Source organism: Francisella sp. SYW-9 (assembly GCF_008711465.1).
Taxonomy (GTDB): domain Bacteria; phylum Pseudomonadota; class Gammaproteobacteria; order Francisellales; family Francisellaceae; genus Francisella.
Map to the genome: position 1 here is coordinate 1 of NZ_VXKQ01000017.1, position 57,671 is coordinate 57,671.

Here is a 57,671-nt window from a genome sequence, read left to right on the forward strand (position 1 = left end):
GCTCCTCTTCCGTCTACTTCTTTAGTCAAAGATAATATACCTGGAGCAAGCAACATTCCTACTAGTAATGATCAAGCTACTTCTTTAGTCAAAGATAATATACCTGGAGCAAACAGCATACCTACTAGCAATGATCAAAGAATGTCCATAGTATCAGATAAATTTTCAAGCCCTCAAGAACTGATGGCAAAGATACCCTCTTTACAGTCAATTCCTGGAGCAGGTGATATTAATGATTTTACCAACTTTATAAATCTACCTGGGGTCAGCAATATAATAGATGCGCACATGAATCTACATGGAGAAGCAGCTAATTCTGCAAAACAGCAAATAAAAGATATTGCTCCTTCTAACAGTGAAAATAATAAAGATCAATCTATTGAAGCTAATGAAAAAACAAAGCAAGAAAATGTAAGTAATGAGCAACCAGCCTCTTCTGGAGTTGAAGATCAAAATAACCAAGAAGAAAGCAATAATAATTTTGAAATAACATCTGAATTAATGACTCTAGATGCTAATAAAAAAGTCGTATTAACACTAAATCAGAAAGAAGAGTCAGCAAAACTAACAACTAAGGAAGCCACTATAGAATGTAAAGATAAAATAACTTTGAAATGCGGAAGTAATAGCATAGAAATTAACTCAAACTCAATATCAATAAAATGTGGTGCTAGTTCAGTTGAGCTATCGTCTAGTGGTGTAACTATTAAAGGTTCATCTATAAATCTAGGTTAACCTATTATTGTAAATATCGTACAAAATACTTATATAATAACTAACCCATTACAAATCACTTTGAACCTTTATTTGAAAAGGTTTTTCAATAAATATAGTTAAATAATATCGACATAAACCAAATATACTGCGTATAAAATACCTATATACTACAAAATTTTATTATATATAATAATTTCAGCAACTATATATTTTAACTTAAAAAGATGGAAAATATCTCTTTTTTATACCAAAACTTATTAAATAATTTAACTAGATTTATAAGAGGAGTCTAAGATGAATGAGCTACCCTTTTATTATAAGAACGTATTTAGTCAATTACATGGTTTAATAATTACTAAAAACTTAAACTCCGTTATAACAAATGTCAATCAAGGTGTTTTAGAAATCCTTAAAATACAGCAAAATGAAATCTTAAATAAAAATTATGATAATATGCCTTTTTTATCTGAAGGTTTTGCTGAAGAGCTTAAAAAACAAGATGAGTTTGTTATTAATAGTAAAAATAGTATTGAATATTTGAGTATTGGTATGTTTAAATCATTAAAACCTTATATACTCAAATCAAGTAAGTTTCCTTTATTTGATAGTAAAAATAATGTTATAGGATTAGCTGTCCATTCTTTAGTCGTTAAGAAACAATCTATGATAAAAAATATAGCTTCACTAAAAAGTGATGATTTAATAAAATATAAAGATATTGGTAGCTATTATCATTCTCATAATTATGACCAAATTTTAAATATCCTTACTGAAAAAGAAAAAGAGGTTATATTCTATTTAATAAGGGGGAAAACAGCAAAAGATATTGCAGGTATTTTATCTAGATCACTTAGAACTATAGAAGCTCATATTAATAATATAAAATATAAATTAAGCATCAATTCAAAGTCACAACTAATAGAGTCTATGGTTGAAAATGATTTTCTTAATTATATTCCTGAAAAGTTATTAAAAAATGATTTTTTGTTAATAATATAGCCAAAATATAAATGCTTTCTTTTCTTAGCTTTGTAGCTTTGTAGCTTTGTAGCTTTAACTAGTACACTTATTTAAACTTTATTTATCAACCTAAACCAATTTAAAATTAAAAATAATTAGCTAGTTATATACGTATCGTACAAATTACTTTGAACCTTTATTTGAAAAGGTTTTTCAATAAATATAGTTAAATAATATCGACATAAACCAAATATACTGCGTATAAAATACCTATATACTACAAAATTTTATTATATATAATAATTTCAGCAACTATATATTTTAACTTAAAAAAATGGAAAATATCTCTTTTTTATACCAAAACCTATTAAATAACTTACCTAGATTTATAAGAGGAGTCTAAGATGAATGAGCTACCCTTTTATTATAAAAACTTATTTAGTAAATTACATGGTTCAATAATTACTAAAAACTTAAATTCCACTGTAACAAGTGTCAATAAGGATGTTTTAGATATCCTTAAAATAAAGCAAAATGAAATCTTAAATAAAAGTTATGATGATATGCCATTTTTATCCGAAGGTTTTGCTGAAGAGCTTAAAAAACAAGATGAGTTTGTTATTAATAGTAAAAATAATATTGAATATTTTAGTATTGGGATGCTTAAATCATTAAAATCTTCTATATTCAGATCAAGTAAATTTCCTTTATTTGATAGTGAAAATAATGTTATAGGATTAGCTGTTCATTCCATAGTAGTTAAGGAACAATCTATAATAGAAAAGATAACTTCACTAAAAAGTTATGATTTAAAAAGATATAAAAATATTCATGGTCATTATTATAGTTGTGAGCAAGTTTTAGATGTTCTTACAGAGAAAGAAAAACAAGTTATATTCTATTTAATAAGGGGGAAAACAGCAAGTGATATTGCAGGTATTTTATCTAGATCAATCAGAACTATAGAAGCTCATATTAATAATATAAAATATAAATTAAGTGTCAATTCAAAGTCACAATTAATAGAGTTTATAATTGAGAATGGCTTTCTTAATTATATTCCTGAAAAGTTATTAAAAAATGATTTTTTGTTAATAATATAGCCAAAATATAAATGCTTTCTTTTCTTAGCTTTGTAGCTTTAACTAGTACACTTATTTAAACTTTATTTATCAACCTAAACCAATTTAAAATTAAAAATAATTAGCTAGTTATATACGTATCGTACAAATTACTTTGAACCTTTATTTGAAAAGGTTTTTCAATAAATATAGTTAAATAATATCGACATAAACCAAATATACTGCGTATAAAATACCTATATACTACAAAATTTTATTATATATAATAATTTTAGCAACTATATATTTTAACTTAAAAAGATGGGAAATATATATTTTTTATACCAAAACCTATTAAATAACTTACCTAGATTTATAAGAGGAGTCTAAGATGAATGAGCTACCCTTTTATTATAAAAACTTATTTAGTAAATTACATGGTTTAATAATTACTAAAAACTTAGATTCCACTGTAACAAGTGTCAATAAGAATGTTTTAGATATCCTTAAAATAAAGCAAAATGAAATCTTAAATAAAAGTTATGATGATATGCCCTTTTTATCCGAAGGTTTTGCTGAAAAGCTTAAAAAACAAGATGAGTTTGTTATTAATAGTAAAAATAATATTGAATATTTTAGTATTGGGATGCTTAAATCATTAAAATCTTCTATATTCAGATCAAGTAAATTTCCTTTATTTGATAGTGAAAATAATGTTATAGGATTAGCTGTTCATTCCATAGTAGTTAAGGAACAATCTATAATAGAAAAGATAGCTTCACTAAAGAATTATGATTTAAAAAGATATAAAAATATTTATGGCCATTATTATAGTTGTGAGCAAGTTTTAGATGTTCTTACAGAGAAAGAAAAAGAAGTTATATTCTATTTAATAAGGGGGAAAACCGCAAGTGATATCGCAGGTATTTTATCTAGATCAATTAGAACTATAGAAGCTCATATTAATAATATAAAATATAAATTAAGTGTCAGTTCAAAGTCACAATTAATAGAGTTTATAATTGAGAATGGCTTTCTTGATTATATTCCTGAAAATTTATTAAAAAATAACTTTTTATTAACATAGCCCAATAAATAATCAAAATTCTGTGCACAGAACCTAATTATTATAAATAATTTTGTCTTATATCTGCTAAATAAAAACATTGATAAGCTCTTAACATTAATAAATAATGATTTTATATTTAGTTAAAATAAGAGTGTAAGGTAAATGTCTAATAATAGTAAATATCTTGAATATACCAAAGCTGCAAATATTAGTATGCCAAAAATATTAGCCCAATATCTAGTTAATGATCTAACTCAAACAATAAGTACTCTAGACTTAAGTAGCCAACTACAAACTGATTATAAGGCAACTTCTCCAGCGTGTTTAATTAACTTTATAAATATTAAAAAGGATCAATTTATAAAAACTTCTGCTAACGCTGGATCTCATGTATTTGTTGTTATGGAAGGAACAGGGTATAGCAAACAAGGAGATACTAAGTTTGAATGGTCAAAAGGTGATGTATTTAGTTTTGCAACAGATATAGATATTGAACATAAATGTCATCAACAAGCTATTTTATATTATGTAAATGATGAACCTTTATTTAACTACTTAGGAGCTAAGCCTACAAAAGCTACTTTTGAAGCTACTCATTATCCTTTTGATACTATAATTAAACATGTCGAAGCCTTTAATAATGAAACTGGAGCAACTAAACGTAATCGTAATGGTGTATTATTAGCAAACGATGCTTGTCCTTTGACTAAAACAATTACCCCAACATTGTGGTCACTGTATAATGTTTTACCTAAAAATAGTATTCAACTACCGCATAGACATAACTCTGTAGCACTAGATCTATGCTTATTTGCTCCTAAATCAGGATGCTATACTCTAATGAGTGAAAAGGTTGACTCAGAAGGTAAACTTATAAATCCTATACGTATGGACTGGTCTACAAATGGAGCATTTGTAACTCCTCCAGGTTGGTGGCATTCTCATCATAATGAAACCAATGAAGATGCGGTAGTCTTTCCAATACAAGATGCTGGCTTACAAACTTATCTAAGAACTTTATTTATAAGTTTTATTGGTAAAAAAGATTAACTTTAAAATAATAATACTTCTATCGAAAAATCACATTAAATATTTTTGCAATAAAAAGAACTTGTACAAAATAAATATACAAATAAAATTAAGCCTCCTATATCAATCGATAAAAATCTTACAAATTAATTAAGGAATAATAAAATTGAGCTTACTTTTATTTATCATACTTATATTTTTAATAACGATATTCTCAGGCTTTATATCTGGGGTTTTTGGTGGTGGTTCAGGACTGATTAATGTACCGGGGTTTTATCTACTTTTGGATTACTACTATCCAGCATATGATCATTTAATGCAGGTAGCTATTGCTTGTGCTGTTAGCTCTGGTGTTTTAGTTGGTTTACTTGCAACTATTAAACAACATAAATATAAACAGATTTGTTATAACACTTTACGCTGGGCACTTATTAGCATACTTCTGGGAGGAGTTTTTGGCGTATTTTTAGTAACTCTAATAAAAAGTAGTAATCTAAAAACTATATTTTCTATCTTGCTTATAGTCATGGCTATATGGATGTGGCGTAAAACAAAAACTTCACTAAAAATCTGGCAAGCACCATTAGTATTAAAAATAGCTAGCGCATTTATAGCTGGAATGTGTACGATGCTCTCAGGTATATCAGTATTTTTTGTTCCTTTACTGACAAAATGTGGTCTTGATATTCGTAAAGCTATTGGTACATCTACGATAATTACTTTCTTTATAAGTTTAGTAATGACTATTTTCTTTATAGCTTTTGGCTTACACGCATCTAATTTACCGCCATATTGTATTGGTTATTTAAATTTAATGATTGTTCTTACAGGAATTATACCAAGCCTAATTGGTGTAAATATTGGTGTTAAAATAACAGCTTCATTCTCTCACAAACATTTACAAATGATATATATTTTAATGATGTTTGTTATAGCTATAATTATGATTATTTAGATAATAATTCACTAAAACATAATAAACTCTTATATTCTCTTCCATTTTTTATAAATTTAACCTTAGTTTTCTTTATTGATTGTTTTGTTATAAGATTGATTGTGAGGTCATAAAAACTAATAGAAAATGACAAATAATATTATGAAAACATTTATAGAAAAATTAATTCTCCCTATTATAGTTAGTAGCATAGTTGCATATTTTACCGCATGTTATACTTCTAATTTATCTATTAAAAACCACATTAAAGATATAAAAACTAAATATTATTTAAATGAATTTAAAAATCTAACAAAATATAGTTCTATAAACTTACCTGCAACTTTTTTTAAAAATACAAAAAAAGATATCATATCTAAAAATAAACAAAATATAAAAGAAAGATTTTTAATTAATGAATTTTCATTTCCAGATATTTTGTTATCATATAATAAAGCTATGCTAGCTGGAATAATATTACCTAGAAAACAATTTGAATTTCTATATAAATGTCAATTTCAAATTAACTCACTATCAATAAAATATTTAGATTTAGGAATTATATTATTAAATAATAATATCCATATTTCAAAAAAAATATCAGAGTTATCTCAATTTGAAAAAAATTATAATACAAATCTCAATAAATATGAGCAATGCTATTTAAAACTAGCTAATTTATCTAGATCATTTAGAAATAAAGTCTTTGAAGAAAGATATAATCAATAATCATTGATTAAGTATCCAAAAGTATACTTTATTGTAACCATTAATTGACATTCTCCAAAATATACTCCATAAATTACTTACAATAAAATCTTAAATATTTTGGATATTCTTAAAAATAGAAAAGATTAAAGAAAGGATATTTATGAGTAGTAACTCTAATAGATATACAAACAACTACAAATCTAAACTTTTACTAACAATCTCAAAGACATTTTTACTTGGATTTGATGCTTTGATTCTTTCAAGTTCTTTTTTCATCAAAGCTTGTCTAGGACTATCATAACGCTTCCAGCTCATTAAATTACGAGCCATTCTTGCTGCAACTTGATGGTTGATTTTATCAAGCTCTAATACTATATCAGCCATAAAAGCATATCCTAAACCATCTTTACGATGATATTGCGAGAAATTAGCACCAAAACCACCAATAAGTGAGTAAACTTTATTAGGATTTTTAGAGTTGTATGCAGGATGATTAACTAAACCTTTAACTATATCTAAAGCTGACTCATGAGAGATTTGAGCTTGAGATACTAGCCATTTGTTTACAACTAGATCCTCATGCTTCCAACGGTTATAAAACTCACTGATAGCATTATCTCGAACTTGTTGATCGTTAGATTTCAACAATGCTGAAAATGCTGATTGTTGATCGGTCATATTATTAGCATTATCAAATAGTTGTTGCGCTAGCTCAGTACCTTGACTTTGGTCACTAGCATTCATTAGATAACTTAAACATACACCTTTTAGCTTTCTTTTTGCTATTTGCTCAGCTGATAGGCTATATAGTTTATTATCATTACATTCTTGATATATAGCTAACCAGTCACCTTTTAGTTTATCTGCTAGCTGATTCATTACTTTTTTGCGTGATAAGACAATATCATCAACCTCAATCACAGGCATTGCCTGAGCAATTGTAGACTCATTTGGTATTAGTAGAGCATCACTGATTAATGCTTTATCTAATTCTTTATCATTTAGAATTGATTTAAAAGCATTCAAGAACTCGTCGCTTACATCAGAATTAGCTAAAATCATATTTGTAGCTAACTGCTGTAAAGAGTCCCAACGATTAAAGGCATTATTATCATATTTGACAATATGCAATAGTTCGCTTTCAGTACACTTATGCTCAACCTTCACAGGTGCCGAAAAATCTCTAAACAATGAAACTACTGGTTTTGCTGAAATATTATCAAAAGTGTAAGTCTGTTTTTGTTCTTTAAGCTCAATAACCTGCTCCGCGATATTTTCACCATTTGGAGTGATAAGTCCCATTTTAACAGGTATATGAAGAGCTTGTTTTTCTTTTTGATCAGCAGTTGGTTGAGTAGTTTGCTCTAGTGTTAAGCTATAAGTTTGACTTTGAGCGTCATAATTCTCACTAACTTTAATATTTGGAGTACCTGATTGAGCATACCACCTCTTAAACAAGCTAAAATCACGATTGTTAGCATCTGCCATAGCATTTACAAAATCATCACATGTTACAGCTTGTCCATCATGTCTTTCAAAATATAGTTTCATACCTTTTTGGAAACCTTCTTCACCTAATAAGGTATGAATCATTCTAATAATCTCAGCACCTTTATGATAAACCGTTACCGTATAAAAATTATTCATCTCAATATACGACTCAGGACGGATAGGATGAGACATAGGACTAGCATCTTCAGCAAATTGAGCACTTCTAATAATACGTACATCATCTATACGTTTAACATCTCTAGAGTTTAAATCAGAAGTAAATTCTTGATCTCTAAATACAGTTAAACCCTCTTTTAAGCTTAACTGAAACCAATCACGACATGTAACCCTATCACCCGTCCAGTTATGGAAATACTCATGCCCTACAACACTTTGAACTAACTCAAAATCCTTATCTGTAGCTGTTTTATCACTAGCCATAATATATTTGGTATTAAATATATTTAAGCCTTTATTTTCCATTGCGCCAGCATTAAAATCAGGTACAGCTACAATCATAAATGTATCAAGATCATACTCTAGGTTAAATCTTTCTTCATCCCACTTCATTGAATCTTTTACAGCTTGCATAGCATAATGACATTTATCAATATCTTGTTTAAATGCATATATTTCAAGATTAACCTTACGATTTGATTTAGTAGTAAAAGTATCTTTAATACTAGCTAAATCACCTGCAACAAGTGCAAATAGATAACAAGGTTTTTTAAAAGGATCTTTCCATGTAGCAAAATGTAAGGTATCTGAAATATCTCCAGAGTCAATCTTATCTCCATTAGATAAAATAACAGGATATTTTTGTTTATTAGCAATGATTTTGACGGTATAAGAAGACATTACATCAGGTCTATCTAAATAATATGTAACTTTTCTAAAACCAGTGGCTTCACATTGTGTACAGAACACTTCACCAGACTTATACAACCCTTCTAGAGAAGTATTCGCAGAAGGGTTAATCTCAACTATAGTATTTAATATAAAACTTTCAGGAGCTTTATAAATAGTTAATTGATTATTATTTATATCAAAATCAGATTTAGATAAATTTTTATTATCTATTTTAATTGATAGTAATTTTAAATCTTCACCATCTAAAATTAACGAGTTACTGTCATTATTAGCAGGATTTTTAGTAATATGTAACTCTGCTGTTACAATTGTTTTTGACTCATCTAAATTAAATGTTAGATGCGTCTCGTTTATAAGATAATTACTTGGTTTATAGTCTTTTAAATACTTAATTTCAGGCTGAGACATAGTAAAGTTTAAGTCAGTTTTATTTGCTTCTAGAATAGCAGTCACTAGGATTTGTTGCAATTATTATTCAACAAGTAAAAAGAGCTTGATTTAATTTAAAAATTTTTCTTGAAATTCTACAATCTGATCATATATAAAAAATTGAAAGGCGCGAAAACAATGTTTATAAGGAGAATAACTATGAGTAAGGAAATCAGATATAACCCATTTGAATTAAAACATTCAATAAATGATCTTTTTGATAATTTTTTTAGTTTCCCTAAAGGCTATCAAGAAGAGAAGTATTTACAAAATATCCATTTAGATATAACTGAAGATGACTCTGCCTATCATATTCATGCAGATCTTGCAGGTATTGAAGAAAAGGATATAGATATTGAGCTAGATAAAAGCAAATTATCTATAAAAGCTAAACGTGAACACTCTCATAAAGATAAGAAATATCATATACAGGAGCGCTACTATGGAGAATATCAACGCACAATAAACTTACCTGAAAATATAGATAGTGAGAATATAGAGGCTAAGTATAAAAATGGTGTACTAAACTTAACTATTCCTAAGAAAGAAAAAGATAATACTTCTAAGAAAATAACTATAAAGTCTTAATAATTTCTGATAACTTCAAAAACTTCATTTAATTTCTTTTGATCTTTTTGACCTGGTTGCGATTCAACGCCAGAGTTAATATCATAAGCTGAGCATTTTAACTCAATAGCTTTTGCTATATTTTTAGAGTTTAAACCTCCTGCTAATATTATATTATTTTTATTATCTATAAGATCCCAATCAAATATTTTTCCTGTACCACCAGACTGTCCATCTACTTGAGCATCTAATAAATGGTAATCAACATTTTCTAAAAACTTAGGTATAGACTTATCTACGCCATAAGCTTTCCATATCTGGCAGTTTCTATGTAATCTAGCCTTTAAAGTATCTACATATACTTGATCTTCATTTCCATGAAGCTGAACAGCACTTAATTTTAAATCATAAGAAGCATTTACAACTTCATCAATACTAGCATTAACAAAAACACCTACATAATTTAACTTAACTTTTTTTGTTATAGATTTTGCCATGTCAAAATCTATGTAACGAGGTGATTTTTTGACAAATATAAAGCCTCCGTAAACAGCTCCTGCATCGTAAGCTTTTTGAGCATTTTCTACTGAAGTAAGACCACATACTTTATTAAAGCCATATATTATTTTTCTAACAGCAAGCTCTAAGTTACGCTCTCCCATAATAGAACTACCAATTAGAAAACCATTTGCAAACTTTCTAAGCTCTCTTACTTCTTGGTTTTTGTAAATTCCAGATTCAGATATAACAATAGTTCCTTTTGGTACTTTAGGGGCTAATACACGAGTAGTATTTAAATCTATAGATAAATCTCTAAGATTACGGTTATTTATACCTATTACTTTTGCTTTTAGGTTTATAGCTCTTTGAAGCTCTTCTTCATTACTAGCTTCTGTAAGTATTCCCATACCAAGACGATTAGCAACTTTAGCAAGTTTTCTATATTCAGAATCATCTAAAACTGAAAGCATCAACAATATAGCGTCAGCTTTATAATGTCTTGCTAAATATATTTGATACTCATCTATAATAAAGTCTTTACAAAGTACAGGTTGTGTTACTTGATTTCTTATAATTTCAAGGTTTGCAAAACTACCCATAAAAAATTCTTCATCAGTTAATACTGATATAGCATTTGCATAATTTTTATATACTGAAGCTATTTCATTTAGATCAAATTTTTTACGAATAAGACCTTTAGAAGGAGAGCCTTTTTTACACTCTAATATAAATACTGCTCTTTCTGAAGTTAAAGCTTTATAAAAACTTCTATCTGTTTTAGAAACCTCATCTTTAAAAACATCTAATGGGAATAGTCTTTTCTTAGCAAAAAGCCATTTTCTTTTTGCTTCAACAATTTTTGCTAATATAGTTTCCATATTTATTAAGATTTTTTTTAATTTTAAGTGATATTTTAAACGAAAAATATTTAAAAGTTTAATTTTTATACTTCTAAATATATTCTACATTTATTTCAATAAAATCTTCGATAGGATTATATCTATCAAAGTCCGCTTTATAAGCTCTTTTCTTAGAATTATCAGTCCATATTTCTTGCCATTTATCTATAGCAGCATCAGGAAGATCTCCTTCTACTCTAAAAACTTCATGATTTAACTCAATATTAGCTGAATTTAAGCCTGTTGGCACATCAAAATTATCATCTACCTCATAACCTATTAACAAAGCATATGGCGCTGTGTGATCACCTTCATATTCATAATAAACAGATATTATATCTTGTGATAGATTTTGGCCATTAAGATATTCTAAAACCTCACTATTAAAAAACAATTCCCATGCCTGCTCAAGCAAGTCATCTCTATCATTTGAAACCTTTGTCGATACGCCTACTATTTTCATATTTTCCTACAATTTTCTATATATTTTTTTTAAACCAACCAACCTTTAGACTCTGCTATATTGATTTGTTGCTCTACATAATCCCAAAGCTTAGGAGCTATTGTTTTTAATTCTTTATTTATATTTAACACTTTCTCTTTATATGTTAGACCATTTACAACCCATCCACCGCCATTACTAGCCATATTTCTATATACAGGGATAGATTTATCAATAGCTTTAGCATACTTAGCATCTGCTGATGAGCTTTTTTCAAATTCTAGCCAAAGCTTTTTTAATTCTTTGGCATCATATTCTGGCATTAATGAGAATATTTTATCTAATGCTAATAACTCTTTCTTATGCTGCAATTCCAATATCGCTTCATCATCAAACGCATAAGTATCTCCTGCATATATTTCAACTATATCATGTATCAACAACATAGTTAAAACTCGTTCCATATTAATACTTTCTTTAGCAAAATCTTTAAAAGTTATAGCCATTAGTGCAGCATGCCAGCTATGCTCTGCTGTATTTTCTCTACGATTATTATCTGAATAAACTAAACATCTACGGTATATACTTTTTAATTTATCAACTTCTACTATAAACTTTACTCTCTGCTCTAAATCAGTCATATTTTAATTTATCTAGTCAAACATTTAGCATAGCTAGATGGTATATCAAAAGGTACTACATTACTATATTTCCATCCTATGTTTTTCCATACCTTATTTACTGTCTGATCTCTTCCACAGCCCGTACGATAATAACAATATCTTTTAGGATTTTTATCATGATAATCTTGATGATATTTTTCAGCTTCGTAAAATTTTGTCGATGGCAAAATTTGCGTATATACATTTTTATTATTCTTATTAAATATTTGTTTTAACTCATTTGTAATAGCTTTTGCAGTATGTTTTTGGCTATCATTCATATAGTAAATTGCAGACTGATACTGTTTACCTTTATCACAAAACTGACCTTTTGAATCAGTAGGATCTATACGACGATAAAAATACTCAACAAGATCTTTATAGCTAATCTTTTTAGGATCATATATAACTTCTACAGATTCTTTATAGCTTGTAGTTCCCGAAGATACTTTTCTATATGTTGGATCTTTTTGATAACCCCCATCATACCCTGAAACCACTTTTATAATACCATTATGACTTAAGTTTTCATGCTTTTGCATATATTCAAAATCTGACTCCAAACACCAGAAACAACCACCTGCAAAAACAGCCTTATCGTACGAAACATCACTATGAGCTGCAAAACCTAAACTACAAGACAGTATTGATAAACTATAAATTATTTTTTTCATAATATATTTCCAAAATTTATAACATCTTCTAATGTTTTAAAACATTTACCAGATTTAATCAACTCTAAAACATATTGAGTATTTTGTTTAATATCATCTTTATCATAAAGCTTCATTAACATAGCTACATTTATTGCAACTGCAGCATTATGAGCATCTTTACCTTTACCTAAAAGTATTTGTTTTATTATATTTTTATTGTATTCAGGTAGACCACCTTCTATATCTTTAATGCTAAAATTATCTATACCAAAGTCTTGTGTTGAAATTATATATTCTTTTATTTGATTATCTTTAACTTCTGCAACACTAGTATCTCCATGTATTGCGACCTCGTCTAAACCACTACCATGTACAATTAGAGCTCTTTGTATCCCTAAATTCATTAAAGTTTTTGCCATTGGCAAAATTAAATCTTTAGCATATACACCTATGACTATTTTATTTGGTCTTGCAGGGTTTATTAAAGGCCCAAGAATATTAAAAATAGTTCTAGTTTTTAAAACTTCTCTAGCTTGTTTAACATATTTAAACCCCGGGTTGTAAAATGGTGCAAATAAAAAACCTAAATTATTTATTTGAATAGATTCTTTTGTTTTTTCTGGAGATAACTCTATATTTACACCAAAAGATTCTAAAAGATCAAAAGATCCTGACCTGCTTGATATACTTCTACTACCATGCTTAGCAACTTTATAACCTGCTGTAGCTGCTACTATAGCTGATGTAGTAGATATATTGATGGTATTATAACCATCACCACCTGTACCTACTATGTCTACTAAATCTTCTTTAATTTTTGGAAAACCTCTAGTGTTATCAACTAACGCTTCAGCTGCTGCTGCTATTTCTAATGGAGTTTCTTTTTTTAATTTAAGAGCAGTTAATATACTAGTCTGTAAAGGTAATTCAATTTCACCTTTAATAAAAAAATCAAACAATTGATAACTATCTTGATAACTTAAATCTTCTAAATTATATAATTTATCAACTATTTTTCTTAACTCACTCATTGTTGCACCCATTTAATGACATTATCTAAAAGCTTAGAACCATGTATTGTCATTATAGATTCAGGATGAAATTGTAAACCACAAACTTTATTCTTATCATCTACTACAGCCATAACTAAATCATTAACTTCTGCTATAGTTTCTAATCCTGTAGGTATTTTTACCCCTACTAATGAATGATACCTTGCAACAGTTAGTGGAGATTCTAGATCATTAAATATAGTATGATTATTATGTTTTACTCTAGCTATCTTGCCATGTACTATTTCATTAGCATGCGATACTATACCGCCATAAGCTTCAATTATAGCTTGATGCCCCAAACAAATACCTATAACAGGAACTCTACCTTTTATCAAAGAAATTAGATTAACTATACATCCTGCATCAGCTGGGCTGCCTGGACCTGGAGATACAACAACTATTGGATTTTCTACTGAATTAATCTTATCAAGCAATACATCTATATATATATTATTTCTATATACATCAACATTATTACCCAAAATTTTAAACTCATCTACTAAGTTATAAGAAAAAGAATCAAAATTATCTATAAATATAATATTTGCCATTATTTACACTCCATGTATATTTTTTATAGCTGATATAACAGCTTGTGCTTTTGTTCTATTCTCATCAGCTTCTGCTATAGGTACAGAATCTAGAACTACTCCACCTCCTGCTTGAATTTCTGCAACCTGATCTTCAACATAAGCAGAACGAATAACTATACAACTATCTAAATCACCATAACCATTCAAATATCCTACAGCCCCACCATAACTACCTCTAGTTTGTTTTTCTACTTCAGATATTAATTGCATAGCTCTTATTTTTGGGGCACCTGTAAGTGTACCCATGTTCATACAAGATTGATAAGCATGAAGAGCATCTAAATCGTCTGCAAGTTGCCCAACTACTCTAGATACTAAATGCATAACATGACTATATCTATCAACTTTTAAAAGATCTGCTAAATATCTAGTCCCTGTTTTAGATATTCTGGCAACATCATTTCTAGCTAAATCTACTAACATCATATGTTCAGCATTTTCTTTTATATCTAATCTAAGTTCTAACTCTATTCTGCTATCTAGATCTGGATTTATACTTCCATCAGAATTTTTACCACGTCTACGTGTACCTGCTATAGGGTATATTTCTACTTGATTAGTTGATTTTTGATATTTCAAAGCACTTTCAGGTGATGCTCCAAAAAGTATAAAATCCTCATCTTGCATATAAAACATATATGGACTTGGATTTGTACGTTTAAGTTCTTTATAAACTTCCAAAGAATTTTGACATGGCAAAAAGAAGCTTCTAGATGGCACAACTTGAAATATATCTCCATCAATAATATGCGATTTTAACTGATCAACAATATTACAAAAATCTTTATCACTTACTGATTCTTTTACTTCTAGATTACTAAATTTCTCAGTTTTTACATCAATATCATTATTTATATTATCATTAATAAATTTAATATTAGTATCTAGTTCATTAGTATTATTAGAGTTAAAATTATTAGTTTGAATATAAGTTTCTTTTTGCTGATGATCACTTATCATAATAGTATCAGCTAAATAAAAAACATAGTCAGGACACTTATTTTTACGTTTTACATCGCCTATATTTTCAAAATTACCTACTACGTCATAGGCAAAGAGTCCTGCTAAAAATATACTAAACTCATTAGATATTTTAAAACTTTCTTTTATTAATCTTAAACCATCAAAAACAGATTCATTTTTAAGATTTTCATGTTCATTAAGATTTGTATCTTTTTTGGTATCAAAAGTTAAAACTAACTCATCATTATTATAGTTAACTTGTATAGTCTTTTTTATTCTAGATCTTATAGTATCTAAAGCCATCTCACCATTTTTAGTTAAAGCTTTTATAAAAACTTTATTGCCTATACATGAAACTCTCAAAGCGCTATTTAATACTAAAATACTTTTTAATTTATCTTTTGTATCTATTTCTGCTGACTCTAATAAAATAGTATTTTTTTTATCTGTACATAGATTAGCAAAACATCTATTTAGATCTTCTTGATAATCTATTTTATGGATATTTGAGACTAAAAAGCCCTTTTGATCTTCTTGTTTTGATATTTCTGTATCTGACATTGTTTATCCTATTAGTTTTTTTAAATTTTATTTTCCAAATATCTCTTTTATTTTTATAGAACATTCTTTCAAAGCATTAGAGCATCTTGTCACAGTACAAATACTTATTTTTAAATTTTTAGATATTTCTCTTTGAGATTTATCTTTTTTTATAAGTTCTTTTGTTAATAATACCCTTTTATTTAATTGCTCTTTTTCTTCTTTAGTTAATAAAAAATCACATATAGTTTCTATATCTTGAAGTTTTTCATTTTGAGCAAGAATTTCCATTAATTGCTTCCAGCCACTATCTGACGATGTCATAAAAATGTTAATATAATATTTTGTAATTATGTAATGGTACATAGATACATATAAAATATCAAGAAAACTTTGTATTTAAAGTTAATCCTAAATAACATTATCCTTATTTAAGCCTTACTATAAGTAATTTAAGTAAATATATATACCTAATCATAAAACACTTCAAAAACCCCCATATAAAGCTCTTATGGCTTAATAACTAACTATCAAATAAAGAATATTTATCACATGAAATTTTAAAGGGAATAAAAAAAATAAATTAAGGCCTAAATCGAATCAGAAGTAAAAAGGGGAAAACTGAGTTTTAAGAAATAGACCTTAATGAGAATATGGCGGAATGGACGGGACTCGAACCCGCGACCCCCTGCGTGACAGGCAGGTATTCTAACCAAACTGAACTACCACTCCGTATTTATGGTGCCGACTGCCGGAATCGAACTGGCGACCTACTGATTACAAGTCAGTTGCTCTACCTATTGAGCTAAGTCGGCGACTATGAGTTAGTATTATATATCCTTTTCTTATACTGTCAATAACATTTTTGCATTTTTTCCTAATTTAATGGAATTATGTCATATTGGTTGTATATATGATTGTTTTCGGCCTTTAGATGGATATTTTTTTGTATATCTAATTCTAATTCTGCAAGCCATATAGACTCTTCTCTTTCAATATAATCAATTATTTTTTTCGAAGAAATTAATAGAAAATTATTGTAGTTAGGATAGTTTCTAGCCTCTGATTTTATTTCTCTAAAAATATCATAACACAGAGTTTGAAGCGTTTTGACACTTCCTTTACCGTTACAATGTTCACAAGGTTCACATAAAGTCCTTGCCAAACTCTCATGGACCCTTTTACGTGTCATTTCAACCAATCCTAGCTCAGATATATCGCTTACACTAGTCTTAGCCTTATCAAGTTCTAATTCTTTCTTTAGAGCCTCTAAAACTTGATTTTTATTTGATTGATCCATCATATCGATAAAATCTACTATTATTATTCCACCTAAATTTCTCAATCTAAGTTGTCTTGCTAACTCTTTTGTAGCTTCTAAATTAGTTTTAAATATAGTTTCTTCTAGATTTTTAGTACCTATAAAACCACCTGTATTTACATCGATAGTTATCATTGCTTCTGTTTGTTCTATGATTAAATAACCACCAGATTTTAAAGAAACTTTTCTATCTAAAGCTTTATTTATTTCATTATCTATATCAAATTCTTCAAAAATATTATGTTTTTGATAAAGTTCTATTTTATCTCTTAAACCTGGAACATATTTATCTGCAAATTGGCAAATTTCTTTATATGAATCAATATTATCTACAAGAATTTTATTAGGATTATCATTAGCAAAAATATTAATTGTTTTAATTATCAAACTAAAGTCTTCATAAACAACACCTGGTTTTATGATGGTACTAGAAATATCTAAGATATCTTGCCACAAAGTATTTAAAAATTTTATATCACTTTCTAGCTCTTCAAAGCTTGCTCCTTCAGCTGCCGTACGTAAAATATAACCGCGAGGATTTTCACTATGCGTTATTTTTTGAATAGAATCTAATAATCTTTGCTTTTCTTCTTCTTTATTTATTTTTAATGATATTCCTATATGATCTAGATCTGGTAGAAAAACTAAAAATCTTGAAGATACTGATAAGTGAGAAGTTAATTTAACTCCTTTATTACCAATACTTTCTTTAACTACTTGAACTAAAACTTCTTGTCCTTCTCGTAACCATTTATTTATATCTTCAGTATTTAATTTTTTTAATTTAAAGCTTTCATCTGTTTCACTATAGTCTCTTTCTAAAGGAATAACTTCTGATAAATGTAAAAAACCTGCTTTTTCTAAACCTATATCTACAAAAGCTGCTTGCATTCCTGGTAAGACTCTTATTATTTTACCTTTATAAATATTTCCTACAATTCTCTTTTGATTATCTCTTTCTATTAATATTTCTTTTAAAATATTATTTTCTTTAACTGCTATTCTTTGTTCATATTTATTTATATTTAGAAATATTTCTGTATTTAAAGACATTTAGAAAAGATTTTTTATTTTTATTAACATTTATTATAAACAAAAATATTTTTTTTTTTATTTTTCATAGTTTTTTCTATCCTATATTTATATAAAGTATATTTTTCTTTTTTTATATTATTATTTATTATGCACACAAAAACTTGTTGATAACTTTCTAAAAAGTAAGTAATTAAAGGATTTTAAAGAGATGATAGAAAATGTATAAGGATGTAAATTAAGCATAAAAATAATATGGATAAAAATGTGGATAAAATATAATCAGAATTATCAACAAAAATATCAACATATTTGTGAATAAGTTAATAAACAAGAGATTAAACAAAAAATAAACAAATTAATTAACAGAATTATCCACAGGTTGCTTTTTTTATGATTGCTTATTCAGCTTTCTTACAATACAATCTTACTCATTCAATTACTATTTGCTTTAAAAACCATATATCCCTTTATTTATAAAGGTTTTGGGTATATTTTTATTATGACTACATGGAATAAATGCTTAAAAAAAATAAAAAAGAGTCTATCTACGTTTGAATATAAAACGTGGATTAAGCCTATCTATGTAGACCAAAATAGTAACTTATTCACAATTTATTGTAATAATGAATATTTTAAAAAACATATAAAATCTAAATATGGCAGTCTTATTTTATCAACAATACAAGAGTTCCATGGTAATGATTTAATAATTGAATATTCAAATAAAAAATTTTCTGGAGAAAAAAAATTAGAATCTGTTTCAGCAGGACCTCAAACTAATTTTTTTAATAAAACTAATATTGAAGTTAAGGATGATGATCTAGAAGATCAAGTAGAGATCAAAGAACCTAAAAAAGTTCAAAAAAAGAATTCTAAATCCTCATCACAAGAATTATTTGGCTTTGATGAAGCTATGCTTATTACAGCAAAAGATGATGAACAATATTCTTTTGGTTTACCTTTAAAAGAGAAATATGTTTTTGATAGCTTTGTTGTAGGTGATGCCAATAAAATAGCTAGAGCAGCGGCTATGCAAGTCTCAATTAACCCTGGGAAATTACATAATCCTTTGTTTATCTATGGAGGTAGTGGTTTAGGTAAAACTCACTTAATGCAAGCGATTGGTAATCATGCAAGAGAAGTTAATCCAAATGCTAGGATTATTTATACAAATTCAGAACAATTTATTAAAGATTATGTAAATTCTATTCGTCTACAAGATCAAGATGAGTTTCAAAGGGTATATAGATCAGCAGATATTCTTTTGATAGATGATATCCAATTTATAGCAGGTAAAGAAGGTACAGCTCAAGAGTTTTTCCATACTTTTAATGCATTATATGAAAATGGTAAACAGATAATCTTAACTAGTGATAAATATCCTAATGAAATAGAGGGACTAGAAGAAAGACTAGTATCACGTTTTGGTTATGGTTTGACAGTTTCGGTAGATATGCCAGATTTAGAAACTAGAATAGCTATTTTGCTTAAAAAAGCTCATGACTTAGGGCAAAAATTACCTAATGAAACAGCTGCATTTATAGCAGAAAATGTCAGAACAAATGTTAGAGAGCTTGAAGGAGCTTTAAATAGAGTTTTAACAACCTCTAAATTTAATCATAAGGATCCAACTATAGAAGTTGCCCAATCTTGTTTAAGAGATGTTATCAAAATCCAAGAAAAAAAGGTAAAAATTGATAATATCCAGAAGGTGGTTGCTGACTTCTATAGGATAAGAGTTAAAGATTTAACTTCTAATCAAAGAAGTAGAAATATAGCTAGACCAAGACAAATAGCGATGAGTCTAGCAAGAGAGCTTACATCACATAGTTTGCCTGAAATTGGTAATGCTTTTGGTGGTAGAGATCATACTACTGTGATGCATGCTGTTAAAGCTATAACTAAATTAAGACAAAGCAATACATCTATATCGGATGATTATGAGTTGCTTTTAGATAAAATTTCTCGTTAAATATATATATGATTCATAGGGGTTTTTAAAAAATGAATTTTGTACTAAATAGAGATGACTTACTAAAGCCTTTGCAGTCTATGCTATCTGTGGCTAATAGCAAAAGTACAATGCCTTTATTATCTTGTATCTTATTTGATATAAGTAATAATAATTTGAAAATTACAGCTTCAGACTTAGATACAGAAATATCTTGTAATATAACAGTTAGCTGTAATGAAACCGTTAAATTAGCATTAAATGCTGACAAAATTTACAATATAGTTAGAAGTCTTAATGATAATTCTATGATTGATTTTAAAATCATAGACAATAAAGTAACGATTATTTCTAATAATAGTACTTTTAATCTTATTTCACTAAATGCTGATAACTATCCACTTATTGATAATAATATAAGTGAACAGGCAAGTTTTGATATATCTCAACAAGACTTTCATCATATTATTTCAAAAGTAGACTTTTCTATGGCAAATGATGATACTAGATATTTCCTTAATGGTATGTTTTGGGAGATAAATTCAAATCTTCTAAGGGCAGTATCTACAGATGGTCATAGAATGTCTATTACAGAGGCTATAATAGATAGTAAAGTTCTTGATAGTGCTAGTCAGTCAATAATTCCAAGAAAGGCTATATTAGAGCTTAAAAAGATTGTTGGTAAGTCTGAAGAAACTATTAAAATTTATTTAGGTAAAAACTATTTAAAAGCAGAGTTTGGTAGCTATGCATTTATATCTAAACTTATAGATGGTCGTTATCCTGATTATCAAAAAGTTATACCTAAAAATAACACTAAACTTTTAGCTGTTGATAAACAAGTTTTGAAAAATTCATTATTAAGGACATCAATTCTTGCAAATGATAAATATAAAGGTGTCCGTCTTAATGTATCTCAAGGTCAGGTACTTTTATCAGCAAATAATCCTGATAATGAAAAAGCTGAAGATAAAGTAGAAGTTCAATATAGTGATAATGCAATGGAAATTTGTTTTAACTATAAATATTTACTAGATATAATCAATGTAATTAGTGAAGAAACAATGACTATTTATCTTGATAATCCTAATATGAGTGCTTTGATTAAGGATGAAAAAGATAATAGTTTATTTATCATCATGCCAATGAAAATTTAGATAGTATTCATCTAAATAACTTATAAAAAATCAAAAAATAATATCTATATTATTATCTTTTCTAATATAAATTTCGTTGAAATAAATCTTTAGGAATAAAGAGAACTGCAATAAAGAAAGGTATACATAAGAACATTATATAAAATGCTGGAATCAAATGATTACCAGTAGCTGTAATTAATAATGTTATAATAAGCGCCGCGGTTCCGCCAAATATAGAAACACTTATATTAAAACTTAGACCAAAACCAGTATTTCTATTTCTAACAGGGAATAATCCTGCTGTATTTGCAAATATAGGCCCTATTATAGCACCACTTATTATAGCTAAAGTAAATATAGCAATAGCTACAAAATGATGACTTTCAATAATAGTTTGATATATTGGTAAAGCAGCAATAAATAAAATTATTGAGGCACAAATCAAAACTTTTTTGCCGCTAATTTTATCAGCAATATATCCAAATAAAATAGTTGAGATCATTAGTATAATTATATTTAATGTACATATTAATAAAATATGTTTGAAATCATAGCCTAGATAATGACTTGCGTATGTTGGCATATATGAGATACCCATGAAAACTAAGACTGCTACTAAAGAAGAAATAAAGAAAGTAATAATCATATTATGCCATTCATATTTGATAGCATCGCTTATAGGATTTTTAACAGTAGCATTTTTTGTTTTAAGTTCGATAAAATCTTGAGTTTCTGATGATTTATACCTTATATATAGACCCGTAAGTATAATGATAAAACCAAAAATAAAAGGTATTCTCCAACCCCATTCTAGTATCTGAGTATTACTTAGTAATTTCAGTAAACAATAACTAATACTACTTGCTAATAAAAGAGCAAAAAATGAAGAACTTATAAGTAAAGCTCCAGATAAGTTTTGCTTGTTTTTATCAGAACTCTCTAGTATAAATGCAGCTGCTCCACCTATTTCACCACCAACAGCAAATCCTTGTAATATTCTAATAATCATCAAAAAAATAGGTGCATATATGCCTATAGAAGCATAAGTAGGAAGTATAGTCATAAGTATAGTTGGTATACCCATAAGCAATAGAGAGTAAAAAAGTATTTTTTTTCTGCCATATTTATCACTAAAATATCCAAAAAGTAATGCTCCTAAAGGTCTAATAAAAAACCCTAAAGCAAATGCTAAATATGTATATAGTAGAGCTATAAAGTATTCTTGTTGCGGTAAAAATAGTTTAGCTATAATTGGAGCGGCGAATATTCCATATATATAAAACTCATACCAATCAGCAATATTTCCAGCTAATGCAGGTAATATATTCTTATTAAAATTATTCTTATTCATAGGAAAACCCCTATAATATTTCATTTTAATTATTTAATTTACAGCATTTTTAAATAAAATCTCAAAAGTTTTAAGCATATATTTTTCATATTAAGAATATAAAAATACATTTTTATACTCTTGAATTTGCTTAGGTATATAATTTTTTTTACAGTTAATTTTTATAATAAATATAATTTCGTTAGGATAAAAATATTGATTATTTATTCGTAGTTAAGAATAATATACCTACTTTAAAAAGCTAATATTTTATAAAAAATATGAAAAACACGAAAAAACCTAGCTTATTTACAGCTATAGCATTAAGCGTAGGGACTATGGTAGGAAGTGGTTGGCTATATGCATCATACTATGCATCTCAAGCTGCCGGAGCTGCATCAATATTCTCATGGATTATAGGTGCATTTATAATTCTTATAATGGCTTTCTTACTTGCAGAGCTTGCTGTTAAATATCAAACAAATGGACTATTTACTCAATTAATAACTTTATCGCATAACCAACATTTTGGATTTGTAACAGGGTTATCAAACTGGATGTTAGGACTTATTGTTGTGCCATCTGAAGCTATGGCAACTACGCAGTATATCTCTTCGATATATAAACCGATTACCCCTTATATCTTTAGTGCTGGACAACTTACATTTCTAGGAGTTGTTGTCGTTGTTTTATTTATGTTGCTATATACATTAATAAATTATTGGGGAATAAAGTCATTATCAAAAATTAATAACTCTTTAACTTCACTAAAAATTATTATTCCAATAGTTACGTCTTTGATAATAATGTTTGCAGCATTTCACACTAGTAACTTTGGTGGTAGTAATGTTAGCTTTATGCCTAAAGGGGTAAGTGGGGTATTCAATGCGATAGTTTCTTGTGGTATTTTTTATTCTTTCTTTGGCTTTCAAATGGCAGCTAGCTTTTCAGCAGAATTAGAAAATCCAAAAAGAAATATACCAATAGCTTTGGTTAGTAGCGTACTAATCGTTTTATTTATATACCTTTTACTGCAAATCTCTTTTATAGGCGGTGTACCTGAGAAAATGTTAGCAAATGGTTGGGGAGGATTAAATTTTGAATCTCCATTGGCTCAATTAGCAGGTATTTTAGGGATAAATGCTTTAGCTGTAGTTCTGTATGCAGATGCTTTGGCTAGTCCATCAGGAACTGGTATTGTATACTTAGGTGGTAGTGCACGTATGCTTAATGAAATGTCAAAAGCAAAACAAATGCCAGCATACTTTGCTAGTGTTACTAAAGGAGTTAATATTTCACGTAGTTCACTTATTTTTACATTTATTTGTTCTATAGTCTTGATATTTTTCTTTAGAAACTGGCAAATGATAGCTTCGTTAACAACTACATTTATTTTGGTTTCTTGTATTGCTTTACCTATTGCTTATACAAAAATTAAAAGTAATAAAAATGATCCGTTACCAATAAACTATATACCTTTTCCTAGAACTGTAGCTTTTCTTGTATATATGGTTTTGACATATTTATTGATGATAGCAGGGGTATTGAATTTAGTTGTAGCATTAGTACTTCATATAGTATTTTTCCTAATATATGCATATATGGATAGCAAAGGAAATATAGCTAAAATTATAAAAGCTTTTGCGTCATCATGGGTCATATTTGCATATTTAATCATAGAGTTAATATTTGGATTTATCTATGAAAATATTACTACTTGTAGTTTATTCTTCTTAGTATTTGTAGTAGTTTCAGCAGGCTTATATCTATTATTAGTAAACCAAAGAGACTATTATACTAAATAAAAAATTTATCAGACTATTAAAAATAATTTATCCTGTTAAAATCTATTAGTATGTAGAATAATAGTTTTTACATATGAATCATATTTTATTTTCTTATTGTTTAGATGGTAAAGGTAGTGCAACACTATTAGATACTCAAAATAAAATCAACCAATTAGCTAATACTAATAAAGAAATCATTTGGACACATTTGGATGCTAAAAATCCTCAAACTAAAGAATGGTTAAATCAAGAATTAGGCTCTTTAGATCCTTTTATTGCAGATGCTTTGATTGCTGAAGAAACAAGACCTAGGTTTATACAAATAAACGATGGTATGTTAATAATTTTGAGAGGTATGAACCCTAATAAAGAGGATAACCCTGAAGATATGATATCAATAAGATTATGGATAGATAAAACTCGTATAATTAGTACACGTTTTAGATCTTTAAATTTATTTAATGATATTGAGAAAAGTTTTAAGGATAATATAGGACCTAGAGACGCGGCTGATTTTATAATAACTGTAATATCAAAGCTTTCTAATCGTATGGAGCCTGTTTTATCAGATCTTGATGATAAGCTCATAGATATAGAAGAGCAAACTATAGAACTAACGGATAATGATTTGAGGGAATCAATAGTTACTTTGCGTAAACAAACAATAGTTTTTAGAAGATATCTAGTCCCTCAAAGAGATGTAATAGAGCAGTTACGCTTAAGTAGCTTAAGTTGGTTAACAAATTCGCATAAGCGTTATTTGGTAGAAATATATAACTATGTTGTACGTTATATCGAAGATCTTGAAGAAGCTCGTGATCGTTTACAAGTTGTAAAGGATGAAATAGGCAATGTTCTAAGTGATAAGCTCAATAAAAAAATGTATTTTTTAGCAATTATTGCGGCTATATTTTTACCATTAAGCTTTCTTACAGGGCTGTTAGGAATAAATGTTGCAGGAATACCAGGATCGCAAAATGCTAATGCTTTTTGGATATTTTTGGTTATTTTATTAGTTATTGTAGTATTTCAAATATATCTATTTAGAAAATTGAAGTGGCTTTGAGTATTATGAAATTATAGGCTTTGTTATTCTTGGCAGCTATAATTCCCAAAGTCATCCTTAATACAATGACGGCCACAGATTATTTTATTATAGTTATCAACGTGGCAAGCATCTTTTTTATAAGAAGCACATTTAACTTCAAAACCGTTAGATACACAGCCATAGCCACATGTAGCACCAACACCAAATTTTGCTATACATTGCATATTTCTTTTAGGCGCGCACGCACCTGTTAAAGCACCATCTGAGGCACAGTGGTAACCACATTTTTTCTCAGTTCCAACATTAATACATTCCCATTTTCCTCTATGTCTATGATGGTGATGATGATGGTAATGGTAGTAGTCATCACCATCACTATCATCAATATAAGTTGTATTTGAGTAACCTTCTGATGCTGATACTTGATATCCAGCCATTGAATCACAGGCATACAGCATCGTTGCCATAGTAATAATAAGTATCTTTTGGAGTAAACTTTTCATGATAAATATTTGATATACTAAATCATTCAATTTTTGTATCATAACACAAAAAGTTTAATTAATTGAATCTCTCTACCAAATTAACACTAGAGTGTTATTCTCTATAAGTTTCTGCTGATTTATAAAAAAAGTAAATCTAAGGTTTTATAACTTTTATATTAAACTCTTTTCTTATATCTTTAAGAGGGATATCCAAATAGCTATCATAGTTATACCAATCCCATTTTTTAGACATTCTATAGGATTTAAATACTGCTAATAAGCAAATAGGGATATATCCTAGCATTACTAAATAGACTATAAACTTATATTTATATTTTTTGAGATAACTATTTATGACAGTTTTATAATCTACAAATTTAAAAAACTCTTTATAACCTTTTAATGTAACATTAGAACCAATTAAAGTCCAAGTATCATTTATAGCTTCTCCTCTAATTTCAAAAGGAACAGTTCCAAATAAAACATGGGTAATATCATGATTTCTAAACCATTTGCTAGCCTCATTATGACCATCATTAGAATTTAGGAAAGGATAGTTTTGATTATACTCTTTTAAACCTTGTTCTAGAGTAAGTTTACAGTTTTGTTCTAGATATTTCATTAGTTATAAATTTCAAAAAATGATTTATATTTAAGGGATATTATAGATGAAAATTATGATAAAGAACTAAGAAAACTAGTTTTGAGAATCATCTTTAGATTCTTCATTTTTATTGCAACATTTTTTATCAGACTCTTCTTTATCACAAGATTTATTACACATAGAATCACAACAATGACTATTTTTATGATACTTAGCAGCAAATAAAACTAAGACTATAGAAATAACAACGAGCCAAGTATTCTCATGTATAGATCCAGGAAATATGCAAAGAATTAAAGTAATGATTTTTAGTGCTATAGCAACACCAAGTATAGTTAAAAATATTGCTAAGGCACATAATCCAAACTTTTACCACAAGTTTCACTTTCTTTAAATGGACACTTCATTAGCCTCTCCTTTTGTTTAAATTGCAATTATATTTTATCAATAAAAACAAACTAAGCATAGAGAATAAAAATTTTTATTTAGTGTCTAGTTATATAGTTTAAGCTAACAGCGAAAAGGATAATTACCAGAGATATCCAAACAGTTATATTTGATGGATCATGATTTATTAGAATTCCAAAAACAACACCAAATAAAGGTACAAGATAGTTAGTAAAAGATGTAAATATAGGACCGGCAAGATTTATAAGAGAGGAGTATAAAAAATAAACAATACCAGCACAAAAAATTCCTAAGTATACTAATGACGATAATGATAATGCTGAGCAGTGAACACTACTATAGTTAGGTCTAAATATAATTACTAAGATAACTATTTGTATAGTTGAGGAAATAAGAAGGTTTCTTGAGACTATAACAGGGTGATCATCAAAGCAAAATTTACTTAAGAAAAGTAATGATAAAGCAAAGGATGTTGTTGCTATTAATATAGCAAGTATTCCTAATATATTGAATGAATGATTTTGAGATATCAAATCTGGATAAAAAAGTACTAAAAGACCAATAAACCCAACAGAAATACTTAATATATTTGATACAGTAATTTTTGATTTCACTATAAAAGGACCTAATAAAACGACAAAGAAGGGCACAGTTCCTGTTAAAATAGCAGTAATCGAAGGACTAGCAAATTTTTGTCCCCATGGTATTAGCATAAAAGGCATAGTAGCTTCTAAGAAAGCTATCAATGAATAAATAGCAAACCCTTTTTTAAAAGGATTTGATCTTAGACCTAATAAATAGCAAACACAGCAAAGTACAATACAGCCAATAGAAGATCTCGCTAAAGCAATAAGTATAGGAGGAAAATTTTCAATAGCTTCTTTTTGAACTATAAATTGGGATCCCCAAATAAGACCTATGGCAAGAAGAAGAGAATATTTTTTTAACATTTTTATTTAATATTATATTAACAAGTTGCTAATTTTATATAAATTTTTTTAATAATGCTAGAGATAGAAAAAATAGAATATTAATTATTACCAGAAAAAATCATGATTATTATTTGTTTTATTGGTGAGTAATTTGCCGTAGTTATTTTTTGCTAAAGGTGTTGTAGAAAAATGATCTGGCCTATGCTGGAGTCCACAGCCACTTAAAAATATTATTAAAAAAATAAATAGAAAGATTTTTTTCATTTTATAATATTTATAATTGTTATCTACTATTTAAATAATATCTTTTTGTAAATTAATTTAATAGTGCTAGATTAAAAAATAGTATCTTTGGTATGTCATTGCTTTATTTATTTTTTAAAATAAATAGTATGGTATAAAAAATATAATAAATTTAGAGAAGCTATCGCCATGATGAATGAAGAATATTTATTAGATAATTATGAAAGACCTAAATTACAAACTCCTGATGGAAGCAAAAAAATATTACTACATTCATGTTGTGCACCATGTGCTGGAGAAGTAATGGATGCACTAGCGGCATCAGATATAGATGTTACTATATATTTTTATAATCCAAATATTCATCCAACTGAAGAGTACATAATTAGGAAAGAAGAAAATAAAAGATATGCTGATAAGTTAGGTATGGCATTTGTAGATGCTGATTATGATAAAGATAATTGGTTTAGTTTAGCTAAAGGGATGGAAGATGAGCCAGAAAGAGGCATTAGATGTACAATGTGTTTTGATATGAGATTTGTCAAAACAGCTGAATATGCGAGTAAAAATGGATTTACTTTAATATCTAGTACGCTAGGAATTTCTAAGTGGAAAAATATGGAGCAAATAAATACCTCAGGTAAAAAGGCAGCTTCTTTATTTGAAAATATACAATACTGGGATTTTAATTGGCGTAAAAAAGGTGGCTCTTATAGGATGTTAGAAATATCTAAAAAAGAGAAATTTTATCAGCAAGAATATTGTGGCTGTGCATATAGCCTTAGAGATACTAATAAATGGCGAGTTGAAAATGGTAAAGAGAAGATTAAAAGAGGCGTTAAGTATTACTCAAATTAGATTTTAAACTCTTTAATTATCACATCAATATTAGATGTTTTCTTTATTGATTTATGAATCTCATCAGATGTATGATCTGGTTTTGTTTTAACAACAAAGCTTAAAGAACTAGACTTTTTATATAGTCTATTAATAATACTTTTCTTAGAGTTATCTTCTAGTAAAGTAACTTCATATCCTACTTTTTTTTCAAGGTTGTACCAGCAATCCATTACGTAGTTTCTTATTGTCTCATCACTAATTCTATTAGCTACATGAGTCATATTTACTTCTTGTATTCTATTATGATTATCTGAGATATAGTGAGATTTTATAACTGATAATAAAAGTCTCATCTGTCGGTTTTCAACTAAGATACTCTTGTACATGATTAGTCTCCTTATAGTTGCTAAATAAAGTAGATTTATTAGTAAATAATAATTTTTCTTTTTTATTATTTTCTTGCATCTTTAAACCTACTTTTGTTATTTACCTTTTGTATAAAAAACTTCATTTATAAAAAGTACTATAAGGAGTACGGAAATTAATCTTAGCACTTTTTTTGCTCTAAAATAGGCTTGAATTTTTTTCAAAATTGCTCTCCTTATTGATATTTCTAGATAAATGAATATATAAAAAATTCTTATATATTTTTTGCTTGACTTAATGACTAATTTTTAGGTTTGATATTATATTAGAGTTGAAAAGTAGAGCTAGTAATAGTTACAGCATATTATAAAAATATCTGAGAGTCAGCGTGCTATATAAACTGTAAAATTTTGCTATATTAAATTATGAGATCTAAGGAGATAGAGTTGTAATTTTCTTTTTTGACAAAAAGATAAATGAAAAAACACAGAAGATAAAAGGTAGTATCATAATAAAATAGGTTATGATAAGGCCATCATATCCATAATGAGTCAAGTGAGCACCTATACCACTAAAAATAAAAGCCATTAAATTTTGTATTAATCCAATAGCAGACGCTGCTGTACCTCTTCTAAGAGGGTGTCTATGAATAGCCTCACTAACTAAGTTGGCTAAACCAAAGCCCGAGCCAATTGTCATAATAAAAAATGGTGTCATTAATAGCCATCCAGATAGATGAATTCCTGCTATTTTTGAGACTATTACAATAATAAGAGTTAATATAAATATGCTACTTGCCATAATAAATAGCTTAATAACAGACACATCTAATTTTAGGAGTAGCTTTGATATGTATCCTCCTATGATAAAAGCAACGGATATAGGAATGAAAAATAGACTAAAGTCTTGTGTAGAATAGTGTAACTTAGCTAGTAAAAAAGGTACTTCAGATAAGTAAGTTGGGGCCGACATATATATAAACGAGCTAGCGAAAGCTAATAATAAAAATCTAATATCACTAAATATATGTCTGTATTGTTCCAATATAGATATAATAATATGACGTTCATGGTGCTGCTTGTTTTTTAAAAGAACACTTGGTGGAAGTTTTAACTGTATAGCTAAAACAAGCATTACTAAAGCTAGGATTGCTAGAAATATAAAAATACCATGCCAAGATGTATAAGACATTAACACTCCACCAACAAGAGGTGCTAATGCTGGCATTGAGCCAATTATTATAAAACCTGTATTTATTAGATGCTTTGCTTTTTTCTCAAAAAAAATAAATGTAAGTAATTGCCATAATGAAAGAGCGCATGCGGCACTTAAACCTTGTAGTAGTCGAGCTACTACAAATATATGAATATTAGTTGAGAAAGTTGCTATGATGCTTGCTAAGATATAGATAATAATTCCTAAGCTTAGTATTTTTTTTGGATTAATATGATCTGATAGTGCACCATATATTGGAATACCAATAGCAAGTCCTAACATATATAAGCTGATAGTCATACCCATATAAGCTTTTGTTGTTATAAAGCTTGCTTGTAATGAGGGTATTGCAGGCAAGTATATATTAACAGTTAGCATAGACAACAATGCTAACAAATAGATTAATATTTTAGTTTTTTTCATCACAAGGATTTTCCTAAACCATTATGCGATATAGTGTATTGAAATACTATTTATAAATAATGGTTAAAGCAAGAACTTTATGGCATATGTATTACCCATTTTGAATATATATGCTAATCTTAAATAATAATATATTGAGGTAATAATTTGTTTGAAAATAATAATTGGTGGAGGCGGCGGGATTTGAACCCGCGTCCACAAACTCTCCGTCCTTGGATCTACATGCTTAGGCTAATCTATTTAAGTTTAGCTTAGCTATTCCCCAATTAGCCAGGGTAATAGTTAGCGAGTCTGTTAAATACAGCCTGAACTTCCAGACAAAAAGCAAAGACCGTCTTATGCGGAATATGAACGGATGTAAAGATAGTGTCATAAGAAAGACTATCATATCCGTGCGCATCTAGGTTCTTAAGCTAGACTAGGCAGCTTTAGCAACAGCAGCAAAGTTGCTGTCGTTAGCCGCTACGCGGTTTGCTTTTTTATTGCCAGTTATTATCGGCATTTGTACTGTTATTAACGAGGTTACGGTACTTCCTCGGCATGCACCTTAGATTTTGACATTCATGTCGAAACCATATTCGCCCCCATTAGGGTGGATACAATTTATCTCTTATTTGGCTAAATGTCAAATTTATATGATTAATTAGAATAAAACGTAGATAGCTGACGAAAGAGCGATAACTCCCACAGCTAGGATAAATATATCAGCAATTAGATTTTTGTATGTTTTTAGGTATTTGATTTGATAGATACTATATATAGGCATAATAAATAATATAACAGCTAGCACAAGACCGCCGATACTAGAGATCATATCTAAGATATTAGGGTTTAAATACGCCACAAGCCAACATAGTAAAAATACAACCGTAAGAGTTATAGGTTTTATATTTTCTTCTTTTATTCTATTTTTTGTTATTTTGCAAACTATACCATCTATACCTTCTTTTGAGCCTAAGTAGTGACCAAAGAATGATTTACTCATAGCAATTAGAGCTATTAAAGGAGCTATGTATTTTAATAAAGGATTATTAAAATGGTCTGCTAAAAATGAAAGGATAGAAATATTTTGTTGTTTTGCTAATTCTAGGTCATCAGGTCTTAGTGTTAGCATTGAACTAAAGACAAATATCACTACTGTAACAATCATTAAAACATTACTGTAAGCAATAATCTTTGAAGCTTTACCATCAGCATTTTGCTTATATTTTTTCTTTGTATAGACAGCTAATGAAGAAATAATTGGTGAATGATTAAAAGAAAAAATAAGCACGGGCATAATTATCCAAATAGCTAATATAACTCCTGAAAAAGAGTGATTATGCTCAAAGCTAGTATAGATTATAGAAAAATTCCAATAAGGTATCATCCATAGAGATAGAGCTATTAAGGCAAAAATAAATGGAAAAACCAAAAAGCTCATAACTCTAATAATAAGCTTTTGACCAAAATTAATAATAAATACAAGAACTATGATAGTTAAAAAGCTTAAGAGAAGTCGGTTAGGAACTTCACAGTGTATTTGGTGTGAGTAAAAGTTTGCAAGTGTGTTTGTAATACCAACACTATAAACAAGTAATATAGGTAGTATTGCGAAAAGGTATAAAATATTGAAAAATATTCCTCCAATCTTACCAAAATAATCATCAGCGACTACAGTTATATCCGAGCTTGTATTTGGGTTTGATATTACAAATCTACATAGAGCTCTATGAGATAAAAAAACCATAGGAAATATAAAGAGTAAAACAATACAAACCGGAACTATTCCTGAGATACCTGTTTGGATAGGTAAAAATAATACACCTGCGCCAATAGCTGTACCAAATAAGCTAAGTGACCACATTAAGTCTTCATTTCTTTTCATACTAAGCTTAATAAAAGTTATAGAAACTTATACTAATAATTAAAAAAATAGTTAATAGACTTTAATGTAAAGTCAGATTTTTGTCAAAATATAGATGAAAAAATGAAGAATTATTTTTGAGATTTTAACAATGAATAAAGTAAAGACATTCTAATAGGTATACTATATCTAACCTGTTCAAAGTACTTTGAACAACTAAGCTCATCTATAGATCTGTCCATTTCATCAACTCTTGGTAGGGGATGAAGGATTATAAAATTACTTTCTGTTGATATATGTTTTCTATCAAGATAGCAAAGATCTTTATTTTTTAGGTAGCTTTCTTCATTAGGAAATCTTTCTCTCTGTACTCTTGTTACATAAAGCACATCTAAATCTTTTAGCGCTTCAGCGCTTACCTCTTCTAGTTCAGTAAAAGAGTTACCATTCTCTTTTATAAAATCTCTAAGTTTTTCAGGTATTTGTAATTCTTTTGAGGATATGAACTTAAACGAAGCATTATACTTAGCAAGGATATTTGTCAAAGAATGAACAGTACGACCATATTTTAGATCACCAATAAAACCTATCTTTAGATTATCGAGAGAGCCTTTCTCAGAATAAATAGTATATAAATCAACTAGAGATTGAGTAGGGTGCTCATTATCGCCATCACCAGCATTTATAACAGGAGACTCTACATATTTAGAAAATTCTTCGACACTATGAGGTTTAGGGTGACGCATAACTATAATATCTGCGTATTGATCCATCATTCTACCTGTATCATCAAGAGTTTCACCTTTTTGAGTAGAACTTGAAGAGCCATTTTCTAGAGAGATAACTTTTCCTCCAAGTCTGTTCATAGCTGATTCAAATGAGAATCTAGTCCTAGTACTTGGCTCAAAGAATAAAGAAGCTAAAACCTTGTTCTCTAGATCTTTTATAGGCTCTGATTTAGCTAATTTATCTTTATAGATATCAGCTTGGTGAAAAAGGTTTGATAGATCATTTTTATCTATTTGATCGCCGCGTAGAAGTTTTTTAAATGATAGCATTTGTAATCTCCATTGAAGCTTGTCATTCCCTCGAAGGAGGGAATCTCAGAAATATTAGACAGATACCTGCCTGCGCAGGTATGACAATTATACTATGTGTATAATTAGCTATTAATCCACTCTTTTACAGTTTTAACACTAAAGGAGTTATCAATAGCTTTCATATCTTTTGCTGCAGCTGCAAAAGCTTCAAAAGCACCAGCTGTTGTTACATAAGGAACTCTACTCATAATAGCCGATCTTCTTAGAGCTAAACTGATATTTAATTCTTGTCTAACAGAAGTGTTAACAAGTAGATCAACCTCACCATCTTCGATAGCATTGACAGTACTATGTACTTGATCATTACCAATATTATCAGAAGCCTTATCAAAGAATTTACACTCAATACCATTTTCTCTTAAGAAGCGTTCTGTACCTTTTGTAGCAAAGATATTAAAGCCTAGTTCAATAAGATCCTTAACAGGTTGAACTATCTTAGGCTTATCTGCGTCACTTACAGATATTAGGATATTTCCTTTTAGAGGAAGCTTATTAAAAGCCATTTCTTGGGCTTTGTAGAATGCTACACCAAAAGTTCTATCCATTCCCATTGCTTCACCTGTAGATTTCATCTCAGGACCTAAGTAGCAATCTACATCTTCAAACCTACCAAATGGAAATACAGCTTCTTTTACAGAGAAGTGTCTTGGTATTGGGTTATTTAATATAAAGTCAGAAAGCTTTTTACCAATCATAAGTTTAGTAGCAATATTTGCAATACTATTACCTGTAGCTTTTGCAACAAATGGTACTGTTCTTGAAGCTCTAGGGTTTACCTCGATCACAAAAAGTTCATCATTTTGATAAGCAAACTGAACATTCATTAAACCTATTACATCTAATTCTCTAGCTAGTTTGATAGTTGCTTGTTTGACTTCTTCAATTTGCTCATCTCTAAGTGATCTAGTTGGTATGGAGCAAGCAGAATCTCCTGAGTGAATACCTGCCTCTTCAATATGCTCCATAATCCCTGCCACAAATACACGATCGCCACCATCAGCAAGAGCATCAACATCTAGTTCAATGGCATTTTCTAGGAATTTATCAATCAAGATAGGCCCTTCAAGAATACATTTAGCATTTTTATTAATATAAGAGTTTAGCTCTTCTTGAGAGTGGACAATTTCCATAGCTCTACCACCGAGTACATTAGATGGTCTGACAACTACAGGATAGCCAACTTTGCTAATATTTTTCTTTAGCTCATTAATAGTATATGCAATAGTGTTTAGAGGTTGTTTTAGGCCAACGTTATCTAGTAGTTCTTTAAATCTTTCTCTATCCTCTGCTAGGTCGATTTTATCAGGGTCTGTACCTAGTATTGGGATATTATTTTCATGAAGAGCAGATACTAGTTTTAGTGGGGTTTGGCCACCGAACTGTACGATTACACCAAGTACTTCACCTTTACGCATCTCATTTTTGATAATGTTTAAAACATTCTCAGCACATAGAGGTTCAAAGTATAATTTATCAGAAGTATCATAATCTGTAGAAACTGTCTCTGGGTTACAGTTGATCATGATTGTCTCGATACCTTCTTCTTTAAGCGATTTTGCTGCATGAACACAAGCATAATCAAACTCGATACCTTGACCAATACGGTTTGGACCACCACCTAAAATTATAACTTTTTTGTTATCTGATATATCAGACTCGCAATCACGTACAATCTCTTCGTAGCAGTAGTGTTCATAAGTTGAGTATAAATAAGAAGATTTTGACTCAAATTCAGCCGCACAAGTATCTACACGTTTAAAAGTAGGGTAGATTTCTTTACCAAATCTAAAGTTTCTAATATATCTCTCGGTTCTGCCGACAATCTCAGCAATTTTAGCATCTGAGAAACCAATATTTTTGTAGTATGAAAATTCTTCTTTACTATTTGGTAAGCCAGATTTTTTAAGAGTCTCTTCTGCAGCAACAATATTTGCAATTTGCTCGATAAACCAAGGGTCTATCTTACAAGCATCATGAATATCTTTTTCACTGATTCCATATCTAAGAGCTTGAGCAACTCTTAAGATACGCATAGGAGATAGCTCTTTTAGTGACTCTAGAATCACAGCTTTATTTTGATAGAAAGATTTCTCTTCATCATAGCCTGGGATTTCAACTTGATCTAAACCTGTTAGGCCAGTCTCAAGAGATACTAGAGCTTTTTGTAAGCTCTCAGAGAATGATCTACCGATTGCCATAGCTTCACCAACAGATTTCATTTGTGAAGATAGGTTAGCTTTAGTTGTTGGGAATTTTTCGAATGTAAAGCGAGGGATCTTTGTAACTATATAGTCAATAGTTGGCTCAAATGAAGCAGGTGTAACCTTTGTAATATCATTATCAATTTCATCAAGAGTATAGCCAACTGCTAATCTAGCAGCTACTTTTGCAATAGGGTAACCAGTAGCTTTTGATGCTAATGCTGATGATCTAGATACTCTAGGATTCATCTCAATAACTACTAACTTACCATCTTTAGGGTTTACGGCAAACTGTACATTTGAACCACCAGTTTCTACTCCGATCTCTCTAAGTACAGAAATCGAAGCATCACGCATTATTTGGTATTCTTTATCTGTCAAAGTTAAAGCTGGTGCTACTGTGATACTATCACCAGTATGGATTCCCATAGGGTCAATATTTTCTATTGAACATACGATGATTGAGTTATCAGCTTTATCGCGGATTACTTCCATTTCGTACTCTTTCCAACCAAGGATAGACTCATCAATTAGTACTTCATTAGTTGGAGATAGGCTTAGACCATTTTTCACAATTGCTTCAAACTCTTGTCTAGTATTAGCGATACCACCACCACTACCACCAAGAGTAAATGATGGTCTAATAATTGCAGGTAAACCAATATCCTCTAGAGCTTTATACGCTTGCTCCATAGATTGTACAACGACATTTTTTGGTACTTCTAAGCCAATCTTTGCCATTGCTTTGTTAAATCTTTCTCTATTTTCTGCTTTATCAATAGAGTCAGCTTTTGCCCCAAGCATTTCAACATTATACTTTTCTAGAATACCAGCTTTATCTAATTCCAAAGCGCAGTTAAGAGCTGTTTGCCCACCAACTGTAGGTAATATAGCATCAGGCTTCTCTCTAGCTATAATTTTACCAACACTTTCAACTGAGATTGGTTCAATAAAAATCTTATCGGCTGTTGTAGGGTCGGTCATGATTGTTGCAGGGTTTGAGTTGACTAGAAATACTGTATAGCCATCTTCTTTTAGCACTTTACATGCTTGAGTTCCTGAGTAATCAAATTCACAAGCTTGACCAATAACAATCGGTCCAGCACCTAAAACCAAAATACTTTTTATATCTGTTCTCTTTGGCATCTTACTAATTCCCTTTTTTACTTTCTGCTATCATTTCAGCAAATTCATTGAATAAATACTTACAGTCGTGAGGTCCAGGAGAGCTCTCTGGGTGATATTGCACTGCAAAAGCAGGTCTATCTGTAAATCTCAGACCCTCAACAGTACCATCAAATAATGAGCTCATATGAATTTGGATATTGTCTGGAACTACATCATCACATACTACGAAACCATGGTTTTGGCTTGTGATAAGTACTTTTTTAGTATTTGCATCAAGTACAGGTTGGTTTACGCCGCGATGACCTTTATGCATTTTTTTAGTCTTTAGACCCGCCGCTAGAGCTAGTAGCTGGTTGCCTAGACAGATACCAAATATTGGCATTTTATCTTCTAGGAGTTTTTTGATAACAGGCATAGTATAGTCAGAAGTCGCAAATGGATCTCCAGGACCATTTGATAAAAATACACCATCAGGATTATGCTTCATAATATCTTCATAAGTACTATCAGCTGGCACTACAGTTACTTTAAATCCAGCATCTACAAGGTTCCTTAGAATGTTGTACTTAACACCATAGTCTATAACTACAACGCTGTATTTATAGCTTTCTTGATGTTTATAAACTCTTTGTCCTAGTGAGAAAGTATGCTCATTCCAATCGTACTCTCTATTTGTTGTAACACTTATCGCTAAGTCTCTACCACTAAGGTTTGATTTGTTTTTGATTCTTGATCTGACATAGTTTGCATCAAGAAACTCACCAGGTTTTACAGATAGTATAGCAACCCTTACAGCACCTTCTTTACGTACTTTACGTACGATTGCACGAGTATCAACACCACATATACCAACGATGTTTCTGTTTTTAAGCCATGTATCAATATGCTTTTTTGATCTAAAGTTTGATGGGCTAGTTAGGTTTTCTCTAACAATTAGGCCCTTGGCAAATACGCCTAGTGACTCGTTATCTTCATTATTTATCCCAACATTACCTATATGAGGGAAGGTAAATGTGATAATTTGTCCCGCGTATGATGGATCTGTTAGAGTCTCTTGGTAGCCTGTCATTGACGTGTTAAAACAAATTTCGCCGTCAGTCCAACCACGAACACCTATTGATCTTCCTAGGTAATAAGTACCATCTGGGAAAACCAATATCGCATTAGTCATATCATTAGCTAATATCATAAAACAACCTTACTGTGATGAGTGAGAATTAAAGAAAAAAAGTGTCTGAAAAATTTTTTTATCATTTACTTCTTATAAAGTTAATAGACAAATTGAAAGTATTCTAGGCATTCGATTACTAGATGTAAAGAGTGTTTTTTTAACTTTTGCATAAATTAGTTTTTAGGGTAGTTTTAAAGCCGTTTTTATATTAGAATTAATTTTTATCCCTTAAGATTTATGCTGCTAAAACCCTGTACAAAGAACAGTAAATTATCTAGCAGAATCCTTTATTTTCAATGTTTTTAGAGAACTGTATAAGTTGATTCTGACTTTATGTTTCAAAAATGCTAATATTATGCAAATTAAATATGATAGGTAATAAAACAAATGAAAAGAATTGTCACAGCAATTACATTATTCGTGCTATTAATCCCTGTAGCATACTCTCAAGGTAAACTAGTTTTTGTATCGTTGGTGACTCGTCATGGTGATAGAGCTCCTTTTGCGAATATCAAAAACGCTAACTATGATTGGGGTACTTCTTTATCAGAGCTTACACCAATAGGCATGAATCAAGAATATAATTTAGGTAAACAGTTAAGAAAGAGATATGTTGAGCAATTTAAACTTTTGCCCAAAAACTACCAAAACCAAAGTATCTCGGTATTATCAAGTCATACAAATAGAACGGTTGAAAGTGCACAAAGCTTACTAATGGGTCTTTATCCTCCTGGGACTGGTCCAGTTTTAGGTAATGGTAAGGCAGCTATCAAAGATAGAGTTCAACTAGTACCTATAATGACTCTAACAGCAGACTCAAAGCTTCTTCAATTTCCTTATCCAAAATACTTAGCGGTATTAAAAAAGTATGTTTATAACTCACCAGCTTGGCAGAACAAGACTAAAGAAGTTGCACCTGATTTTGCAAAATGGCAAAAAATATTAGGTAATAAAATATCAGGCTTAGATGATATCTTAGTAATAGGAGATGTTCTGATTGTTGCTAAGGCTCATGATAAACCTCTACCAAAAGGTCTATCTCAAAAAGATGCTAATAAGATAATTGCTTTAACAAGTTGGGGCTTAGCGCAACAGTTTAAGTCACAAAAAGTTTCTTATATTATGGGTGGTAAGATTACTAATAGAATAATTAGTGATCTAGATAAAGCTGCTGTAGGTAAATCAAAATATAAGATGACTTATTATTCAGGTCATGATTTAACGTTACTTGAGATTATGGGAACTTTAGGAGTACCTTTAGAAAAAGCTCCAGGCTATGCAAGTAATTTACAGTTTGAACTATACAAAGACGCTAAGAACTATACAGTTAAGCTTAGATATGATGGCAAATATGTTAAATTACCAATTATGAATAAAGATGACAGCTGTACTTTAGTAGCATTAGAAGAATATATGCAGAATATCAATAAGAAGTTTCAAAAGTAGAAATTCAAATTAAAAGCTAATTATCTATAGTTTATTGTAGTGATAGCACAGTGTGCTATTTTTTATAGCTATACTAAACAGCTGACAGATCTGTCACTACATGAAATAGCTAAATTTTTATTCTCTTATATAAGTTTTATAATATTGAAAAGTCATTCCCTCGGCTTTTCTATAGTCTGGAATAGTATCTCTTGACTGACTATCAATTAACCCAAAGTTTATATTTGGGGAGAAGTTTTTACCTAGCTCATCTTGAGAGACACTAAATGGCGGTGTTTGAGCCTCTTTATCATGCTCCATCACTAGAAGTAATATTTGTGTTTTATCTGAGCATGTCTCTTGCATCATCTTTGCATATCTTTCTCTTAACTCAGGAGGTAAGGCAATATATGCACCTCTATCATACCAAATATCAAAACTAGGTAAGTTTTTAAGTATTTCAGGTAAATTAAAAATATCAGACACATATATTACAACATCTTCACCTTTATAATATTTATAGTCTTTTTCTTCGATAACTTCATATTTGATGCGATTTTCTGTAAAAAATGAGATAACCGCTTTTTCTGATAACTCAACACCTACCACTTTAACTCCTTTTGAGAGGAAAAATAATATATCTATACTTTTGCCACACATTGGCATAAAACAAGTTGATGAACTAGTTATTTGAAGCTTAGAAAAATGCTTAACTAAAAACTCATTTGGAGATTCTTGACAGAAGTTTTCGACATCATTATTTTGCCATCTATCTAGCCAGTACTGGTTGTTATTAGTATCTATTTTATCCATTTGCTTATGATTTGAAGTTATTGGCTAACTAGACATGTTAACATGGATATAGAGCAAATATTAGTTTTAAACCTGGTGATTTTAAATATGGTTTATTATAATTTTCGTAGATTGTAAAGGAGGAAAAAATGCAAAATCAAAGCTTACTTATCAAAAATGCTACAGTTATAAATGAGGGGAAAACGTTTAAGTCAGATGTCTTAGTAGAGAATGGCAAGATAGCTCAAGTTGCTGCAAATATAGATAAAGCAGCAGATAAAATTATTGATGCGATAGGCCTTCATCTACTGCCAGGGATGATAGATGATCAGGTGCATTTTAGAGAGCCTGGACTTATGCATAAGGGAGATATCGAGTCAGAATCTCGTGCTGCGGTGATGGGCGGTATCACATCATATATGGAGATGCCAAATGTAAATCCAGCTACTACAGTAGTTGAGCGTTTAGATGAAAAAAAAGAGCGTGCTGCGGCTAGATCGCATGCAAACTATGCTTTTTATCTAGGTGCAACAAATGATAATGTTGAAGAGTTAAAACGCCTAAAACCAAATGATGCTTGTGCTATCAAAATCTTTATGGGCGCTTCAACTGGTAATATGCTAGTGAACAATCCTGAAACTTTAGAAGGTTTCTTCAAAGATAGTCCATTACTTATTGTAACGCATTGTGAAAATACGCCAATGATTACAGAAAATGAAAACAAAGCACGTGAAAAATATGGTGAAGATGTACCAATGGATTTACATCCAGAGATTCGTTCACGTGAGGCTTGTTTTAAATCATCTGAGCTTGCAGTAGGTTTAGCAAAGAAATATAACTCAAGATTACATGTATTACATCTAACTACAGCTGAAGAGATGGTACATTTTGATAATACTATTCCTCTTGAAGAAAAGCGTATCACAGCAGAGGTTTGTGCTCATCATTTATTCTTCTCACGTAAAGATTATGCTGATAAAGGCTCGCGTATTAAATGTAATCCAGCGGTTAAAGAAGAAAGTGACCGTTTGAAACTACTAGAGTGTGTAGCAAATAATACTATTGATGTAATTGCTACAGATCATGCGCCACATACTTGGGAAGAAAAACAAGGTACTTACTTTAAAGCTCCAGCCGGTATGCCACTTGTTGAGCAGGCTCTTATCTTAGTTCTAGAGCACTATCACAAAGGTTTCTTAACTTTAGAGCAAGTTGTGCAAAAGACAGCTCATGCTCCTGCTATAGTTTATAAAGTAAAAGATCGTGGCTTTATCCGTGAAGGATATCACGCTGATTTAGTATTAGTAGATCTTAATGATCCGCATACTGTGACAGATGAATGTTGTCATTATAAGTGTGGTTGGACTCCGTTTAACAATGTTACTTTCCAATCAAAGGTTCAGACTACAATTGTAAATGGTGTAGTGAAATATCATAAAGGCAAAGTTGTTAGCGATCAAAGAGGACAGTGTTTAGAGTTTAATCATGAGTTTTAATTTTAGCCAGAGGAATTTCTAAACTTTCACTATTTGCTAGTAAGTTTTAGTGATATGTTTTTATTAAGCACTTTGTTCAAACAGCCTTTTTATCATTAGATTTTATTTGAATTTTATTGCTATAAAATTACTAAAATTTATTAGGATATCTATATAAGCTATTATGTAATAGCATTATATAAACTAGATAATATGATAAAAGCAATTAAAAAATATTTTTATTCATTAGTCTTAGTAGGATTTCTATCGCATTCTGCTTATGCTTGTACAGCAATTGCAGCTTCAGGAAAAATGGTTGAAGGTGGAGGGACTTTATTAGCAAAGAATAGAGATGCTAGTCCTTTTGAGTATGAGCAACTTAAAGTTGTTAAGCCAAAGCAAGGATATAGTTATATTGCTTTAGTTTATGGAAAGACTAAAAATAATATGCCTTATATCTCAAGCGGTATAAATCAGTATGGTTTGGCTATCACAATGAATGACGAATCGAGTCGTCCAAATAAAGATAAAAATATAGATAATGATGTTGCTAATACAATAAAAACAATTTTAATGAAGTATAAAACGATTAAAGATGTTCAAGAACATGCTCAATCTCTTTTTGGTAATAGTGAACTAGCAAATTATACGCTTAGTGATTCGACACAGGTTGCGAGTTTTCAAGTAGGTGCACATGACATGTATGCAGAGAAAGTTATTAGTAACGGAGTTGTTTGGAATACGAATTATTACAACTTAAAGCTTCTTAAAAAGCAAAATATAAAAATTCCATTTACAACAGCTGGTCGTAACAAAACATTACAGTTATGGTTAAAAAAAACACATACTCCTTACAAGATGGGAGATTTATATCAGCTTTTAGGAAGTTATTATAATGGTCCTTACAGCAGTATTAGTAGGGATGTTACTATTGCTAAATTTATGGTTATCAATCATAAAGGTATTATTAATGTATATGTAAACTTTACAAACTCTACTCAACGCTATATTGCTTACCGGTTTGATATTACACCTAAATTTTTTGAGTCTCAGAAAGAAGGAGAGATTAACAAAAAATATAGTATATTTGAGCAAATGAAAATATACATAGAGCAACAAAAAAAGAACTAACGTTATAAGCAAAGAGAGCTTAAATTATGAAAATAAAATAAGTAAAGATTGTGAATATATCAATATGTACTTTTGATAAGTTTAATGAAATTGATTCTTTTATCTCTTTTCATATCTTATCAAGGTTAAAGAGGTACTATCCATTTGTTAATGTCTCTATAGTGAGTGATTCTAATGACATTACATCAATGAATGGACTAAAAATAACAACTGATAAAAATATTTCTGAAATTATTAATGATGATGTCGTTATATTTGGAAGTTCTAGTAATACTAATAAATTAGTAGAGAATGAACAAATAATTTCTAAACTAAAGAAAAATATATCTTTTAAGAATCAACTAATCTGCTCTCAATGTTCAGGAGCATTGTTTTTGGAGAAGTTAGGTCTTTTAAAAGGTTTAGCTGTTTCTACAGATATTAAAACTGCAGAAAAATTAAGAAGCAAAGGTTATGAGATTGTAAATAAGCCTATATCTATAAATAACAATATAGTTTCATGCGGAGGGTGTTTATCCGCAATATATTTATCTGCATATATTATTAAAAAATATTTTGGGATTGATACTTTAAGTAAAGTTTTGCAAGAAGTTATTAGTAGTGGAGAATTTAATCTAACTTTAGATAATATTTTGGATGTTATTGATTAGATTTTATTCAAATCTATATGCTTTCATGACAGCACTTCGAATTTAATTGCTAATGAGTACAAATTAATAAATTTATTGTAGTGAACACAGCACAGTGTGCTTGTCTTATTTCAATCTAAACGACCGATAGATCAATGACCTGTGACTACAGAATCATTAGATTATAATTATTTAAACTGCTAGCTCTCAAATCTATTGGCGTTTTTATAAAATATGTTACCCTACTATAAATGATCTTTTTATCTCTGAAATGGGTACTCAATGCAAGGTGGTAATTTTAAGAAATTCATTATAGTGCTTTTTGCATTTTTATGTTTTTCTACGCCATTAGAAGCGATCACAAAACAAGAGGCTATGCAGAAATATTTAGAGTATAAAAAGCTCGCTGAAAAATATAAAAAGTTAGCAGAGCAACCAGATGATACTGCTAAAAAAGAGCAAGATAAAACTACTCCTGCAACAAAAGATAATGTAGAAGAAAAAGTAGAGCCTAAAAAAGCCACTCAAACTAATCTAAAAGATAACGCTGAAAAGAAAGAAGAAGTACCTTCTAAATCTAAGCAAGAAATTTTAAAAGATACTAAAAAAGAGGATAAGAAAGATACTAGCCCTTGGAAAGGTACATCTATAGGTTTTGGTGGAAGTATTGTTACAGGTAATAGTGCTACTACAAACCTAAATGTTGGAATAAATATTAACTATAATCCATCAGAGCAGTGGCAAAATAATTTACTCTTTAATTACTTATATAGTCATGATGATACTGTTTCTGATAAATCAGGAATTCGAGTAAATAGGGCACAGCTAAGTGCAAAAAGTTCATGGGATTATGATAAGAGAAATGGGGTATATGGTAACTTAAATGTACTACGTGATGAGTTAGACGTATTTAATTATGTCTTTATGGAATCTGCAGGTTATAAGAGAATTTTGTATAAAAATGATAATATGTCATTAAATGTAACAGCAGGACCCAGCTTAACACAAAGCCAACTTAACAGCACTGGTCAATTTACTAATGGTTTTGGTGCGCAATCAGGGGTGCAATATGTATGGAACTTTACAAAAGATTCAAACTTTAAAGAAGATTTTATAGTTAACTATGCTTATCAAAATAATAATACTGTCAATCCTAATGTATTTATCTATCAGAGTAATACTATATTATCCGCTAAATTATATAAAAATTTGAGTCTCCAGCTTCAGTTTCAACTAAATGGTACTAATGTAAGCTTACCAGGTAAGCTACCGATAACAACAATTACAACAACTGCATTAGCATACGAAATATAGCTATAAATGTAAGTATATTAAATGTTACGTAACTCTTTGCTTTGATTATTAGAAACTATTGGGTTAAATACATAAAACAAACATATCTTTACGACTACTAGACTAAAATATAAAAAACTAGCAATATAAAATGCTGTTTGTAGATTAGATAACTGAAATATTATTCCCCCAGCAAAAATCCCTGTAAGGCTACCAAACTTAGAAAGAGAGTTACAATATCCTATAATATAGCCAAAACTATTATCCTTAACTCTACAAGCGAGGCTAAACAAGCAAGGTAAGGTACCGGCGAATGCTACGCCTAGTATAAGTCTGGCTATTATTATCTCATAGATGTTATGGGTTGTAGTATGTACGAAGATAGCTATTACAGCGAGAGTAAATATAACTATAAAATAACCACTAGCAAAATAGTATTTTTGATTATTTTTCTTTAGTAATTTATCAAAAAAATGCCCTAATGGTGCAGAGATAAATAGTAAGCTAAAAGCAGGTGCTGAATATATTGCTCCTATAATCATAGGATTTCCACTAAAGTAGTCTTTAGCATAGGTAGCAAAGAAAGATAGCGGTAGAAACTTTGCAGTTTGGAATAAAAAAATACTCAGAAATATTACACTAAAGTAAAGGTATCCTAGCTTATTATTTTGCTTTTGAAGCTGTGTATCTTCTTTATGCTTAGCTTTAGGGAAGTAAGTAGGAGTAATTTTTTTGAGCTTAAATAAGAGTAATAAAAATGTAAAACTAGTCATTAAAGAGCTAATCAAAAAAACATTATTATAATTAAAAATGCTTGCTAAAAAGCCTCCTAATAATGGTCCTAGGGCGATACCTACAGCTGTTGAGGATTGCAACCAAGCTAGCACTCTACTACGATACTCTTTTGATACGATAATTACAGCATAGCTTTGTGAGGCTAGTAAATACCCTGCAATAGCCCCTTGAATAAATCTAAGAGTTGTAAATACGAGTATATTATCAGTAGCATATATCAATATTTGAATAACTGCTAAAGCCGCTGCAGCTCTGAGGATCATAGTCTTATAGCCAAACTTATCGGCATATTTACCCCAAATTGGAGAGAATATTATTGCTGAAACCAAAGGTAGGGTATATGCAAGAATACTCCATGTACCAGCATGTAATAATCCGTAGTTGCTAAGAGAACGCAAATAAATAGGTAGAAATGGGTTACACATTTCCATTGCTACAATAACTATAAGTTGGCAGCAGTATAGTAGGACTATTTGAGACTTTATTGTACGGTCCATATCAGCTATAAATTAAAAGATTCTAAGTTTTATAATATTCATCGATATTATAGTAAAAGCTTAGCTGTAAAACTTGTAAATATTTTTTTCTAAGTAGAGTTTTTACAAAAGAGATATGTCACTCGACAAATTGATCATAGTGTTTAAGTTAAGGTTAATAATCGCCAATGCTATAGAGTGTGATAAGAGGTTTTTAAAATATATCTTAGTTATACGCACCAGCAGAGTAGTGTAATTCATAACTATGGCTATAGATTTCTAAGATATTTCCAAATGGGTCTTCCATATAGATCATTCTATATGGTTTTTCACCAGGATAATAAAATCTAGGTTTAGCCATTCTACGTTTACCACCAGCATCAACTATTTTTTGAGCTAATCCTTCAACATCAGGATCTTGGACACAGAAGTGGAAAATACCTGTTTTCCAGTATTCAAAGTTATTTTCTGGATTTTCTTGATTTTTGAACTCAAATAACTCAACTCCAATACGATCACCAGTAGATAAATGAGCTATTCTAAATGATCCCCAGCCTGCGCCAAAAACATCAGTACACATTTCTCCAATAGCACTATCATCTTCAACGATTTCAGTTGGTTTCATAATCGTATACCAGCCTAAAACTTCAGTATAAAATTTAACAGCTGCTTCAAGATCTGGTACAGATATTCCAATGTGTGAGAAATTTCTTGGGTATGTGTTTTGCATTGTTTCTTCCTTTTTATTAGATTCTTTAATTTATGTGATGATTATATTTCTTATATGTTATAATGTAAAATTATTAAAAATGATTGTTTTAATTACAAAAAATGATTAATGGTAAGTTTCTCAATACTTTCTTAAATTTAGTTGAGGTTGGTCACTATACAAAAACTGCGAAACTTCTAAATATGACTCAATCAGGAGTTAGCCAACATATAAACAAACTCGAGCAAAGTATCGGCAAAACAATCATAAATAATACTGGTAAAAAATTTGAGTTAACTCAAGCAGGGCATCTACTTTATAAATATGCTGTAGATATAAGAGATAGAGAACAAGAGTTAGTATTAGAAATAGGCCATGACTACCCTTATGAAGGAGAGTGTAAATTTGGCTGCTCAGGAAGTATTTTAATACAGATATATAAGCCTTTTCTTGAGTATCAATCTAAACATCAAGATCTTAGAATATCTTTGGAGTCAGCCCCTAATAAAAAGATATTTGAGATGCTCAATTCTAATGAAATTGATATTGGTATAGTGACAAATAAACAAGACTCAGAACAGTTTACAGAATTAAAGGTGGGTGCCCAAGAACTTGTAGTAGTGATCTCAAAAAGACAACAACAGAAATCTTTAGAAGACATTATAAATACAGGATTTATTAATCATCCAGATGGGCTATATTACCTTAAGAAAATATTTAAAAATAACAACAGATCTCATAGCAGTTTAAAAGGTGTTAGAGAAACTGGTTATGTTAATCAGCTCAGTCAAATTTTATTACCGGTGTCTCTAGGTCTAGGCTTTACGATATTGCCTAGATTTACAGTAGAGAACTTAGAATATTCTGATAAGTTGAAAATTCTAGATTTAGAAGTTCCGACATATGAGAGCATATATGTTTTATATAAAAAATATAAAGATCTACCTATTAGATACACTTGGTTTTTAGATCATTTGAAGAGTTTTTTGAAAGAATAATGAGTTATTCTAAACTTACTTTAGAATTTCAATAAAAACTAAGAAAACAGAAATTATTTAATATACTTATCAAACCAAGCTGTTTGTTTAGTAAGTATTTGCTGTAATGGTTCGCCTTCATAGCATTCATAGTGGCTAACACCTTCTAGAACCATAAGCTCTTTAGGATCATTAGCTTTTTCATATAGGATATGAGACTCTTCTACAGGGTTTACAGAATCTGTATCTGAAGCAACTATTAATACAGGTATCTTTAAGTCACCTATATAGTTTTCAGGCTTGTGTGAGATAGTTTCATTAACTGTAAGGAATGGAATCTTAATATCAAAAGCATCATACTCTTTACTATATCTTTCATAAAATCCGATTGACTGCTCATCGGTTAGAACTTTGTGTAAAGGAACCATCATCTCTTTACCTGTTTTTTCCTTCTTAGCTAACATTTTATCGATCATACCAAAGAACTTTTCTTTCTCTTCAGCAGACATCTCTCCTGTGATTACTCTTTCACCATTAGCAAAAGTTAGTTGCACAGATAGACATTTAACTAGATCATTTTGAGCTGCTGCAGTGATAGCATTTGCGCCACCATATGAAGTTCCCCATAGTCCGATCTTACTAGAGTCAACGAAGTCTAAGCTAGTAACATAGTCTATCGCTGAGTTTATATCTTCTATTTGTAATTTTGGTACCAATCTACCTCTTTCACCTTCACTTTCACCAAACCCTCTATAGTCAAAGTTAAGAACTACATATCCTGCTTTAGCAAAAGCTTCAGCATATGCCGGAAGTAGCACTTCTTTAAAACCAGCAAAACCATGGCAAAGAACTATTGCTGGGTATTTGCTATTTCCGCTAAAGTTTTCAGGCTTGTATAGTAAAGCCGCAATATTTGAATCGTGAGATTTAAAACTTACTTTTTCCATATTCTTATCTATAAATTTGAGTTTTTGTATTTGATTTATTCTATCAGAAATTAAAAAGATGTATTTAGATTAGTAAATATTATTTTAATTTATTTTGAAAAATTTAGATGTTTTAAGTATATCTATAGGGGTTTTGCTAATAGCTGGATGTTCCTCGTAGAGGATAGTTATTTTTAGGGTCTCTAATCCACTCTAACCCAGAAACTAATGCCTCCAGCTCAGGACGAACAAAGGGGTTGTTTGAAATATCAACAACATGTAAAAGATTTTTCTCATTAACAACAAATAATCCTGGCTCTGCAAAGTTATGATCTGTTTCTTGGGCTGATCTTGGTTCAGAAATATATAATCCTAAGCTTTCCATTTGCACTTGTGTTAATCCATAATAAATAGGAAAACCAATATCTAGATTTTTTAGATGATCTTCTAACTGCTCTCTACTATCAGCAGATACAGCAACTAGATCAACTTTATTCTCTAACAGTCTTTTTCTATAGGTCTCTATTTGATTGAGATATTTTGTACAAAGAGGACAGTGATGACCACGGTAAACAATGATAACTTGCCATTCTGTATTAACTGCCGGCTTACCTAGTATTACTCTACTATTGTTTAGATTTTTTACTATTATATTAGGAAATTTCGTCCCAGCATGTAGCTTTGTCGTATACATCTTGAGCTCTCAAAAGATATAGTTGTTATAATTACGAGTATAAAAAAAATCGAATAAAAAAGGTAGAATAAATATTTTTAAAAAGTTGAAACTTTATGACTATTTACTTTATTAGTTGTTTAGTTATATACTTTAGTAAAATAGGATATATAGCTCGAATGCCTTTTTCACAGCCCTCGAGTAATAGTAGTATAAATAATGCTACAAATATTCCTAAAGCTCTTTCTGTTCCATCAAAGAAATTAAAAGCCTCAAAACTTGTTGGAAAGCAAACCATCATAAAAGCCCTATTTGCCTGCTCATAGCCATAACCATAGGATGGATGCTGAAGTGTAAAGTACAAAAAGATGGTTGAAAAAACAACAAATAGAGGAAATATCAAAATAGCAAAAAAGCTAGATATTACAATGCATGATATACCACATACAACACCCAATAAACATCCCCAAAACCTTCTATGAAATGTTGCTACAGTTTTATTTATCTCAACTCCTGAGATAGCTATGATTGTTATGATCATGTTTATTGAACCACCAGGGATATTTATAGACATCCAAAATATTACAGATAGGTTCATGGCAAAAAACATTCTCACAGCACTTAATAGTGCGTGTTTGTTTGATAGTGGCACAGCTGGCGTAAAATCCTTTCCTTTATTTATTGGTAATAAAGCGATAAAGGCTAAAGCACAGAAGATACCAACAACATTGCTTAGAGTTCTGTATTCAGCTAAGTGAAAAGCCATTGTCGGATCAGCTATACAAGATGCTCCTATAAAAGAAATGTGAAGACCTATAAAAAGTAGAAAATATGTTTCTTGAGTATATATCCTTGATAAGTATAAGAAGAAAGACCCAACTATAAAAATAATAGCTATACCAACAAAAGATAAATTTATAAGAGCTACACTTAAACATAACCCTATAGTAGATCCTATAATTGTTGCAAATAACCTTCTCCATGCCTTATAAATGGTAATAGTTGTCCCATTCGACCATATTACAATAGCTGCTGTAGCTGCCCAAAAAGGGTAATCGAAATCTAGAGCGTCATTAACGATAACAGCAATAGCACCACAAATAGATACAACAGTAGCGATAAATAAAACCTCTTGAGAATCTTTTTTTTGAATATTGAAAACTTTAGAACCATACATGAGCATCTGCTCCTAATCTGAAAGGTTTTGTATCTCTAGATAAAACCTCAATAAGAACAGGGAATCTGTAATCTAGTCTGACCCATTCAATATTTCTTTTTATATTATAAAGAGCTGAGAAGTTGTTATATTGAGGCTTGTTGATTCCCTTTTCAATGCTAACTATTTTTCCTTTATATTTTTTAAATCCTGTTAGACTAGTTGTAATATCGACTATTTTACCAGTAGATAAGTATTTAAGGTTACTTTCTTTAACATTTGCGATTATAAACCATTTATCTGTATTTATTATAGAGAAGAGAGTTTTACCTTGAGTAATAAAATCTCCCTTTTGTAGAATAAAGTTAGACACATATCCATTTGTTTCTGCTTTGATCGAGCATCTACTTAGTAAATATTTTTTCTGATCTATTTTTGCATTAAGTATTTTTCTATTAGATTTTAGATCATTTTTTTCTACTTTAAGATTGTTAACTGATTGATCTGCTTTAACATAAAGAGACTCACTAAGAATTAGGTTTTTTGCTGCTAAATCTTCTCGTATTTTAGATACTGCACGCTTTTCGATTAAAAACTTATAGCGTTCAAAGTCCTTTTTTTGGACGGCTAAATTCTCTAAAGCTAAGTCTCTTTGTTTCTTTGCTAACGTTATTTTAGTAACAATATCTTTAAGCTGTACTGATATCTTTTCTTTTTGAGAATTTAATATTTTTAACTTTTTATCTATGTATCTACAGTCAAGCTTAAATAAAGTTTGTCCTTTTTTTACATAAGATCCCTTTTTTACATATATTTTTCTTATTTGTCCACTCTCAACACTACTTACTCTTGTGAAATTTGCATATAAGTATGCATCTCTTTCAAATTTTGCGTCCAAAAATAGAAAGGCACAGATAAGAAAAATAATTATAAATATCATTATTATGGTAACCATTACTTTAGATATTTTCATAACTTACTCACCTTTTATAATCTGACAAAATGCTTGATATATATTTTTACACTAAAATTATCTCTTAAAAAGATATAAAATAATGATTATGAATTTCCAAAATGGAAATAATATGGATAAGCTTGAATGTATGAGAAGTTTTATACTAGTTGCTAAAAATCGTAGTTTTACAGCTGCAGCTAGGAAACAAGGGATAGGGCTTGCAAAGGTTAGTAAACAAATTAATTTTCTTGAAGGATGGCTTTCATCTTCGTTATTTTTACGCACAACTAGAAAAGTTGAACTTACATCTAAGGGTGAAGTTTTCTTAGATTATGCACAAAAGACTATAAACCTAATAGAAGATGCTCAGAATGATATAGAAAGTCAAGGAGGACAACCAAAGGGAGAAATAACAGTTTCAATAACCGCAGGTCTTAATATTGCATTCTTTACCAAACATTTTGCTAACTTTTTATCTAAATATAGCCAGATAAAATTAAATATACAGAGCATTCTTTCGCCAATTAATGTTTTGGAAGGAACATCTGATATTTCGGTAAGTACTATAAATATTTCTGACTCAAGATTAGTTCAATATGTTTTTGGTTCATTTAAACGGAAACTATATGCATCTCCTAAGTATTTAGAAAAGCATGGTATTCCCTCAACATTATCACAGTTATCTAATCATAATGCTTTAGTGAATATCGTAACTCACCCTAAAGGAGTTTGGCAATTTAGTAAGTCAAACATAAATTTAAACTATAACTATTTCTCAAGCTCGATGGATGAACTAAAAAATGCTGCTATTCATGATCTTGGTATTATATGGACAATGGATACTTTAGTTAAAAAAGAGGTTGAAAATGGTCAGCTTATTGAGATTCAGATAGATGGTACTCAGGCAACTGCTAAACTATATTGTTATTTTCTTCAAACGTCAAAAGAGGATAAGAAACGCATGCTTGCTGAGTACTTATTAGAAAATGTTACAATATCTTAAAGGAGCTTTTTAGAAACTAGTTTACTTATCACAACTATTTTTCATTTTTATTCTCCATAGGTATCATAACCTCATTAGTACGCAAGAATGGTATTGTCCAAGGTGGATTATAGCCGGCAGCTTCTGGTTGCCCTATAGCTTGATAATTATTAGATTTTATCCATGTTCTAAGTTTATCAGTATTAGAATCTATCGAATCTTTATCTAGGAACCCACTAAATGTAACGACAGCCATTTTTGTTTCAGGTTTTTCAACAAGTTTCACTCTGTTATTAGTTGGTTTTGGTGCGTTTTCTAGAGTATATTTAGCAGGTAATACAAAAGCTATAGTCCATATCTTATCATCGCCTTTTATTATAACAGGTGCAGTCATTTCTATATTTTGTGATGTTTGTTCTATTTTAACAGGTGCAGTCATTTGAATATCTTTTTTAGATATATTTGCACCAGTTATATACTTAAATAGATAACCAAAACCTCTATTTACAGCTGACTTATAATCTGGGTCTTCCACTGTTACTTGAGCCTCTGTAAGAGGGGCATAAACTCTAATTGAGAAGTTATCATCTTTTTTAATACTTGTGTATTTGGCTTGAGGAGTATCATTTATACCTAAAACACTACAAGAAGATAAGGCTAGAGCTGAGATTACCGAAAGAAATTTTTTTAACATATCCAGTACTCCTAGTTTTGTTGTAAAAGATATTTATACTATTAATTATAAATCACAATATAATATAACACTGTTAAAATTTTGTAAGGTTTGTTTTTTAGTAATTATAAATACCACTCAAAATATAAATAAGGGATCAAAAATGGAAAAAATAATTAAAGCACTGATATTATTTTCTATGCTATTAGGAGTTTGTTATGCTGGAGTTAATAAGCCACTTAATCTTTTGGTACAAAGAGCAGAACTAATGAAAGGTGTTGGGATATGTAAATCAAAGATTAAAGGTTCTATTTATGATGCTAACCAAGAGATACGCGTGCTACAAAATGCTGCAAAATTAGCAAAGCAAAATAAGCTAGAAAAGAATTCATTCTTAATCTTTATTCAGTTACAGATGGATTTATCTAAACAAATAGAAGATTACTATTTGAATAATGCTACACAGCAGCAACTTGAGCAACAAGTCTCAGATTGTTTGACTAACTATCGCGATAAGATTAAGAAAGTTGATGCACAGCTATATCCAGCGATAAGCAAAAACATCAAGTCAATCCATAATGATAAGAAACTAGCATCACAGCTGAGAAAACTTGTTAGGAAGCAAAATATTAAAGGAATTCCTCAAGATCCTGACTATTTAGATTTAATAGCTAACAGTTTACAAACTATCAAAAAAACTAAGTAATTCTTGTACTATCTTTAATATTTCAATAACTACAAAATACTAACTTTAAAATATAGTTTACTATCGGCAAAAATTGAACTAATATATAGTTTCAACATCGATTAATCTTTTGAGAAACTCAATGAAAATAATGTTCTCAGCAGATGGTATCTCTAAATCAGACTTAGAGAAGACAGCATCTGTTTCAAAGCATGTTGACTGTGTCAAAATAGGTCATATTTTATGTTCGACACTATCATTTAAAGAAATTCATGAGCTAGTAGGAGATAAAGACATCTTCTTAGATTTTAAATTTCATGATATTCCAAATACAGTTAAGACTTCAATAGAAAATTATTCAAAAGCTATTCCAAACTTTAAGTACTTTACTTTTCACGGTACTGCAAGTGATGAAATGGTCAAAGCAGCTCTTAATGCTGATACACAGGCTATTCCATTAGCAGTAATTACACTAAGTAGTGATGCTAACTTTGATAAAGCAGATAGCCTAGCCAAATTTGAAAGATGTGTGAGTTTAGGTGTGGAAAACTTTATATGTCATCCACATTTAGTTGCTGATGTTAGAGCTAAGTTTGGGGGTGAAATCAAGTTATATGTGCCAGGTGTAAGGCTTGAGAGTGATTTAAGTGATGATCATTTTAATGCTTTGACACCTAAAAAAGCTAAAGAGCTTGGAGTTGATTATATTATAGTTGGTAGACCTCTTCTACGTGCTGAAAGTATAGTTGAGAAGCTAAAGGAGTTTAGTTTATAAAACTTTTAATCTACTATCTTTTTAACATGTTCAACAGAGTCTATTTTTGCTAAGGATAAACGGATAATACTATTTTCTATAGCTTCTAAGCTATGCATAGTGTTTGGCTCTAGATAGACTAAATCACCAATTTTTAGATTATGTTTTTTCTCACTTATATAAAAGTTAAGATCCCCTTTTACTAACATAATAGTTATTGGATGTGGCGCAGCATGTTCTTTCATTGTTATATCTTTTGGTATGCTTACTTGCATCTCCTTAGTTAGAGGCGTTTCTATTAGTTTTTTGATAATAACTTTGTCTTGGCTAAAGTCAGCACCTTCAACAAAATTTACAAATTCGGCCATATATATCTCCTTGGTAAATTTTATTATGTATTTTAAATGCATAATACAAATGTATTAGAAATTATACTCTAAGTCAAGGTAGTTATTTTATAGATACTATGCAAAAAGCTTAGAAGATGTTAGAATTTCCAAAATGTTTTTGAGCTTTATTCTATGCAAAATCATAATCTAAAAAAAATCATAATATCGCCGCCTTTTGGCAAATATCTTAAGTTTAAAGAAACTTCTAATGTCTATGGATCTTTTACAGTAAGTAGACGTTGGGGACTTATTAAACAAGCAATTAAAACTATTCGCAGGGTAGAGAAAAATGCTTGGCGTAATAAGATTGGTTTACGTAATCCAGGATTAGCAAATGCAAATCCACCGAAGAGAGCTCAGGATATAATATCATTAGCAGCACTAGAGATAGCAGATTGGCATAGTTTTGCAGAAACTTTAAAGTTACCAAAATTTGCCAATCATAAAAATATTGAGATAAATATAGGTTGTCCAAATGCTAGTATTGTTGATTTTCCAGCTGAGTTAGCATCTCTATTTGAAGATAGAAATATCAGTATCAAAATGCCACCAACTGTAGATCATAATGCTAAGATTAGAGAGTACCTTGCGGTAGGTATTACAACTTTTCATTTATGTAATACTATACCTACAGATAAAGGAGGTATCTCAGGTTATCCGTTACATGAATATAGTTTGCCAGCTATCAAAAAAGCTAGAGAAGAGTTTGGTGATAGCATCACTATAATTGGTGGTGGAGGTGTCTACACTATTGAAGATGCTAAGAAATATATAGATGCAGGAGCGGATCATTTATCGCTAAGTTCTATAATGTTTAATCCTATTAAAGGTAAAAAGTTAGTTAAAGAGATTGTTAAGAATTTTGGTTAGATATACTTTTTTCATTGTATAAGAGATATTTAAGAAAGTTAGACTGATTATAATATAATCTTATAAGTCTTAACAGAGCAAATTATTAAGCCAATTGTTATATAGTGACAGATCACTGATCTGTCAGTTATTTAGTATAGTTATAGATAGACAGCACATTGTGCTGTCCTACGATAAATCATTATCTAATCTCTATCAATATTCAAAGTTAAGAAATGCGCAGAGCAAGAAATACAAGGGTCATAGTTACGAATAACCATCTCAGCATATAGTCTTATATCATCCTCTGGTTTATCTAAACCAAAGTTTTCTAGAGCCATGCGTAAGTCAGCTTCTATACAAGGTAAGTTTTGTGATGTAGGTGCTGAGATTCTGATTTTCTCAGCTAAGCCTTGATCATTAACCTTGATATGATCTATCTGGATACCACGAGGAGCTTCTACAGCACCCCAAGCATCAGCAGCTTTGACAGTATAGTCAACACATGGAGTATCTGTATATGAGTAGTTCTCACAAACGTCCAATGCTCTTTCAATAGCCCAATATCCTTCAATAGCTCTAGCAACTACTGAATGGAACATATTCCTACTTGGCCATTTAACACCAGTAGCATTAGCCATCTGTTGAATATGCTTAGGAAGTTTGTCGAAGTTTAGGTTGATTCTAGAAAGAGGGCCTAAAAGTATAGGCTGACCATCAACAGTGGTAGAGTGTAAAGCTGTAGATTGTACAGCATGAAACTCTCTAAAATGATCATCATACTCACTGATATGGAATTTTTCGCCATCACTAGTGATAACATTATCACCAAATACAGGATATTCAGTAGGGTGAGATAAACTTACCATCTTAAATGGAATAGTTGTGTCTGGGAATAATAGTGTCGATACCCACTGGATAACATCTTTAGCTTCATTTAAAGCATCTTTCAGCTTAGGAATCAAAGCATGGACTTCTTTAACTAAAGGAGCTTTGTAGAATCCGCCTACTTTCATACCATTAGGATGAACAGATCTACCACCTAAAAGCTTAAGAATATCATTACCTAAATGCTGTAACTTAACACCGCGTACAACTTCTTTAGGATAGTCTTTTGCCATCTCAATAGCTGATCTATAACCTAAGAAATCAGGAGCAGCTAATAAATGTACATGTAGATAGTGTGACTCGATCCATTCACCTAA

53 protein-coding genes, 2 tRNA genes, 1 other RNA gene and 1 pseudogene (1 of these 57 running past the window's edge) are annotated in these 57,671 nt (G+C 29.9%); 23 read left to right on the forward strand and 34 right to left on the reverse strand.

Going from position 1 to position 57,671, the window contains the following annotated elements; all coding sequences use genetic code 11:
* The 7 genes from F3D62_RS12950 to F3D62_RS08150 all read left to right on the forward strand — a co-directional run.
* Positions 1 to 735: hypothetical protein (locus tag F3D62_RS12950; RefSeq protein WP_224732661.1), on the forward strand; the 735-nt coding region annotated here is incomplete at its 5' end.
* 276 nt (positions 736 to 1,011) lie between these two features.
* On the forward strand, positions 1,012 to 1,716 hold the full coding sequence (locus tag F3D62_RS08125) for a helix-turn-helix domain-containing protein (RefSeq protein WP_150467757.1): 705 nt from the start codon (positions 1,012 to 1,014) through the stop codon (positions 1,714 to 1,716).
* A gap of 365 nt (positions 1,717 to 2,081) precedes the next feature.
* Positions 2,082 to 2,780 (forward strand): LuxR C-terminal-related transcriptional regulator, encoded by a 699-nt coding sequence (locus tag F3D62_RS08130; protein ID WP_150467758.1) that lies wholly within the window; start codon positions 2,082 to 2,084, stop codon positions 2,778 to 2,780.
* A 349-nt stretch (positions 2,781 to 3,129) separates the two neighbouring features.
* Positions 3,130 to 3,825, forward strand: a complete 696-nt coding sequence (locus tag F3D62_RS08135; RefSeq protein ID WP_150467759.1) for a LuxR C-terminal-related transcriptional regulator — start codon at positions 3,130 to 3,132, stop codon at positions 3,823 to 3,825.
* Positions 3,826 to 3,969: 144 nt separating this feature from the next.
* Positions 3,970 to 4,857, forward strand: coding sequence for a cupin (locus F3D62_RS08140; protein ID WP_150467760.1), 888 nt, complete (start codon positions 3,970 to 3,972; stop codon positions 4,855 to 4,857).
* Between the two features lie 139 nt (positions 4,858 to 4,996).
* Entirely contained in the window at positions 4,997 to 5,791 is a 795-nt protein-coding gene (locus tag F3D62_RS08145) for a sulfite exporter TauE/SafE family protein (RefSeq protein ID WP_150467761.1), read from the forward strand.
* A gap of 141 nt (positions 5,792 to 5,932) precedes the next feature.
* Positions 5,933 to 6,499, forward strand: a complete 567-nt coding sequence (locus F3D62_RS08150) for a hypothetical protein (protein ID WP_150467762.1) — start codon at positions 5,933 to 5,935, stop codon at positions 6,497 to 6,499.
* A 174-nt stretch (positions 6,500 to 6,673) separates the two neighbouring features.
* Here F3D62_RS08150 and pepN read toward each other — a convergent pair whose 3' ends face one another.
* On the reverse strand, positions 6,674 to 9,250 hold the full coding sequence (gene pepN, locus F3D62_RS08155) for an aminopeptidase N (RefSeq protein ID WP_150467857.1): 2,577 nt from the start codon (positions 9,248 to 9,250) through the stop codon (positions 6,674 to 6,676).
* A gap of 180 nt (positions 9,251 to 9,430) precedes the next feature.
* On the opposite strand from pepN, the gene F3D62_RS08160 reads away from it, so the two are divergent.
* On the forward strand, positions 9,431 to 9,859 hold the full coding sequence (locus tag F3D62_RS08160; protein WP_150467763.1) for an Hsp20/alpha crystallin family protein: 429 nt from the start codon (positions 9,431 to 9,433) through the stop codon (positions 9,857 to 9,859).
* Here the strand turns inward: F3D62_RS08160 and trpCF are convergent.
* The 11 genes from trpCF to F3D62_RS08215 form a co-directional block, all read right to left on the reverse strand.
* Positions 9,856 to 11,217 carry a bifunctional indole-3-glycerol-phosphate synthase TrpC/phosphoribosylanthranilate isomerase TrpF gene (trpCF, locus tag F3D62_RS08165; RefSeq protein ID WP_150467764.1) on the reverse strand — a complete coding sequence of 454 codons (1,362 nt, stop codon included), beginning with the start codon at positions 11,215 to 11,217 and terminating at the stop codon, positions 9,856 to 9,858. The two genes, F3D62_RS08160 and trpCF, sit on opposite strands and share 4 nt — an antisense overlap.
* Positions 11,218 to 11,290: 73 nt before the next feature.
* On the reverse strand, positions 11,291 to 11,701 hold the full coding sequence (locus tag F3D62_RS08170; protein WP_150467765.1) for a GyrI-like domain-containing protein: 411 nt from the start codon (positions 11,699 to 11,701) through the stop codon (positions 11,291 to 11,293).
* A gap of 29 nt (positions 11,702 to 11,730) precedes the next feature.
* The gene (locus F3D62_RS08175) at positions 11,731 to 12,321 is read right to left on the reverse strand and encodes an HD domain-containing protein (protein WP_150467766.1); all 591 of its coding nucleotides are present in this window, start codon (positions 12,319 to 12,321) and stop codon (positions 11,731 to 11,733) included.
* Between the two features lie 8 nt (positions 12,322 to 12,329).
* Complete coding sequence (msrA, locus tag F3D62_RS08180) at positions 12,330 to 13,019, reverse strand: peptide-methionine (S)-S-oxide reductase MsrA (protein WP_150467767.1); 690 nt, start codon at positions 13,017 to 13,019, stop codon at positions 12,330 to 12,332.
* On the reverse strand, positions 13,013 to 14,029 hold the full coding sequence (gene trpD, locus F3D62_RS08185) for an anthranilate phosphoribosyltransferase (protein WP_191092568.1): 1,017 nt from the start codon (positions 14,027 to 14,029) through the stop codon (positions 13,013 to 13,015). The genes msrA and trpD overlap by 7 nt, the downstream gene beginning before the upstream one ends.
* On the reverse strand, positions 14,026 to 14,604 hold the full coding sequence (locus F3D62_RS08190; protein ID WP_150467769.1) for an aminodeoxychorismate/anthranilate synthase component II: 579 nt from the start codon (positions 14,602 to 14,604) through the stop codon (positions 14,026 to 14,028). The genes trpD and F3D62_RS08190 overlap by 4 nt, the downstream gene beginning before the upstream one ends.
* A gap of 3 nt (positions 14,605 to 14,607) precedes the next feature.
* Positions 14,608 to 16,170 carry an anthranilate synthase component 1 gene (locus F3D62_RS08195; RefSeq protein ID WP_411961319.1) on the reverse strand — a complete coding sequence of 521 codons (1,563 nt, stop codon included), beginning with the start codon at positions 16,168 to 16,170 and terminating at the stop codon, positions 14,608 to 14,610.
* 27 nt (positions 16,171 to 16,197) lie between these two features.
* On the reverse strand, positions 16,198 to 16,473 hold the full coding sequence (trpR, locus tag F3D62_RS08200) for a trp operon repressor (protein WP_191092569.1): 276 nt from the start codon (positions 16,471 to 16,473) through the stop codon (positions 16,198 to 16,200).
* Between the two features lie 330 nt (positions 16,474 to 16,803).
* A tRNA-Asp gene (locus F3D62_RS08205) sits at positions 16,804 to 16,881 on the reverse strand.
* A 7-nt stretch (positions 16,882 to 16,888) separates the two neighbouring features.
* Positions 16,889 to 16,964, reverse strand: a tRNA-Thr gene (locus tag F3D62_RS08210).
* A gap of 62 nt (positions 16,965 to 17,026) precedes the next feature.
* Complete coding sequence (locus F3D62_RS08215) at positions 17,027 to 18,523, reverse strand: ribonuclease E/G (protein WP_150467770.1); 1,497 nt, start codon at positions 18,521 to 18,523, stop codon at positions 17,027 to 17,029.
* A gap of 481 nt (positions 18,524 to 19,004) precedes the next feature.
* Between F3D62_RS08215 and dnaA the strand changes: the two genes are divergently transcribed.
* Both dnaA and dnaN read left to right on the forward strand, forming a co-directional pair.
* Positions 19,005 to 20,477 (forward strand): chromosomal replication initiator protein DnaA, encoded by a 1,473-nt coding sequence (gene dnaA, locus F3D62_RS08220; RefSeq protein ID WP_150467771.1) that lies wholly within the window; start codon positions 19,005 to 19,007, stop codon positions 20,475 to 20,477.
* 32 nt (positions 20,478 to 20,509) lie between these two features.
* Positions 20,510 to 21,613, forward strand: coding sequence for a DNA polymerase III subunit beta (gene dnaN, locus F3D62_RS08225; RefSeq protein ID WP_150467772.1), 1,104 nt, complete (start codon positions 20,510 to 20,512; stop codon positions 21,611 to 21,613).
* A gap of 61 nt (positions 21,614 to 21,674) precedes the next feature.
* Here the strand turns inward: dnaN and F3D62_RS08230 are convergent, their stop codons facing one another.
* Positions 21,675 to 22,946 (reverse strand): MFS transporter, encoded by a 1,272-nt coding sequence (locus tag F3D62_RS08230; RefSeq protein WP_150467773.1) that lies wholly within the window; start codon positions 22,944 to 22,946, stop codon positions 21,675 to 21,677.
* Between the two features lie 260 nt (positions 22,947 to 23,206).
* Between F3D62_RS08230 and F3D62_RS08235 the strand changes: the two genes are divergently transcribed.
* Positions 23,207 to 24,730, forward strand: a complete 1,524-nt coding sequence (locus tag F3D62_RS08235) for an APC family permease (protein WP_150467774.1) — start codon at positions 23,207 to 23,209, stop codon at positions 24,728 to 24,730.
* 73 nt (positions 24,731 to 24,803) lie between these two features.
* On the forward strand, positions 24,804 to 25,778 hold the full coding sequence (locus tag F3D62_RS08240; protein WP_150467775.1) for a zinc transporter ZntB: 975 nt from the start codon (positions 24,804 to 24,806) through the stop codon (positions 25,776 to 25,778).
* Positions 25,779 to 25,801: 23 nt separating this feature from the next.
* Here the strand turns inward: F3D62_RS08240 and F3D62_RS08245 are convergent, their stop codons facing one another.
* From F3D62_RS08245 to F3D62_RS12755, 4 genes are all read right to left on the reverse strand, one after another.
* Positions 25,802 to 26,263 (reverse strand): hypothetical protein, encoded by a 462-nt coding sequence (locus F3D62_RS08245; RefSeq protein WP_150467776.1) that lies wholly within the window; start codon positions 26,261 to 26,263, stop codon positions 25,802 to 25,804.
* 136 nt (positions 26,264 to 26,399) lie between these two features.
* Positions 26,400 to 26,867 (reverse strand): hypothetical protein, encoded by a 468-nt coding sequence (locus tag F3D62_RS08250; protein ID WP_150467777.1) that lies wholly within the window; start codon positions 26,865 to 26,867, stop codon positions 26,400 to 26,402.
* 467 nt (positions 26,868 to 27,334) lie between these two features.
* The gene (locus F3D62_RS08260) at positions 27,335 to 28,207 is read right to left on the reverse strand and encodes a DMT family transporter (protein ID WP_150467778.1); all 873 of its coding nucleotides are present in this window, start codon (positions 28,205 to 28,207) and stop codon (positions 27,335 to 27,337) included.
* A gap of 87 nt (positions 28,208 to 28,294) precedes the next feature.
* Complete coding sequence (locus F3D62_RS12755) at positions 28,295 to 28,453, reverse strand: lipoprotein (RefSeq protein WP_191092570.1); 159 nt, start codon at positions 28,451 to 28,453, stop codon at positions 28,295 to 28,297.
* Positions 28,454 to 28,621: 168 nt separating this feature from the next.
* Here F3D62_RS12755 and F3D62_RS08265 point away from each other — a divergent pair, with 168 nt between their 5' ends.
* Positions 28,622 to 29,290, forward strand: coding sequence for an epoxyqueuosine reductase QueH (locus F3D62_RS08265; RefSeq protein ID WP_191092571.1), 669 nt, complete (start codon positions 28,622 to 28,624; stop codon positions 29,288 to 29,290).
* Here F3D62_RS08265 and F3D62_RS08270 read toward each other — a convergent pair.
* The 7 genes from F3D62_RS08270 to carA all read right to left on the reverse strand — a co-directional run bounded on the left by F3D62_RS08270 (position 29,287) and on the right by carA (position 38,740).
* Positions 29,287 to 29,661: a normocyte binding protein 2b gene (locus F3D62_RS08270; RefSeq protein WP_150467780.1), complete on the reverse strand. Its 375-nt coding sequence runs from the start codon at positions 29,659 to 29,661 to the stop codon at positions 29,287 to 29,289. The two genes, F3D62_RS08265 and F3D62_RS08270, sit on opposite strands and share 4 nt — an antisense overlap.
* A 409-nt stretch (positions 29,662 to 30,070) precedes the next feature.
* Entirely contained in the window at positions 30,071 to 31,276 is a 1,206-nt protein-coding gene (locus F3D62_RS08275; protein WP_224732664.1) for an MFS transporter, read from the reverse strand.
* 165 nt (positions 31,277 to 31,441) lie between these two features.
* Positions 31,442 to 31,862: a transfer-messenger RNA gene (gene ssrA, locus F3D62_RS08280) on the reverse strand.
* Positions 31,863 to 31,919: 57 nt separating this feature from the next.
* On the reverse strand, positions 31,920 to 33,143 hold the full coding sequence (locus F3D62_RS08285; protein WP_150467782.1) for an aromatic amino acid transport family protein: 1,224 nt from the start codon (positions 33,141 to 33,143) through the stop codon (positions 31,920 to 31,922).
* A 110-nt stretch (positions 33,144 to 33,253) separates the two neighbouring features.
* The gene (gene pyrB, locus F3D62_RS08290; RefSeq protein ID WP_150467783.1) at positions 33,254 to 34,180 is read right to left on the reverse strand and encodes an aspartate carbamoyltransferase; all 927 of its coding nucleotides are present in this window, start codon (positions 34,178 to 34,180) and stop codon (positions 33,254 to 33,256) included.
* Between the two features lie 104 nt (positions 34,181 to 34,284).
* The gene (gene carB, locus F3D62_RS08295; protein WP_150467784.1) at positions 34,285 to 37,569 is read right to left on the reverse strand and encodes a carbamoyl-phosphate synthase large subunit; all 3,285 of its coding nucleotides are present in this window, start codon (positions 37,567 to 37,569) and stop codon (positions 34,285 to 34,287) included.
* A 4-nt stretch (positions 37,570 to 37,573) separates the two neighbouring features.
* Positions 37,574 to 38,740: a glutamine-hydrolyzing carbamoyl-phosphate synthase small subunit gene (gene carA, locus F3D62_RS08300; RefSeq protein ID WP_150467785.1), complete on the reverse strand. Its 1,167-nt coding sequence runs from the start codon at positions 38,738 to 38,740 to the stop codon at positions 37,574 to 37,576.
* Between the two features lie 369 nt (positions 38,741 to 39,109).
* On the opposite strand from carA, the gene F3D62_RS08305 reads away from it, so the two are divergent.
* Positions 39,110 to 40,168 carry a histidine phosphatase family protein gene (locus F3D62_RS08305; protein WP_150467786.1) on the forward strand — a complete coding sequence of 353 codons (1,059 nt, stop codon included), beginning with the start codon at positions 39,110 to 39,112 and terminating at the stop codon, positions 40,166 to 40,168.
* Between the two features lie 117 nt (positions 40,169 to 40,285).
* Here the strand turns inward: F3D62_RS08305 and F3D62_RS08310 are convergent, their stop codons facing one another.
* The gene (locus F3D62_RS08310; RefSeq protein WP_150467787.1) at positions 40,286 to 40,960 is read right to left on the reverse strand and encodes a thiopurine S-methyltransferase; all 675 of its coding nucleotides are present in this window, start codon (positions 40,958 to 40,960) and stop codon (positions 40,286 to 40,288) included.
* 128 nt (positions 40,961 to 41,088) lie between these two features.
* Between F3D62_RS08310 and F3D62_RS08315 the strand changes: the two genes are divergently transcribed.
* The 4 genes from F3D62_RS08315 (at position 41,089) to F3D62_RS08330 (ending at position 45,488) form a co-directional block, all read left to right on the forward strand.
* A complete protein-coding gene (locus tag F3D62_RS08315; RefSeq protein ID WP_150467788.1) occupies positions 41,089 to 42,435 on the forward strand; it encodes a dihydroorotase in 1,347 nt (448 codons plus the stop codon).
* Between the two features lie 192 nt (positions 42,436 to 42,627).
* Positions 42,628 to 43,545 (forward strand): carcinine hydrolase/isopenicillin-N N-acyltransferase family protein, encoded by a 918-nt coding sequence (locus F3D62_RS08320; protein ID WP_150467789.1) that lies wholly within the window; start codon positions 42,628 to 42,630, stop codon positions 43,543 to 43,545.
* 50 nt (positions 43,546 to 43,595) lie between these two features.
* Positions 43,596 to 44,195: a DJ-1/PfpI family protein gene (locus tag F3D62_RS08325; protein ID WP_150467790.1), complete on the forward strand. Its 600-nt coding sequence runs from the start codon at positions 43,596 to 43,598 to the stop codon at positions 44,193 to 44,195.
* A gap of 261 nt (positions 44,196 to 44,456) precedes the next feature.
* A complete protein-coding gene (locus F3D62_RS08330) occupies positions 44,457 to 45,488 on the forward strand; it encodes a YdiY family protein (RefSeq protein WP_150467791.1) in 1,032 nt (343 codons plus the stop codon).
* Between the two features lie 17 nt (positions 45,489 to 45,505).
* On the opposite strand, the gene fslB is transcribed toward F3D62_RS08330, so the two are convergent.
* Both fslB and F3D62_RS08340 read right to left on the reverse strand, forming a co-directional pair.
* Complete coding sequence (gene fslB, locus F3D62_RS08335; protein ID WP_150467792.1) at positions 45,506 to 46,759, reverse strand: rhizoferrin export MFS transporter FslB; 1,254 nt, start codon at positions 46,757 to 46,759, stop codon at positions 45,506 to 45,508.
* A gap of 205 nt (positions 46,760 to 46,964) precedes the next feature.
* Positions 46,965 to 47,468, reverse strand: coding sequence for a lactoylglutathione lyase family protein (locus F3D62_RS08340; RefSeq protein ID WP_150467793.1), 504 nt, complete (start codon positions 47,466 to 47,468; stop codon positions 46,965 to 46,967).
* 101 nt (positions 47,469 to 47,569) lie between these two features.
* Here F3D62_RS08340 and F3D62_RS08345 point away from each other — a divergent pair, with 101 nt between their 5' ends.
* The gene (locus F3D62_RS08345; protein WP_150467794.1) at positions 47,570 to 48,445 is read left to right on the forward strand and encodes a LysR family transcriptional regulator; all 876 of its coding nucleotides are present in this window, start codon (positions 47,570 to 47,572) and stop codon (positions 48,443 to 48,445) included.
* Between the two features lie 53 nt (positions 48,446 to 48,498).
* Here the strand turns inward: F3D62_RS08345 and uilS are convergent, their stop codons facing one another.
* The 4 genes from uilS to F3D62_RS08365 form a co-directional block, all read right to left on the reverse strand.
* Complete coding sequence (gene uilS / locus F3D62_RS08350; protein WP_150467795.1) at positions 48,499 to 49,371, reverse strand: UilS family quorum-quenching N-acyl-homoserine lactonase; 873 nt, start codon at positions 49,369 to 49,371, stop codon at positions 48,499 to 48,501.
* A gap of 136 nt (positions 49,372 to 49,507) precedes the next feature.
* Positions 49,508 to 50,044, reverse strand: a complete 537-nt coding sequence (locus tag F3D62_RS08355) for a redoxin domain-containing protein (RefSeq protein WP_150467796.1) — start codon at positions 50,042 to 50,044, stop codon at positions 49,508 to 49,510.
* 103 nt (positions 50,045 to 50,147) lie between these two features.
* The gene (locus tag F3D62_RS08360; protein WP_150467797.1) at positions 50,148 to 51,200 is read right to left on the reverse strand and encodes an FUSC family protein; all 1,053 of its coding nucleotides are present in this window, start codon (positions 51,198 to 51,200) and stop codon (positions 50,148 to 50,150) included.
* Positions 51,187 to 52,152: an HlyD family secretion protein gene (locus F3D62_RS08365; protein WP_150467798.1), complete on the reverse strand. Its 966-nt coding sequence runs from the start codon at positions 52,150 to 52,152 to the stop codon at positions 51,187 to 51,189. Before F3D62_RS08365 ends, F3D62_RS08360 begins: the two co-directional genes overlap by 14 nt.
* 112 nt (positions 52,153 to 52,264) lie before the next feature.
* Between F3D62_RS08365 and F3D62_RS08370 the strand changes: the two genes are divergently transcribed.
* A complete protein-coding gene (locus tag F3D62_RS08370) occupies positions 52,265 to 53,137 on the forward strand; it encodes a LysR family transcriptional regulator (RefSeq protein WP_150467799.1) in 873 nt (290 codons plus the stop codon).
* 34 nt (positions 53,138 to 53,171) lie between these two features.
* Here the strand turns inward: F3D62_RS08370 and F3D62_RS08375 are convergent, their stop codons facing one another.
* Positions 53,172 to 53,810 carry an SOUL family heme-binding protein gene (locus F3D62_RS08375; protein ID WP_150467800.1) on the reverse strand — a complete coding sequence of 213 codons (639 nt, stop codon included), beginning with the start codon at positions 53,808 to 53,810 and terminating at the stop codon, positions 53,172 to 53,174.
* Between the two features lie 142 nt (positions 53,811 to 53,952).
* On the opposite strand from F3D62_RS08375, the gene F3D62_RS08380 reads away from it, so the two are divergent.
* Positions 53,953 to 54,495, forward strand: a complete 543-nt coding sequence (locus F3D62_RS08380; RefSeq protein ID WP_150467801.1) for a chorismate mutase — start codon at positions 53,953 to 53,955, stop codon at positions 54,493 to 54,495.
* Positions 54,496 to 54,616: 121 nt separating this feature from the next.
* Positions 54,617 to 55,249: an orotidine-5'-phosphate decarboxylase gene (gene pyrF, locus F3D62_RS08385; protein WP_191092572.1), complete on the forward strand. Its 633-nt coding sequence runs from the start codon at positions 54,617 to 54,619 to the stop codon at positions 55,247 to 55,249.
* A gap of 5 nt (positions 55,250 to 55,254) precedes the next feature.
* On the opposite strand, the gene F3D62_RS08390 is transcribed toward pyrF, so the two are convergent.
* Positions 55,255 to 55,596: an AraC family ligand binding domain-containing protein gene (locus tag F3D62_RS08390; protein ID WP_191092573.1), complete on the reverse strand. Its 342-nt coding sequence runs from the start codon at positions 55,594 to 55,596 to the stop codon at positions 55,255 to 55,257.
* Positions 55,597 to 55,749: 153 nt separating this feature from the next.
* Here F3D62_RS08390 and F3D62_RS08395 point away from each other — a divergent pair.
* Positions 55,750 to 56,534, forward strand: a pseudogene (locus F3D62_RS08395) (diguanylate cyclase).
* A gap of 138 nt (positions 56,535 to 56,672) precedes the next feature.
* Here F3D62_RS08395 and F3D62_RS08400 read toward each other — a convergent pair.
* Positions 56,673 to 57,671 carry the 3' portion of a Ni/Fe hydrogenase subunit alpha gene (locus F3D62_RS08400; RefSeq protein WP_150467805.1) on the reverse strand. It continues 297 nt past the right edge of the window, so 999 of the gene's 1,296 nt are visible here — the last part of the coding sequence; its start codon lies beyond the right edge, outside the window; its stop codon occupies positions 56,673 to 56,675.

What these genes read in the sequence shown, in the direction of transcription:
- trpCF (WP_150467764.1), bottom strand. Translation starts at nt 11,217, where the DNA reads ATGGAAACTATATTAGCAAAAATTGTTGAAGCAAAAAGAAAATGGCTT.
- F3D62_RS08320 (WP_150467789.1), top strand. Translation starts at nt 42,628, where the DNA reads ATGATAAAAGCAATTAAAAAATATTTTTATTCATTAGTCTTAGTAGGA.
- F3D62_RS08365 (WP_150467798.1), bottom strand. Translation starts at nt 52,152, where the DNA reads ATGAAAATATCTAAAGTAATGGTTACCATAATAATGATATTTATAATT.
- pepN (WP_150467857.1), bottom strand. Translation starts at nt 9,250, where the DNA reads ATGTCTCAGCCTGAAATTAAGTATTTAAAAGACTATAAACCAAGTAAT.
- F3D62_RS08310 (WP_150467787.1), bottom strand. Translation starts at nt 40,960, where the DNA reads ATGGATAAAATAGATACTAATAACAACCAGTACTGGCTAGATAGATGG.
- F3D62_RS08315 (WP_150467788.1), top strand. Translation starts at nt 41,089, where the DNA reads ATGCAAAATCAAAGCTTACTTATCAAAAATGCTACAGTTATAAATGAG.
- F3D62_RS12755 (WP_191092570.1), bottom strand. Translation starts at nt 28,453, where the DNA reads ATGAAAAAAATCTTTCTATTTATTTTTTTAATAATATTTTTAAGTGGC.
- F3D62_RS08285 (WP_150467782.1), bottom strand. Translation starts at nt 33,143, where the DNA reads ATGAAAAGAAATGAAGACTTAATGTGGTCACTTAGCTTATTTGGTACA.
- F3D62_RS08245 (WP_150467776.1), bottom strand. Translation starts at nt 26,263, where the DNA reads ATGAAAAGTTTACTCCAAAAGATACTTATTATTACTATGGCAACGATG.
- carA (WP_150467785.1), bottom strand. Translation starts at nt 38,740, where the DNA reads ATGATATTAGCTAATGATATGACTAATGCGATATTGGTTTTCCCAGAT.
- F3D62_RS08140 (WP_150467760.1), top strand. Translation starts at nt 3,970, where the DNA reads ATGTCTAATAATAGTAAATATCTTGAATATACCAAAGCTGCAAATATT.
- dnaA (WP_150467771.1), top strand. Translation starts at nt 19,005, where the DNA reads ATGACTACATGGAATAAATGCTTAAAAAAAATAAAAAAGAGTCTATCT.
- F3D62_RS08330 (WP_150467791.1), top strand. Translation starts at nt 44,457, where the DNA reads ATGCAAGGTGGTAATTTTAAGAAATTCATTATAGTGCTTTTTGCATTT.
- F3D62_RS08240 (WP_150467775.1), top strand. Translation starts at nt 24,804, where the DNA reads ATGAATCATATTTTATTTTCTTATTGTTTAGATGGTAAAGGTAGTGCA.
- carB (WP_150467784.1), bottom strand. Translation starts at nt 37,569, where the DNA reads ATGCCAAAGAGAACAGATATAAAAAGTATTTTGGTTTTAGGTGCTGGA.
- F3D62_RS08370 (WP_150467799.1), top strand. Translation starts at nt 52,265, where the DNA reads ATGGATAAGCTTGAATGTATGAGAAGTTTTATACTAGTTGCTAAAAAT.
- F3D62_RS08360 (WP_150467797.1), bottom strand. Translation starts at nt 51,200, where the DNA reads ATGTATGGTTCTAAAGTTTTCAATATTCAAAAAAAAGATTCTCAAGAG.
- F3D62_RS08380 (WP_150467801.1), top strand. Translation starts at nt 53,953, where the DNA reads ATGGAAAAAATAATTAAAGCACTGATATTATTTTCTATGCTATTAGGA.
- F3D62_RS08160 (WP_150467763.1), top strand. Translation starts at nt 9,431, where the DNA reads ATGAGTAAGGAAATCAGATATAACCCATTTGAATTAAAACATTCAATA.
- F3D62_RS08235 (WP_150467774.1), top strand. Translation starts at nt 23,207, where the DNA reads ATGAAAAACACGAAAAAACCTAGCTTATTTACAGCTATAGCATTAAGC.
- F3D62_RS08265 (WP_191092571.1), top strand. Translation starts at nt 28,622, where the DNA reads ATGATGAATGAAGAATATTTATTAGATAATTATGAAAGACCTAAATTA.
- F3D62_RS08355 (WP_150467796.1), bottom strand. Translation starts at nt 50,044, where the DNA reads ATGTATACGACAAAGCTACATGCTGGGACGAAATTTCCTAATATAATA.
- F3D62_RS08230 (WP_150467773.1), bottom strand. Translation starts at nt 22,946, where the DNA reads ATGAATAAGAATAATTTTAATAAGAATATATTACCTGCATTAGCTGGA.
- F3D62_RS08130 (WP_150467758.1), top strand. Translation starts at nt 2,082, where the DNA reads ATGAATGAGCTACCCTTTTATTATAAAAACTTATTTAGTAAATTACAT.
- F3D62_RS08190 (WP_150467769.1), bottom strand. Translation starts at nt 14,604, where the DNA reads ATGGCAAATATTATATTTATAGATAATTTTGATTCTTTTTCTTATAAC.
- F3D62_RS08345 (WP_150467794.1), top strand. Translation starts at nt 47,570, where the DNA reads ATGATTAATGGTAAGTTTCTCAATACTTTCTTAAATTTAGTTGAGGTT.
- pyrB (WP_150467783.1), bottom strand. Translation starts at nt 34,180, where the DNA reads ATGCTATCATTTAAAAAACTTCTACGCGGCGATCAAATAGATAAAAAT.
- F3D62_RS08150 (WP_150467762.1), top strand. Translation starts at nt 5,933, where the DNA reads ATGAAAACATTTATAGAAAAATTAATTCTCCCTATTATAGTTAGTAGC.
- F3D62_RS08125 (WP_150467757.1), top strand. Translation starts at nt 1,012, where the DNA reads ATGAATGAGCTACCCTTTTATTATAAGAACGTATTTAGTCAATTACAT.
- F3D62_RS08390 (WP_191092573.1), bottom strand. Translation starts at nt 55,596, where the DNA reads ATGGCCGAATTTGTAAATTTTGTTGAAGGTGCTGACTTTAGCCAAGAC.
- F3D62_RS08375 (WP_150467800.1), bottom strand. Translation starts at nt 53,810, where the DNA reads ATGTTAAAAAAATTTCTTTCGGTAATCTCAGCTCTAGCCTTATCTTCT.
- F3D62_RS08305 (WP_150467786.1), top strand. Translation starts at nt 39,110, where the DNA reads ATGAAAAGAATTGTCACAGCAATTACATTATTCGTGCTATTAATCCCT.
- F3D62_RS08215 (WP_150467770.1), bottom strand. Translation starts at nt 18,523, where the DNA reads ATGTCTTTAAATACAGAAATATTTCTAAATATAAATAAATATGAACAA.
- F3D62_RS08175 (WP_150467766.1), bottom strand. Translation starts at nt 12,321, where the DNA reads ATGACTGATTTAGAGCAGAGAGTAAAGTTTATAGTAGAAGTTGATAAA.
- F3D62_RS08195 (WP_411961319.1), bottom strand. Translation starts at nt 16,170, where the DNA reads ATGTCAGATACAGAAATATCAAAACAAGAAGATCAAAAGGGCTTTTTA.
- trpD (WP_191092568.1), bottom strand. Translation starts at nt 14,029, where the DNA reads ATGAGTGAGTTAAGAAAAATAGTTGATAAATTATATAATTTAGAAGAT.
- F3D62_RS08260 (WP_150467778.1), bottom strand. Translation starts at nt 28,207, where the DNA reads ATGTTAAAAAAATATTCTCTTCTTCTTGCCATAGGTCTTATTTGGGGA.
- trpR (WP_191092569.1), bottom strand. Translation starts at nt 16,473, where the DNA reads ATGACATCGTCAGATAGTGGCTGGAAGCAATTAATGGAAATTCTTGCT.
- pyrF (WP_191092572.1), top strand. Translation starts at nt 54,617, where the DNA reads ATGAAAATAATGTTCTCAGCAGATGGTATCTCTAAATCAGACTTAGAG.
- F3D62_RS08250 (WP_150467777.1), bottom strand. Translation starts at nt 26,867, where the DNA reads ATGAAATATCTAGAACAAAACTGTAAACTTACTCTAGAACAAGGTTTA.
- uilS (WP_150467795.1), bottom strand. Translation starts at nt 49,371, where the DNA reads ATGGAAAAAGTAAGTTTTAAATCTCACGATTCAAATATTGCGGCTTTA.
- F3D62_RS08170 (WP_150467765.1), bottom strand. Translation starts at nt 11,701, where the DNA reads ATGAAAATAGTAGGCGTATCGACAAAGGTTTCAAATGATAGAGATGAC.
- F3D62_RS08275 (WP_224732664.1), bottom strand. Translation starts at nt 31,276, where the DNA reads ATGAAAAAAACTAAAATATTAATCTATTTGTTAGCATTGTTGTCTATG.
- dnaN (WP_150467772.1), top strand. Translation starts at nt 20,510, where the DNA reads ATGAATTTTGTACTAAATAGAGATGACTTACTAAAGCCTTTGCAGTCT.
- fslB (WP_150467792.1), bottom strand. Translation starts at nt 46,759, where the DNA reads ATGGACCGTACAATAAAGTCTCAAATAGTCCTACTATACTGCTGCCAA.
- F3D62_RS08340 (WP_150467793.1), bottom strand. Translation starts at nt 47,468, where the DNA reads ATGCAAAACACATACCCAAGAAATTTCTCACACATTGGAATATCTGTA.
- F3D62_RS08135 (WP_150467759.1), top strand. Translation starts at nt 3,130, where the DNA reads ATGAATGAGCTACCCTTTTATTATAAAAACTTATTTAGTAAATTACAT.